This is a genomic window from Betaproteobacteria bacterium, from assembly GCA_016713305.1.
Lineage (GTDB): Bacteria > Pseudomonadota > Gammaproteobacteria > Burkholderiales.
The window spans coordinates 115,344-172,084 of sequence record JADJPK010000014.1 but is presented as its reverse complement, the minus strand read 5'-3'; the positions used below and the strand labels follow the sequence as shown (position 1 = coordinate 172,084).

Here is a 56,741-nt window from a genome sequence, read left to right as displayed (position 1 = left end):
CGGTACTGCGAATTGGCCCGGTGCACGATGAGCGACAGGGCGTCGACGCGCTCGCTGTTGATGAGGATGTCGAGCTTGACCAGGTCGTCGGCGCGGAACTCCTTGAACTCGTAGTCGAGCGACGCGTAGCCGCGGCTCACGGACTTCAGCTTGTCGAAGAAGTCCATCACCACCTCGTTCAGGGGCAGGTCGTAGGTGAGCACGACCTGGCGTCCCGAATACTGGAGATTGCGCTGGGCACCCCGCTTCTGCATGCAGAGGGTGATGACGGGGCCGACGTAATCCTGCGGCGCCAGGATGGTCGCCGTGATGATGGGTTCGCGGATCTCCTCGATCTTGGACGGGTCGGGGAGCCGGGAGGGATTCTCGACCTCCAGCACCGTGCCGTCGCGCATGAGCACCTCGTAGATCACCGTGGGAGCGGTGGTGATCAGGTTCATGCCGTATTCGCGCTCCAGGCGCTCCTGCACGATGTCCATGTGCAACAGGCCGAGGAAGCCGCAGCGGAATCCGAAGCCCAGTGCCTGGGATGTCTCCGGTTCGTAGTGCAGCGACGAATCGTTGAGGTGCAGCTTTTCCAGCGCGTCGCGCAGGGCCTCGTACTCGTTGGACTCCACCGGATACAGACCGGCGAAGACCTGGGGCTTGATTTCCTTGAAGCCGGGCAGCGCCTCGACGGCGGGCCGCTGCACCTTGGTGATGGTGTCGCCGACGCGGGCGTCCTTCAGTTCCTTGATGCCCGCGATGACGAACCCCACCTCGCCGGCGGAAAGGCGTTCCACGGCGCGCGACTTGGGCGTGAACACGCCGACCTGCTCGCACAGATAGGAGGCCCCGCTCGACATGAGCAGCAGCTTTTCCTTCGGTTCGAGGGTGCCGTCCACCACCCGGACCAGCATGATGACGCCCACGTAGTTGTCGAACCACGAGTCGATGACGAGCGCCTTGAGCGGCGCTTCGGGGTCCCCCTTGGGCGGGGGGATGCGGGCGATGACGGCTTCCAAGATGTCCTGTACGCCCAGGCCGGTCTTGGCGCTGGCCCGCACCGCATCCTGGGCTGGAATGCCGACGATGTCCTCGATCTCGGTCATCACCCGCTCCGGCTCCGCGGAAGGCAGGTCGATCTTGTTCAGTACCGGCACCACCTCCACGCCCTGCTCGATGGCCGTGTAGCAGTTGGCGACCGTCTGGGCTTCCACGCCCTGTGAGGCGTCCACGACCAGCAGCGCGCCCTCGCAGGCGGCCAGGGAACGCGACACCTCGTAGGAGAAATCCACGTGTCCCGGAGTGTCGATGAGATTGAGGAGGTATTCCTGCCCGTCCAGGGCGCGATATCGCAGGGCGGCGGTCTGGGCCTTGATCGTGATGCCCCGCTCGCGCTCCAGATCCATGGAGTCCAGAACCTGCTCGGACATCTCGCGGTTGGACAGGCCGCCGCAGAATTGGATGAACCGATCCGCAAGCGTCGACTTGCCGTGATCGATGTGGGCGATGATGGAGAAGTTGCGGATGTGCTGCATCAACACGAAAAGGGGCACTGCGGTGCCCCTTTTCTCGAGAGTGCCGGAAAGCCGGCGATTCTAGCCGATTCGGCTGTCCCTGACCCGGTCAATTGGCGCCGTTGAGGCGCAGCGGCACGTAGAGGGAGGAATCCCCGCGCCGGATGAGCAGCGCGACGCTGCGGGACTTCTCGAACTGGGAAAGGACCTGGTTCAGCTGTTCCACGCTCTTGATGTCCTGATTGTTCACGGCGAGCAGCACGTCCCCCCGCCGGATCCCTGCCTTGGCCGCATTGCCCTGCGCATCCTCCACCAGCAAGCCCCCCGCGATACCCAGTTCCTTGCGCTGCTCGGCGGTGAGTTCGGTCAGCGCGAGCCCCAGCTTCGAGACCGCGTCGGCCGGCTTGGCCGCCGGCTTGCGGGCACGTTCGGCCCGTTTCTCGTCCTGGAGTTCGCCCACGGTGACGTTGAGGTCCTTTGCCGCGCCCTTGCGCCAGACCTGCATCTGTACCTTGGTGCCCGGACGCGTGGCGGCCACCAGCCGGGGCAGATCGGAGGAACTGTTCACCGGCTTTCCGTCGAACTTGAGGATCACATCGCTGGTTTCCACGCCGGCCTTGTCGGCGGGGCCGCCCTTCTCCACCGAATTGACCAGGGCGCCCTGTGCCTTGGGAAGACCGAAGGACTCCGCCAGTTCCTTGGTCACCTCCTGGATCACCACGGCGATCCGTCCGCGGGACACCCGGCCGGTCGTCTTCAGCTGGTTGGCGATATCCACGGCGACGTCGATGGGGATGGCGAAGGACAGCCCCATGAAGCCTCCGGTGCGGCTGTAGATCTGCGAGTTGATGCCCACCACCTCGCCGCGGAGATTGAACAGCGGACCGCCGGAATTGCCCGGATTGATGGCCACGTCGGTCTGGAGGAAAGGCGTGAAGTTCTCCTGCGGCAGCGAGCGGCCCTTGGCGCTGACGATCCCGGCGGTCACGGTGTTCTCGAAGCCGAAGGGCGAGCCGATGGCCAGCACCCATTCCCCGACGCGCAGCTTGTTGGGATCGCCGATGCGCACGACCGGCAGCGAGCCCGCCTCGATCTTGATGAGCGCGACGTCGGACCGGCGGTCGCTGCCGATCACCTTGGCCGTGTATTCGCGCTTGTCCGTCAGTCGGACCGTGACTTCGTCTCCGGCCTCCACGACGTGGGCGTTGGTGAGGATGTAACCGTCCGCGCTGATGATGAATCCGGAGCCGAGCGACCGCGCCTCGTTGTCGCGGGGAGCCTGTCCCGGCGGACGCCTGAAGAATTCGAGCGGATCCTCCTCTCCTCCCGGTCCCGCGGCAGCACGCAGGGAGGTCGTGCTGATGTTGACGACCGTGGGCCCCTGCTCGTCGACCAGGTCGGTGAAGTCCGGCAGATCGCGCGCGGACGCCGGAACGGCGAGCACCAGGGAGAACAGCAGACCGTACAGAGGTTTCATCATGGAAGCGCGGAGTCCTCTCTTGTCGTTCGGAAAGCGGCGCCTCGGACGCCGGGAATTCAGGGCTGGCGGGACCTGGGCGTCAGAGCGTTGGCGATGGTGACGACTGTCACGGCCGGGGCCTCCCCCAGCACCGTGATGCGCTGGTCACCCAGCACCCGCGTATAGATGTTGATGGCGCCGCGCTGCACGAGCCCTTCCGCCACCTTCTGCCTGGCCGGCTCGATGAACACCGAGATGGCGGCAAGGCCATCGGAAAGCACCATGTGCGTCACGTAGGCCGGCGGCGCGCTGTCCTTCGCCCGTCGCACCTCCACGATCTTGCGAAAACCCGCGGGCGGCGACTTGATCACCCATTCCGATTCCGCCGCCGCACTCTCCTGGGAAGCATCCTGCGACGGTCCCGGGGCAGGTAGCGGCATGCTGGGTTGAAGGAGCTGACGCGAGATCTGGCCGCCGATCTGCACCTGGGTGAAGGCGAACTGCTCGATGACCTGCCCGCGCTCGCCGATCATCTTCGCCTTGAGCAGCAGGCCCGTATTGGCATCGGCCCAGAACTTGTGTCCGTACCGCATGCTGTCCTTGGGTTCCAGGATCAGCGTCTGAGCATCGTGATCGGCCACCCGTTCCACGTCCGCCTTCTTGACGTGGTAATGGTCCGTGACGGCGGTGAGCTGGTCGGGAAGGATCTGCGGAAACGTCCGGCGGGGACGCCGGCGATCGACACGGAACGACTTGCTGTCGGGGTGATAGGTGAAGACGATCTCGTTGTTGCGCACGACTTCGCGCCGGGGACCGTCGAGGGTCTCGAGGCGTTCGATCTCGTTCGTTCCGTCCATCACGTGAACGATCCGGGACGTTTCGACCGTGTCTCCCTGCTGGTAGACGAAGGTGCCTGCGTAATTGAGTTGCCGTGCCGCCGTGGCGATGCGCTGGAGCCAGTTGAGGGCGTCAGCCTGGGGCAGCGCATCGGCCAGAGCCGTCGATGCCGCCAGGCAGCCTCCGATCAGAACCGACCAGCCGCGCCAGAGTTGGAGCGTCATGGGAAGGAGCGGTTATCGAGTCGAAACGGTCCGGACGTAGGAGGCGGCGCCGTGAATGGCGCCGGTGGGCGAGTATTCCTGGTGAGCCATCATGTAGTCGCTGACGTCCGCGTCCATCTGCTGCGCGGTCATGCTTGCCTTGATGGGTCCCTCGGACGGAACCGTCGCAACGGTGGACGGTGCCAACGCGGGAGCCCCGGGGGGATTCAGGGTTGCGAGCCATCCCACGACGGCCACGCCTGCGATGGTGGCGGCTGCGGAGAGCGCAAAGACGTAGGGCTTTCGGGCCACCCTGCCGGAGGCAGGAGGTCGGGGCGCGAGAATGGTGGGTTCCTGCGCGAGGGCCAGGGATACCTTCGATGCGAAGCCGGTGCTGAATGCGTTTTCGCCCCGCAGGACATCCCCGATCAGGTGATAGGTATCCCAGCATTGCGCCAGATCCCCATCCTCGGCCGTCTTCTTCAACCGGGCGCCCAGGTCCTCGCCGTCGAGTTCCCCGTCCATGAGCGCCGAAACACGTTCCTGCTCTACCATCTCTTGTCCTTGCTCGTTCCCAACAAAGGCCTTAGCCGTTCTGCGATGGTTTCCTGCGCCCGGAAGATGCGGGAGCGCACCGTTCCTATGGGGCAGTTCATGATCGTGGCGATGTCCTCGTAGGACAGACCTTCGATCTCCCGCAGCGTGATTGCCATCCTGAGTTCCTCAGGCAACTCCAGCATGGTTTCGTTCACGGTGTTCGCGATCTGCTTCGTCATCAACTCGGCTTCGGGCGTGTTGACATCCCGCAGCTGGTCGCCGTCCTCGAAGCTTTCCGCTTCCTCGCTGTCGAACTCCGTCGTCGTGGGCGCGCGCCGTCCCATCGCCACCAGGTAGTTCTTGGCCGTGTTGATCCCGATCCGGTAGAGCCAGGTGTAGAACGCGCTCTCTCCCCGGAACGACGGCAATGCCCGGTAGGCCTTGATGAACGCTTCCTGCGCCACGTCCTCCACTTCCGCCGAATCGCGGATGAAACGCGACAACAGCCGGCCGAGCTTGCGCTGGTATTTTGCCACCAGCAGCTCGAACGCCCGCTTGTCCCCGCGCTGCGCCCGTTCGACCAGCTGCTGGTCGATTTCGCGATCGCTCATGCGGCTTGTCCCGGTCCGCCTCTCCTCGGCATACCCGACACGCTCCAATTGCCAAAGCGCCCGAGTATAGCTGTCGGCCCGGTCCACGGGATACAAGCACTTTCACACCGATGCGGCACAGACAACGCCCGGCAGGCGGAGTTTCAGCAGCGTCATGGCATTCGTTCAAAGCGCTTCACCTTGCTCTGCGCCATCGGCGCGGCGCCAGGGCCCCCAGCGCACGAAAACCCGCAGTCTCCGGTAGCTTTCGGGCTCGCATTCGTCCCTTGCCAGCACCAGTGTGCGGTACGCAGCGGGCACGCCGGTGAATGAGAGCACGGTCAGCCAGCGACCGCTGAGGGGAACCGACACGAGCCTGCCCGGAACGAGCGTTCCGTCCCTGACGGCGAGCCGAGCGGTTCCGTCCGGGCGCAGCGTCACCTCTGCAATGGCGCTCTTCGCCGATCGCAAGGCGTGTACGCGGATCTGGCGAACGCCCCAACCCACCAGCAGAACGGCCGACGGCGCCGCGAGGTAAGCGGGCATGCCGGAAAGCGCGGCGGCTGCCGCGGCCAGGACATGAACGCCTCCCAGAACCAGGGCGAAACCGCGCGAACCGCGAAGCACCAACGGGAATTCAAAACTGTTCATGCGTCAGCCACCCGCAACTCGTACGCCCGGCACCGCCCGACACCTGCCGCATTGTCGACTCTCTATAATCGGCCCGGTCACTCCTTCCTTCCGGGACCCCCGTTCCATGCAACGATCATCGGAGATTCCCGCCCCCGGCGCTTTGATCTGTTCGGGGTTGTCCCGCGATCCGTTCCTGCGTCCCGGACTTGCCCGCGCCGACGTGACCGGGCCGGACGCCGCTTCCTTCCTCAACGGTCAGTTCACGGCGGACGTCCAGCACCTGGCGTCAGGACGCTGGACCTGGTCGGGATTCTGCTCCGCCAAGGGCCGCCTCCTCGCCACGTTCCGCATCGCTCGCCTGCCCGGTGGCTTCGTCCTGCAGATTCCGTCCGCCGTCGCCGGCGATTTTCTCACTCGGCTGCGCAGGTTCGTGCTCCGGGCGAAGGTGAGTCTGCCGGCCGCCGCGACACCCGGATCGACCGCCGAATTCGACGGCCGGCACACCGCGGCTGATGCCATTCCGGGGCTGGACCGCTGGCCGGGCGAAGGTGAAGTGACCGAAGCCGGCGGCTGCATCCTGTTCGGGGTCGAGAACGGCCGGGTCCTGGCGATGGGAACTTCCTTCGACGGGGTTCGCGACGCCGCCCCGGGAGGGGAATGGCGCAATGACGTGATGAGCGGCTACCCGTGGATTCTGCCGGGGGCCCAGGAGATGTTCGTTCCCCAGATGGTGGGCCTGGAGACGGTCGGCGGCGTGAGCTTCACCAAGGGCTGCTACCCCGGACAGGAGATCGTGGCCAGATCGCAGTATCTGGGCGAGGTGAAGCGGCGCCTCTTCCGGATCACCGCGAGTGCGGCCAGGGTTCCGCAGCCCGGCGAAACGGTATCGGTGGCGTCCACGTCCCAACCGGCCGGCACGGTGCTCATCGGTTCGCCGGCGGACGATTCCGCCGTCGTGGCGTTGGCGGTTCTGGACGTACGCCTCGGCAGCGCGGACGACTTGACGCTGGCTGATGGGGTCGGCATCGATTCGTGCGAAGCCGTGCATCCCTCCCGGGAATGAGCCGTCACTACTACGTGTACTACCGGATCGACCCGCGGCTCGCGGACGAGGCTGCCCGCACGATCGACGCACTCCAGCGCGACCTGCGCAGCCGCACCGGGATCGCCGGCCGGCGACTGCGGCGCGCGGAGGATCCGTCGACATGGATGGAGATCTACGAGAAGGTGTTGGAGCACGCGCCGTTCGAATCGGCCCTGCGCGAACTGGGTGCCGGAGAGGGTGCCCAGCGCATCCTCGCGCCAGGTGCCGTCCGTCACGTCGAGTGCTTCGAGGACTGAGCCATGTGCCTGGTGATGCTCGCGCTCGACCTGCATCCGGATTACCCGCTGGTTCTCGCCGCGAACCGGGACGAATTCCACAGGCGGCCGACCCGCGAGGCGCACGCCTGGCCCGATGCGCCGGGGGTGATCGGAGGGCGTGACCTCGAAAAGGGCGGCACCTGGCTCGCCGTGGCAGGCCGCGGCGCACTGGCCGTGGTCACGAACTACCGCGACCCCTCGAACCGGGTGACCGGGGGTCCTTCCCGCGGCCTGCTGGTGAGCGACTTCCTCACGTCCGCGGGAACAGACGCCGGGACGTTCGTCCGCGACCGTACGCGGCCGGAGCGCGGATACGATGGCTTCAATCTCATCGCGGCGGACGCCGGAGGCGTCTGGTACGGTTCCAACCGCGGCCCCGTCCTCGAACTGCGCAAGGGTCTCCACGGCTTGAGCAATCATCTGCTGGACACGCAGTGGCCCAAGGTCCGCCGGACCCGCGCCCGGTTCGAAGCCGCGCTGGCCCACCGGCAAGGCACCCTCTCGGAATCGCTGTTCGATGCGCTGCGCGACACGGAAGGGGTCGCGGATGACGAATTGCCCCGCACGGGAGTGCCGCTCGAGTGGGAAAGGCGGCTGGCGCCCCCGTTCATCGTCTCGCCGGACTACGGCACGCGCTGCTCGACGGTGATCACGATCGACCGCGCAAGACGTGCCGTCCTCGCCGAGCGCACCTTCGATGCCGCCGGCTTGGAAACCGGCATGCGGACGCTGGAACTGACGCTGGAACGTCTTCCCGGCGAAAGACCGGAGGCCGTCAATTCGAGCCCGGCCGCGTGAGCCTCATCGCACGGTGTGGAATGCCCGCATCGTCGAACACCGGGCCCAGCGCCTCGAAGCCCAGGCGTTCGTAGAAGCCGATGGCACTCAACTGCGCATTGAGCCGCAACTGTCCGTGGCCCCGTTCAGCCCCCGCCTCGACCAGGGTGCGGAGGATCGCATCGCCCACGCCCCGGCCGCGCCACGGTGCGATCACCGCCATGCGGCCGATGTGGCCGTCCGGGAGGAGACGGCCGGTTCCGAGGGGTTCGCCGTCCTGGCCCACGGCGAGGACATGCAGGCTGACAGCGTCGGCGTCGTCCCACTCCAGCGCTTCGGGGACCCGCTGTTCCTCGATGAAGACCTTGCGCCTGACGGCGGAGAGGCGCACGCGCTCCTCTGCCCACGAGACCCGAAGCACACGGTAGGATCCGGATGGCATGACTCGACTTCCCCCACAGGACACGTTCGCCGCGGCACCTCATCCGGAATGGGATGAACAGGCCGCGGCCGCCTGCCCGGACGAACTCTCGCTGCGCGCGCTGACGTCGCGCTGGATCGGCGGCGACCCGACCCTCGCGCTCTATGGCGGCGGCAATACCTCCGTCAAGGCGCCGTGGACCGCAGCCGAAGCTTCGGCGTCGACCGCGCTCTTCGTCAAGGGCAGCGGCGCGGATCTCGCCGCAGTGACTCCCGGCGATTTCACCCCCGTGGCACTGGATCGCGCGCTCGCGCTGCTCGACGCGCACGATCTCGACAACGACGCGCTCATGCGCGCCCTCGGCCCGCTCAAGCTCGATCCGGCCTCGCCGCGCCCCTCCATCGAAACGCTCATGCATGCCTGCCTGCCGCACCGGTACGTGGAGCACACGCATGCGGACGCGGTTCTCGCGGTGATCAACACCGAGGGAGGAGAAGCGTCGGCAGCGAGGGTGTTCGGATCGTGCGCGCCCCTGGTGCCGTTCCGCCATTCCGGTTTCGACCTCGCCATGGCGTGTGCCGACGTGTACCGGCGCGAAGCCACGGACGCGAGCATCGGGCTGCTGCTCGCCTTTCACGGCGTGGTGGCCTTCGGTGATTCCGCGCGGCAGTCTTACGAGCACCTGTACGAGCTCGTGCGTCGCGCCGAGCGCCATCTCCAGGAAAACGGCGCGTGGGATCTCCCTCGGGCTGTATCGCCGGTGCGCTCTTGGGAGACCGCTCTGCGGCTGGCTCGTCTGCGCGCTGGCCTTTCGGTCGCGTCCGGCTTCCCCATGGTGCTCACGGTCGACGATTCTCCCGAAGCCGTCGCCTTCTGTCGCCGCAGCGACGCAACGGTCCTCGCCCGCATCGGCCCGCCCACGCCGCAGCACGCGGTCTTCACCAAGCGCTTCCCCGCTCTCCGGGACGGATGTCGCCGGTTATGCCGCGGAGTACCGCCACTACGCGGCGGAACATGGCGGCGAGTTCCCGGAAGACCGCATCCCGGATCCCGCTCCCCGCGTTCTGCTGGATCCGTCCGTGGGGATGATCGCCGCGAGCGTCGATGCGATGCACGCGCGCATGACCGCCAACGTCTACCGGCACGACATCGAGATCGTTTCCCGGGCGGATGCGCTGGACCGATACGTGTCGCTGCCGGCCGATGCCATTCTCGCCGCCGAGGTGCACTACGGCGGCTTCGACCGCGCGCTGTTGCGCCGCCGTGCGGATGACCTGCCTCTGCTGGGCTGTGTGGTCGCGTTGGTCGGCCAGCCGCGTCCGGATATCGCTGACGCCTTGGAGCAATCGGGCGCGGACGTGCTGAGCACGACGGCCGCGGACGAGCGTTTTGCGCTCGAAGCCGCGTATTCGCACGGCGGCCTCGACGTATGCGTGACGCTGGAGGCCGGGTCGGGGCCAGGCGCCAGGATCGAATCGCTCCTGGCCTGCTCACCGTCGGGCGGACGCGTCGTTCCGCTCGCACCGGCCACGCGCGTGCCGGATCTTCGGGTCACGCTGGTGCGCGACTGGCGTGCCGTGACAGGAATCGCCTCATGACAGACAGAACACCGTTCTTCACTCTGCGCCGCGCCGGTCCGGGCGCCTTCGACATCCTCGACCAGCGGGCGCTCCCCAATGTGGAGCGATACGTGCGGCTCGAATCGGCCGAGTCGACGGCGGATGCGATCCGCGCCCTGGCCGTCCGGGGAGCACCGGCGATCGGCTGCGCGGCAGCCTTCGGGGTGTCGGTCGAAGCGTACCGGTGTGCGGGGCTTCCCCGCGCCGACTTCGCCCGGGCGCTCGACGCAGGCTTCGCCGTGCTGGCGGCCAGCCGCCCCACGGCGGTCAATCTCTTCTGGGCACTGGAGCGCATGAAGCGCGTGCGCGATCTTCATCGCGATGCGGATCCGGCCAGCCTCGCGGGCCTTCTCGACGCGGAGGCATCCGCCATCACCGAAGAGGACGTCGCCGTCAATCGCCGCATGGGCGAGATCGGGGCGACGGTCGTGCCGGAGGAGGCCACGATCCTGACCCATTGCAACGCGGGTGCGCTCGCCACGGCGGGCCACGGCACGGCGCTGGGCGTGATCCGCTCGGCCGTGCAGGCGGGCAAGCGGGTTCAGGTCTATGCGGATGAAACCCGGCCCGTGCTCCAGGGAGCGCGCCTGACGGCATGGGAGCTGCACCGGGACGGAATCCCCGTCACGCTGCTTCCCGATGGCGCGTCCGGCCACCTGATGACGCGCCGCCGGGTCGATCTCGTGGTGGTCGGCGCGGACCGGGTGGCCGCCAACGGCGACGTCGCCAACAAGATCGGCACCTACAACCTCGCCGTTCTTGCCCGCCGGCACGGCGTGCCCTTCTACGTGGCGGCCCCGCTGTCGACCTTCGATCACAGCCTCGCCACCGGCGCGTCCATTCCCATCGAGGAACGCGACGGCGCCGAGGTGACGGGCTACGGAACCGAGTCGTGGGCGCCTGAGGGGATCGGCGTGTTCAATCCGGCGTTCGACGTGACGCCCGCCGAACTCATCACGGGTCTCATCACCGAAGCCGGCATCGTCCGCGAGCCCACATCAGAGAAAGTCGCGCCATTGCGAGGTGCGCGCCCGAAGTAGGAACAGTGCGCGGAACCGGCCGGACGGCCGGTTCTCACATGGTCATGCCGCCACTGACCTCGAGCACCGCTCCATTGATGAAGGAGGCTTCCTCCGACGCCAGGAAGGCGTAGGCGTTCGCGATGTCCTCCGGCTGGCCCAGTCGCCCCAGGGGAATCCGTTCGCGCATGCCGTCCAGCACCTTGTCGGGGATGCCCGCGATGATCGGCGTGGCGACGACGCCCGGACATACGGCATTCACCCGGATGCCCTTGCGCCCCAGTTCGCGCGCCCACGTCTTGACGAAGCCGATCACGCCGAACTTGCTCGCGGCGTAGTTGGTCTGGCCGAAGTTGCCGTAGATGCCCACGATGGACGAGGCATTGAGGATGACCCCCGAGCCCTGCTCCACCATGATGTCCACCACTGCCCGCGCGCAGTTGTAGGTGCCCTTGAGATTGACGTCGATGACGCGGTCGAACGCGGCATCGGACATCTTGCGCAGCTGGGCATCCATCACGATGCCTGCATTGTTCACCAGCGTGTCGATGCGTCCGTACTTCGCCATCGTCGCCTGCACCATGGCGTCGATCTGCGGTCGCTTGGTCACGTCCACGATGAACCCGAGCGCCTCCCCGCCTTCGGCCTTCACCTTGGCCACCGTCTCGTCGACGGCGTCCTGGCCCACGTCGCACACGATCACCCTGGCGCCTTCGCGCGCGAACTTGAGCGCCGTGGCCTGGCCGATGCCGCGTCCGGCGCCCGTGATGATCGAGACCTTGTCCTTCAGTCGCATGAAAAAGATTCCTTGTCTGTGTCAGTGAAGCGGGACCTGCGGGGCCTCACCGCTCGAACGGCGGCAGCGGGCCCTCCAGGATGCTCACGCGCGTGCCGGCGGGCACGGCGTCGAACAATTCGGCCAGTTCGGCGTTGCGCATGCGGACACAGCCGATCGAACCGGGTCTGCCCAGCTCGGTCGTGTCCGGCGTGCCGTGGATGTAGATATAGCGGCGCATCGTGTCCACATCGCCGAGCCGGTTGAAGCCGGGTTCGCAACCCGACAGCCAGAGGATGCGCGTGAGGATCCAGTCCCGACCCGGGAAGCGCTGTGCCAGTTCGGGGCCGTAGATCTCCCCGGTGGGACGCCGCTTGACGAATACCGTGTTCAGCGGGGCTCCGCCGCCGATCTTTGCGCGGATCACGTGTTCGCCGCGCGGCGTGCAGTAGCTGCCATTGCGTTCGCCGGCCCCGTTCTTCGACGTGGACACTGCATACGCCTTGACCAGTTCGCCCCCGTCCAGCAGCTCCAGCCGCTGCTGTTCGAGCGAAATGCGCACGGTCTTCATTCGGGCGTGCTCCGGCGCCGGTCACGGAAGAAGGCGCGCAACTGGTCCGCGCATTCGTCTGCCAGCAGTCCGCCGGTGACCGTGGCGTGGTGGTTCAGACGCTCCTCTGCGAAGAGATCGACCACGCTGCCGCAGGCGCCCGTCTTGGGGTCCGGGGCGCCGAAGACCACCCGGGCGACCCGGGCGTGCATGATGGCGCCGGCGCACATCACGCAAGGCTCGAGAGTGACGTAGAGCGTGGTGCCGGGAATCCGGTAGTTGCCGAGCGCTTGCATGGCCTGCCGCAGCGCCTGGATCTCCGCGTGGGCCGTCGTGTCGTGGCTCGCGATGGGATGATTGGACCCGCGTCCGAGAATCCGCCCGTCCTGCACCAGCACCGCACCGACCGGGACCTCCCCCGCCAGGGCCGCCTGTGCGGCGAGGGACAGGGCCTCCCGCATGAATGCCTCATCCCCGAGTTCTCGCGAGGCTGCCTGTTCCCAGGCCGGACTTGCCTGTCCCACTGCCGGATTCCGCCGTCGGTGCGTTCGAAAGGCCGCGATTATAAGAGCGGGCGCACCTTCCGCTCACGCAAATCCACCGCTGTCCCGCCCCATCCGCCACCTCCGCCCCCCCGCGGATTGACGCGTCCATATGTGACCGGATAGTCTCATATCCGATGAGCAGGGAAAACGAAGCGGTCTGGAAAGCGCTGTCGGATCCTGTCCGGCGCAGCATTCTCGATCTGCTTCGGACGGGACCGCAGACCACCGGTGCACTGTCGGCGCAGTTCGACCAGACGCGCTTCGGGGTCATGAAGCACCTCAAGGTCCTGGAGGCTGCCCGGCTCGTCCTGGTGGAACGGCGCGGAAGGGAACGCTGGAATTTCCTCAACGCGGTGGCACTCAGGCAGGCAACGGACCGGTGGCTCACGCCCTTCCAGGACGCATGGGCTCACCGCCTCGCAAGACTCGAACAACATCTGGAAAGAGGGACAGGGGGAATGACGACAGCGACGGGGCTGGGCCTGGACGTGCGGATGGAGGTGCGCATCGCGGCCGGCAAGGCGCGGGTATTCGAAGCGCTCACACGGGAGATCGGGGCCTGGTGGGTGCATCCCTATCGCCAAGCGGGTCCGGACAGCCGTCTGCGGCTGGAGCCGGCCATCGGCGAAGCGATGATCGAGACCGGGCCCGGTGGACACGAAGTGATCTGGGGCTACGTGGAGGAGATCCGGGTACCGGACCTCCTCTATCTCTCCGGCCGCTTTGCCGTCGTGAACGCGATCGCCGGCCGCGTGCATCTGGATCTCTCGGAAGATGGAGGCGAGACGATTCTGCGCGTTTCGCACACCGCCATCGGTAATATTGACGACGGGATGCGCGCGAACTTCACGGAAGGCTGGCGCGACCTGCTGGATGTGCGGCTCCGCGCTCACCTGCGAGGGGTTGGGGGTCGGCCGTGAAGAAGGACGCCATCGAACACGATACGGCCCTCTTCCGGGCGCTCATGGAATCCTGCAGGGCCATCGATCCCCAGGTTCGCGCCGGCATCATGTTCGGCTGTCCCGGCGTCTTCCACGGCCGACGCATGGCCGCCTGCGTCTACGGAGAGGCCATCGCACTGCGAATACCGCAGGAGGCCGCGCAGGGAGCGATCGACGGCGACCGCGCCGTACGATTCCAGCCCGGCGGACGCCCGCCCATGCGCGAGTGGATCGCGCTCTCCTGCCCTGCGGACGCGCTGGGTTCGGTGGAGGATCTCCTCGCCGTGGCCGTGCGGTACGCGGAGATCAACAATGAGTGAGTGGGCCGCCGACGAAGCCGAGCGCCGATTCGGGCTGGCGCCGGGAAGCTTTCCCTTCGCCAGCCGCTTCGTCGACGTGGCGGGCCACCGCGTCCACTACGTCGACGAAGGACAGGGCCCCACCCTGTTCATGCTCCACGGCAATCCGACGTGGAGTTACGTCTACCGCCATCTGATCGCGGACCTGCGCCGCGACTACCGGTGCGTGGCCATGGACCTGCCCGGCTTCGGGCTGTCCGAAGCCGCCGCGGGCTACGGATTCAGGCCGGACGAACACACGCTCGTGGTGGCCGAGGTGCTCCGGCGCCTGGACATTGCCGATGCCACCCTCGTTGCCCACGACTGGGGCGGGCCCATCGGGATCGGCGCCATGGGGCAGGCCTCGGGCCGCATCACCCGGCTGGCGCTCGGCAACACCTGGGCCTGGCCGGTCAACGGAGACCTGCACTTCGAGTGGTTCTCCAAACTGCTGGGGGGGCCCCTCGGGCGGTGGGCCGCGATGCGGCACGCCATCTTCGTGAACATGCTCATGCCCTCGACGATGAAGCGGCGTTCGCTCAGCGACGAGGAGATGAAAGCCTATCGCGCGCCGTTCGCCGACCGTGCCCGCCGTGTCCCCATGCACGTCTTCCCTGCCCAGATCACCGGCGCGGGGCGATGGCTCGCCACGGTCGAAGCGACCGCCAGACAGTTCCGGGGGCCGATGCACCTCCTCTGGCCTTCGGAGGACATCGCCTTCCGCGCCAGGGAACTCGCGCGCTGGAAGCGCCTCTGTCCGCAGGCAACCGTCACGCACATCGAGCGCTGTGGGCATTTTCTGTGGGAAGACGCATCGGATGAATGCGTCGCCGCGCTGCGCTCGTTCCTGGTGACCAGGCGGGGCGCGGAATCGATCGCCGCCTGAGCGGCGGCCAGCGTCGTTCAGCATCCCCGTCTCCCGGGTCACGGGCGAACGGTTCAGGCCAGACACTGCGCGGTTCGCGCCGGCCTCCGGGAAAGTCCGATCGATGTACCCGACCGCGCCCCAGGACCGGAGGGTTCCTAGCCGGTTTGCGTCTGGTCCCGGCGGAAGCGGCCCGGCGTGCATCCTGCCTCCCGCCGGAAGAATTTCACGAAGTTGCTCGCCTCCTCCATGCCCAGGCGTTCCGCGACGACAGCCACGGGTAGATCGGTGTGGACCAGCAGACGCTTGGCCTCCAGCACGATCCGCTGCGCGATGTACTGCTTTGCCGTGACTCCGGCCATCGCCATGCTCAGCCGGTTCAGGCTTCGTTCCGAGTAGCCCAACCGCTGCGCGTACTCGGCGACCCGCTGCACGCGGGTGAAATCCTGTGCCACCGCGTCGCGGAAGCGCTCGAAACGTGCCGCGTGACTTCCCCGCAGGGGCGTTCGAGGCGACTTCTGCCGATCCGCGATGGCCAAACGGGTGAGCACTTCCGCCAGCTGGCAGCGGAGCAAGGCGTGACGCTCCGCCGCCGTCCACGGCTGGAGGCTGTCGCGCCGCATGCGCGCGAGACCGTCGAGTGCCATGCGATGGGAGATCGGATCGAGCCGCATATGGCCGGGAAGTTCGTCCAGGCGGGGTCCTTCGAGCGCTTGCCCCTTTCCCTCTGACGAAAGCACCGGTCGAAGGAAGTCCGGCTCGAACAGCACGATCCAGGCGTCCCACTCCGAGCCCGGATCGAATCGCTGCGTCTCGCCGTTACGCACCAGCACCCAGGTTCCCGGACTGCATGGCGCCGGAACGAAATCCACCCAGTGGGTGCACCGTCCGCGAGTGATCGCCATCAGCAGGCAGAACTCGATGCGCTGCGCCCTCCGCAGCGTGTCCGCCTCGTCCCGTCGCCGCAGTTCCGACATGCGGAAGAGTTCCAGCTTGAGCCCGTACTCGGCCGGAGGACGGTACGCAAGGCGGATCGGCTCCTCGCGAGCTTCGGACCGTTCTGTCCGATTTATACCATTCACGGTCCGATCCTCACCTCGCGGAGGCCACGGCCAAGGAACACACTGAACTGTCTCATCTCACTGGAGCTGCCATGAAGAAGCACGACCTCGCAATCCCCCGGATCCACGCCCGGCGCCATGCCGTAGGTGCGCTTGTCGCGACAGCCGCGCTTGTTTTCACAATTTCACCGTTTTCTACCCATGCCAAGGACTCTGCCATGGACACTTCCCGCAAACAACAGGTCGCCGACCTGCTGAAGAGCATCGAGACCGGGGATCCGGCGCCCGCCGCCGTGGTCAATCCGGCCAAGTACATCCAGCACAATCTCGCGGTCGCGGACGGAATCGCGGGCTTCGCTGCCCTGCTTGAGGCGCTCCCCAAGGGATCGGCCCGGGTGAACACGGTCCGCCTGTTGCAGGACGGCGATCTGGTGGTAGCTCACACGGAGTACGAGTTCTTCGGTCCCAAGATCGGCTTCGACATCTTCCGCTTCGAAAACGGACGGATCGTCGATCACTGGGACAATCTGCAGGCGCGGCCGGACAAGCCGAATCCGAGCGGCCGGTCCATGACGGACGGGCCGACCCGCATCGATCCCTCCGCCGATACGGCTGCGACCAAAGCGCTGGTGGGCGCATTCGTCGACGACATCCTGGTGCATGGACGGATGGAACGGCTCGCCGGATACTTCGATGGGGACGCGTACGTGCAGCACAACCCGCAGGTGCCGGGCAAGGTCTCGGGCCTGGGCGGTGCCCTGCAAGCCATGGCCAAGGCAGGCATCACGATGCGCTACGACCGTGTGCACAAGTTGATCGGCGAAGGCGATTTCGCGCTGGTGGTGAGCGAGGGGGAGTTCGCGGGCAAGCCGGTCGCGTTCTACGACCTGTTCCGCGTGCAGGCCGGAAAGATCGCCGAGCACTGGGACGTCATCGAGCCGATTCCGCCCCGGGCGGAATGGAAGAACGGCAACGGAAAGTTCTGAGTGAGCCCGCGGTCCGGTGCAAGGGGCACCGGACCCGGGTCCGCGCTGGCGACGTGCGGCGAGCAGCCGCCTTGTCGTTGCGCCCGTTACAGACGCTCGACGATCGTCACGTTGGCCATGCCCCCGCCTTCGCACATGGTCTGCAGGCCGAAACGCTTGCCGTGGCGGTGCAGCGAGTGCACGAGCGTGGCCATGAGCTTGGCGCCGGTGGCGCCGAGCGGATGCCCCAGCGCAATGGCCCCCCCGTTGACGTTGAGCTTCGCGGGATCCCCGCCGACGGTCTTGAGCCACGCCATCGGCACGGGCGCAAACGCCTCGTTCACTTCGTACAGATCGATGTCGTCGATCTTCATCCCCGATCTTTGCAGCGCCCGCCGAGTTGCCGCGAGCGGCACGTCCAGCATCACGACGGGATCGTAGCCGAGCACGCTCATGTGATGGATGCGCGCCAGCGGCTTCGCGCCCAGCGCCTTCAACCCGCGCTCGTTCACGACCAGAAGACCGCTCGCGCCGTCGCAGATCTGGCTGGCGTTCGCCGCGGTGATCACGCCGCCTTCCCGCAGCAGCTTCACGCTCTGGATGCCAGTGAGCGACGCATCCTGCCGCACGCCCTCGTCGACCGTGTGCATCTCTCCCGTGCCCGGTTCGTTCGCGGGCCGCACCTCTACCGGGACGATCTCCGACTCGAACGCGCCCGCCTTGATGGCGGCGGTCGCCTTGCGGTGACTGTTCAGAGCGAACTCGTCCAGCGCATCCTTGGTGAAGCCGTGCTGCTTCGCCATCATCTCGGCCCCCGTGAACTGGCTGAAGTCCTCGGGGTAGCGGCTGCGCAGGCTGCAGTCCTGGTAGAAACCCATGCCTGCCTTCTGCGCGAGGATCGACGCGCTGAACATCGGCACGCGGGTCATGCTCTCCACACCGGCAGCGATCACGACGTCGTTCACGCCCGCCATCACCGCCTGCGCCGCGAAGTGCAGCGCCTGTTGCGACGATCCGCACTGCCGGTCGATGGTCGTGCCGGGCACCGTCAGCGGCAGCCTGGACGCGAGCACCGCGTTGCGGGCCACATTGACCGCCTGCTCGCCCACCTGCATGACACAACCCATGAAGACGTCGTCCACGAGCGCCGGATCGACGTGGCTGCGCGCCACCAGCGCGTCGAGCACCTGGGCGGCGAGGTCCACGGGATGCCACCCGGCGAGTCTGCCACCACGGCGGCCGCCTGCCGTACGGATGGCGTCTACGATGTAAGCCTCAGACATTTCCAGTTCCTTTCGTTGGTTGCCACATGCTTGGCGTGCCCGTCATCGCCCGACGGCGGGCAGGCGCGCGCAGGTCGCCCTCGGCTGCAACGCCGGAAGGCCCCTCCGCTGCCGTCACGCGCCGCTGGAGAATACTCCACGAAACGCGTGCGTCCCCGCCCTTCTGCCGAAGAGGCCGGCTCGTTCACGCAGGCGCGATCGGCGTGAGGATCCGTCCCGGATTGAGGATGCCCCGGGATCGAGTGCCTGCTTCAGCGCGCGCATCGTGGCGACCTCGGCTGCGCTTCGTGTATGGCGCAGAAAGTCGCGCTTGAGTACCCCGATCCCGTGCTCTGCCGACACCGAGCCGCGGTATTCGCTCATCAGCGAGTAGACACTTTCCTCGATGATTTCGAACAGTTCCGGACGGTCCTCCAAACGGTGGACGCCGATGTGGAGGTTGCCGTCGCCCACGTGGCCGAAGACGATCGTGTCGCACCGGGGATCCAGCGCAAGCACTGCTGCATCGAGCCGGTTCACGAAGGGCTCCATGTCGGCTACGGGCACGCTCACGTCGAAGGGCACGAGCGGCACCATCAGGCGCGCCACTTCGACAGAGATGTCGCGGAGGTGCCAGAGATGTTCGATCTCCGCCGCCGATTTCGCGATCACGGCATCGATCACCGCACCCCCCTCGATCGCCGACTGCAGCGTCGCTTCGACGCGGCCCGTCATGGCCGCCGCATCGGTGCCCGAAGCCTCCACGAGCGCGTAGAAAGGATGTCCACCGGCAAGGGGAGGCGGCCGGCCCGCCACGCGAAGAGCGCGCGAATAGTACGAATCCCACATGACTTCGAACGCCGTCAGCTCGCCTCCCAGACCGGATCGCACCCGCCGCAGCAGCGACCTCACTGCGGAGAAGTCCGGAAGGCAGCACAGCGCCACGGCTCGCTCTGCCGGCTTGGGCATGAGACGGACGATGGCCCGGGTGATGACGCCCAGCACGCCCTCGCTGCCGATGAAGAGCTGTTTCAGGTCCGGCCCGGTGTTGTTCTTGATCACGGGCGTCAATCCATCCAGCACGGTACCGTCGGCCAGCACGGCCTCGAGGCCGATGACCAGTTCACGCGTCATCCCGTAGCGGATGACCCGGTTCCCGCCGGCGTTGGTGGCAATGTTGCCTCCGATCGTGCAGCTTCCCCTGCCTCCCAGATCCAGCGGGAACAGGAACCCCAGCGGATCCACGTGCTCCTGCAGGGTCTGAAGGATCACGCCCGCCTGGACCGTGGCCATGCCCGCGTCGGCATCCACCGATTCGATGGCGCACATGCGTTCGAGAGACAGCACGGCTTCGCCTGCTCGCGGAAGCTGCCCCTGGGCAAGCCCGGTGCGGCCGCCCTGCGGCACCACGGCGATGCAGGCCGCATGACAGATCGCCATCGCCCGCGACACTTCACCGGTGTTCTGCGGTCGCAGCAACGCCAGCGGCCGTTCTCCGCGATGGCCGGCCACGTCGACGAGATACCGCTCCTCGACGTCTGCGCCGTCGAGAAATCCGCGTTCGCCCAGCGCGTCGCGCAAGGCTTGTCTTGCCTGCCGTTCATCCACTCCCGTGCCTCCTCTCCTCGCGGCCCGATCGTAGAACACCTGAGGTCGGAGCGCGATGGACACCGGTTCGGGCCTCTCTCCGGGCACCCGTCCGGCCCGGGCCGTCTGTCGCGCCTACAATCGGCATCCCACGGAAGGATCGAACCCATGAATCTTCGCGACGTATCCCTCGACGACAAGTTCGCGGATCCGGCCAGGCCGGCGTTGATGAGCGGCCCCCAGGCGCTGGTTCGCCTGCTCATCACCCAGCGGCAGCGGGACCTCGCTGCGGGGTTGAACACCGCCGGATTCGTGAGCGGCTACCGCGGCTCCCCCCTGGGCTATGTCGATCAGGCGATGTGGGACGCCGCGAAGTGGCTGGAAGAGAACCGCATCGTCTTCCAGCCGGGCATCAACGAGGATCTGGCGGCGACGGCCATCTGGGGGACGCAGCAGCTGACGGTCGCCAGGGACGCCACGGTGGATGGCGTGTTCTCGCTCTGGTACGGCAAGGGGCCTGGCGTGGATCGTTCGGGAGATCCCCTCAAGCACGGCAACTACACCGGCAGCCACCCGAACGGGGGCGTGCTGGTGCTGCTTGGCGACGATCATCCCGGCAAGTCCTCCACCATCGCGCACCACAGCGAGCAGGCCATGGTCGCGCACCAGATGCCGGTCGTGTACCCCGCGAACGTCGGCGAACTGGTCCGTTACGGTCTCCTGGGCTGGGCACTTTCGCGCTACGCGGGATGCTGGACCGCCTTCAAGTGCGTGAACGAATCCATCGAGCAGACCGCCACGGTGGCTGGCGAAACCGGCCTGCAGATCGCGACGCCGCCCAAGGGCGAACTGCCACCGGAGGGCCTGTATTACCGCGGCGTCTATGCGCCCGCGCGCGACGAGATGATCCACAAGCGCTACCGGCTTCCGCTGGTGCAGAAGTTCTGGCGCGCCAACCGCGTGGACCGCAGCGAGTTCGGGGTCGCAGCACCGCGGGTGGGCATCGTCACCGCGGGCAAGGCCTACGGCGACGTGATGCAGGCGCTGCGTCACCTGGGCATCGACGCCGGCCGTGCCCGCGCGCTCGGCGTGGATGTCTACAAGGTGGGCCTCATCTGGCCGCTGGAGCCGGAAGGATTGCGGGAGTTCTGTGCCTCATGCGCGGAACTCTTCTTCGTGGAAGAGAAGTCCGCGTTCATGGAACCGCAGGCGGCCGCCCTGCTCTACAACGACGAACGCCGTCCCCGCATCGTCGGCAAGCGCGACGAGCAGGGCAACACGCTGCTGCCTTCGGACGTGCAACTGGACTGGCTGGAGGTGGCGCTGGCCATCGCCCGCCGCCTCGAGGCCAATGGTCTGGCCGATGCCGCGGTGCAGGAACACATCGCCCGGGCGCAGGCTCTTTGCCACTCGGCCCTCTCCGTGGCCGATGCCACGCCCAAACGCCTGCCGTTCTTCTGTTCCGGCTGTCCGCACAACACGTCCACCAACGTGCCGGAGGGCAGCCTCGCCACGGCAGGCATCGGCTGCCACGGGATGGCGATGTGGGCCAAGCCAGGGACGACGCTGCTGGGAACCCAGATGGGAGGCGAAGGGGCGACCTGGGCCGCCCTGCAGCACTTCACGTCGCGCAAGCACATGTTCCAGAACCTGGGCGACGGGACCTATTACCACTCGGGCCTGCTCGCCATCCGCCAGGCCATCGCGGCGAAGGCGAACATCACCTACAAGATTCTCTTCAACGACGCCATCGCCATGACAGGCGGGCAGCCGGTCGAAGGTCCGCTGTCACCTGTGCTGATCGCCCAGCAGGTGCTGGCCGAAGGCGCCCGGAAAGTGGTGCTCGTGACGGAGGACCCGTCCCGCTATGCGCAGGGGGCCCTGCCGGCAGGGGTGCCGGTGCACCCTCGCAGCAAGCTCGACGAGGTTCAGCGGGAACTGAGGGAGGAACCCGGCTGCACGGTCATCATCTACGAGCAGACCTGCGCGGCGGAGAAGCGGCGGCGGCGCAAGCGCAAGGCGCTGGAGGATCCACCCGTGCGCATGGTGATCAACGATGCGGTCTGCGAAGGCTGCGGCGACTGTTCCGCGAAATCGGGCTGCGTTTCCATCGAGCCGCTCGAGACGCCGCTGGGGCGCAAGCGGCGCATCAATCAGTCGAGCTGCAACAAGGATTACAGCTGCGCCAAGGGATTCTGCCCCTCCTTCGTCACGCTGGAGGGAGTCGAGATGCGCAAGCGCGGCAAGGCCCGCATCGACGAAGCGCTATTCGCTTCCCTCCCCCCACCCCAGGTTCCACCGGTCCCCCCGATCGGCGCGGGCATCATGCTTGCGGGCATCGGCGGTACCGGCGTGGTCACGGTAGGTGCGGTGCTCGCGATGGCGGCGCACCTCCAGGGACTGCAGGCCTCGGTCTACGACATGACCGGCATGTCGCAGAAGAACGGCGCCGTGCTGAGCCACCTGCGGCTGACGTCCGGCAACACACCGATCTCCACCCAGGTCGTCGGCGTGGGCGAGGCGCAGCTCGTGATCGCCTTCGACCTGGTCGCTGCGCTCTCGGAGGAGGCCTATCGCACGCTGTCATCCGAAACCCGGTTCCTCGGAAACAACCGCGTGCAGATCACCTCCGCCTTCAATTTCAATCCCGACGAGAAGATCGACACTGGATTCATCACCCGCAAGATCGAAAGCCGCGTCCTCGGCGGCAACATCGCCTACGCAGACGCGACGGGGATCGCGCTCACGCTCTGCGGCGATGCCATCGGCGCGAACTTCTTCATGGTCGGCGTCGCCTTGCAGAGGGGCTGGTTGCCGCTTTCCATGGAAGCGATCGAGCGTGCCGTGCAACTGAATGGCGTACAGGTGGCGTTCAACCTGAACGCCATCCGGCTGGGCCGCCTGTGGGCGCACGATCCCGGCGCGGTCGACCAGCTGCTTCGGGACAACGGTTTCGTTCCCGTGGCGCCGGCGCCACAGACGCTCGACGAACTCGTCGCGGATCGCGCCAGACGTCTCACGGAGTATCAGAACGGCGCATACGCCGATCGTTTTCTCGCCACCATCCGCAAGGTGCGCGAAGCCGAGGGACGTGTGGCGCCAGGCCGTACCTCACTGACGGAGGCCGCCGTGCGCACGCTGCACAAGCTCATGGCCTACAAGGACGAATACGAGGTGGCTCGTCTGCACACCGATCCGGCGTTCCTGAAATCCATCGAAATGCAGTTCGAAGGCACCCCGACCATGAAGTTCCACATGGCCCCGCCGCTGTTCGCCAGGCGCGATCCGCGCACCGGCCATCTGCTGAAGCAGCAGTTCGGTCCCTGGGTCTTCACGGCCTTCAAGGTGCTCGCAAAGCTCAAGTTTCTCCGCGGTACGGCCCTGGACATCTTCGGACGCACGGCAGAACGGCAGATGGAGCGCAGACTGATCGCCGACTACGAAGCCCTCCTGGAACGGATCGCGGCGAAGCTCGATGCCGGGAATCATGCCGCCGCGGTGGAACTGGCGGGTGTCCCGCAGTCCATCCGCGGATTCGGCCACGTGAAGGAGGCGGCGGTGGCGAAGGCCGCGGAAACCAAACAGCGGCTCCTGATGGCGTTCGAGTCGCCGGCTGCAGAAACCCCGCAGGCGGCGGCCCGGGCCACGGCATAGGTCAGCGGCAGGTGCCGCGGAACCGTCGGCGCCCGCCCCGAGATCTCCGACGCGTGTGGAATGACGATAGGGTGCCCGCTGGACCAAGTGCGGCTTCACGGCAGTCCGGAAGCCGGAAGGCTCAAGGACAGAAGGCCCCGGCGTGTTCCGCCCGGGGCCTTCTGCATTCATGGGCGCGAGTCGCTGCGTTCGGTCGCTGCGTTCGGTCGCCGCGCCCGCGCCCTCAGTCGTGATCCTTCCTGCCCCGGCGATCGTGCCGGATCTCGCGCCGGTCGCGCTTGACTTCGCGCCGGTCGTGCCGCAGTTCATGGGTGTCGCGGGCGATCTCCCGCTTGGACGCCCCCTCGGCGACGTCCTCCTTCAACTCCCGCCGGTCTTCTCTGCGTTCTCGCCGGTCCTCACGCAGTTCCTTCCGGTTCTCCCGCGCTTCCTGTGCGCCGTTTCCCTGCGCCTGATCGTCTGCCATGACGGGCGTCACGGCACCCACGACTGCCAGCACGGCAATCCCCAGCAACAGCTTCGACATGAAACCTCCTTTGGTTGATCTTCCCTGGTCCGCCTCGCCGGCCATCTTGCGGGCGGTTGCAGGCGTAACGGCAGACGCCTTCAAGCGGTTTACGGCAGATCCCATTGATTGGCCCGCGCGGACGGAAGGCCCGGCGCGATCGGGCCACTCGATGGCACGGCGACACGCTGGCCGGCGGGCGTAGAATCCGGCCGCCGTCAATCAAGCACGAGGACACACATGGAGCCACACCCGCCCACGGCCATCATCACCGGCGGTGCCGGTGGCATCGGCGAAGCGACCGCCCGAGCGCTCGGTGCGCGCGGTTTCACCACGGTGATCGCCGACCTCCAGACCGAAGCCGCCGAAGAGACCGCCGCCCGGCTGGTGGCGGAAGGCATCCCCGCCACCGCGGTCACGCTCGACGTCACCGATCCCGCCAGTGCCGCCGCCATGGTGGCTGCGGTGCTCGCGCGTCACGGCCGGATCGACGTGCTCATCAACAACGCGGGCATCGAGAGTTCGCGTCCGTTTCTCGAACTCACCCTCGACGACTACGAACGCGTGATGCGGGTCAACACGACCGGCGTCTGGATCTGCTGCCAGGCCGTGATCCCGGTCATGCTGAAACAGGGCAAGGGGTCCATCGTCAATCTGAGTTCCGTGGCCGGTCAGCGCGGCGGTGGATTGCTGGGCACGGTGGCCTATTCGACCTCCAAGGGCGCGGTCATCGCCATGACAAAGGGCCTGGCGCGCGAGTTCGCCAAGTCGGGCATTCGCGTCAATGCCATCTCGCCGAGCCTTACCATGACCGCCCTGGCCGAAAGGCAGCTCCAGCGCCTGCCTCAGGGTACACTCGACAGAGTCATAGGCATGACGCCCATGGGCCGCGTGGCCCAGCCGCCCGAGATCGCGGCCGTCGTGGCCTTCCTCGCTTCCGACGAGGCTTCGTTCGTTACCGGACACGTCTACAACGTCGACGGCGGCAGCGCGATGTGACGGCGGAGGCTACCGCCTCCCTCTCTTGGTTTCCGGCGCTCACGAGGCGCCGTCGGCAAAGGACGCAGCATGACTGATGACCGCGTGGTCGCGGCGTATCTCATCGAGACGCCGCATTCGCTGGAACACGCCGCCGAGGTGATCGCCGGCGAGCAATCGAGCGGGACCTTCGTTTCCGTGCCCGGAGAAACGGTGGAATTGAAGGAGCGCTATGGCGCACGGGTCGAGCGGATCGAGCCGCGCGAGTCCGTCGCGGCACCGAGCCTCCCCGGATCCAAGCCGCCGAGATCCGCCGCCGGCGCGCCTTCGTACCGCCGCGGCATCGTCCACATCTCCTTTCCGCTCCACAATTTCGGCCCGTCCCTGCCTGCGCTCATGTCGACCGTCGCGGGCAATCTCTACGAGCTGCAGGAACTGTCCGGTGTGAGGCTGCTGGATCTCGAGTTGCCCGCCGCGTTCGCGCAGCGCTACCCCGGCCCCGGTTTCGGGATCGACGGGACCCGCAGGCTGGCGCAGGTGGAAGGCCGGCCGGTGATCGGCACCATCATCAAGCCGAGCGTGGGGCTGGCGCTGGACGAATTCGCGCCGCTCGTGCGCGATCTCGCCCTCGCCGGTCTGGACTTCATCAAGGACGACGAGCTGAACGCGGATGGTCCCTATGCACCGCTCGCGGAGCGCGTCGGCGTGGCCATGTACGAGATCGAGCGTGCGGCGGATCACACGGGACGCAAGGCGATGTACGCCTTCAACATCACCGGCGACATCGATCACATGCTCCGGTCGCACGACCTGGTGCGCGACGCGGGCGGCACCTGCGTGATGGTCAACGTGAACTGTGTGGGGCTTGCTGCCGTGGCCCATCTGCGGCGGCACTGCGAGCTCCCGATTCACGGTCACCGTGCCTGGTTCGGCGCGATGGCGCGCGATCCGATGCTGGGCATGGGCTTCACCGCCTTCCAGAAATTCTGGCGGCTGGCCGGCGTCGACCATCTTCACGTGGGCGGCTACGGCAGCAAGTTCTACGAGAGCGACGAAGAGGTCGGCCGGTCCATCCGCGATTGCCTCGCCCCGATGTTCGGCGGGTACCGCGTGATGCCCGCGATCTCGTCCGCCCAGTGGGCGGGCTCGGCGATGGACATCTACTCGACCACGGGGACCATGGACGTCGTGCATCTGGCCGGGGGCGGGATCATCGCGCATCCCGGTGGAACGGCCGCGGGCGTGCGCAGCATGCAGCAAGGGTGGGAGGCCGCAGTAGCGGGCGTACCTCTCGCCGAGTACGCGGCCACCCGTCCCGAGCTGAAGGCGGCGATCGACAAGTTCGGCAAGCGCTGACCATGAACACCGAACGCCTGCTCGCCTTCTACGGCGACGACTTCACCGGCTCCACCGATGCCATGGAGGCCCTCGCGCTGTCCGGGCTGCGCACCGTGCTGTTCCTGGCGCCGCCCGACCCTGCGCTCATGCGGGGCCGCTTCGCCGACGTGCGCTGCATCGGCGTGGCGGGGACCAGCCGCGCGATGACGCCCGCGGAAATGGACACCGAACTGTTCCCGGTCCTGCGCTGGCTGTGGAAGCTCGGGGCCCCGCTGTTGCACTACAAGGTGTGCTCGACGTTCGATTCCTCTCCGGCAATCGGCAACATCGGCCATGTCGTGGAATTCGCGCGGCGCGAGTTGAATTCGGAGGACGCCGTCCAGATCCTTGCCGGTGCGCCGCCGCTGCGCCGCTTCACCCTCTTCGGCAACCACTTCGCCGCCGCGGGGCCGGAGATCCACCGGCTCGACCGGCATCCGACGATGTCACGTCACCCGGCGACACCGATGCTGGAATCGGATCTGCGGCAGCACCTCGCAGCGCAGACCCCGCTCCCCGTATCCCTCATGAATCTCGTGGACCTCGACGGTGAGGATGCCTCCGTCGATGTCCGGTTCAGTGCGCGGATGCGGGAAGGCGCCGGCATGCTGCTGCACGACGTGCTCGATGCTCCGCGCTTGCGGCAGTCGGGCCGTCTCATCTGGCGCGAGGCGCAGGTGAGGCCCCAGTTCGTGGTGGGTTCGTCGGGCGTCGGCTATGCGCTCACGGCGCACTGGAGATCCACCGGGACGATTCCTGCCGGTCGGGCGCAGTTGCCGCGGATCGAACCTGTGAAGCAGCTGATCGCGATGTCGGGCAGCGCTTCGCCCATGACCGCACAGCAGATCGGCTGGGCCGCCGAACACGGATTCGAGACGATCCGGGCCTGCGCGGAAGATCTGGTCGACCCTGTCCGCGCAGGACCGGCTCGATCGGTGCTGCTCGACCGCGCCCTGTCCGCGCTCGCCTCCGGACGCAGCGTGCTTCTCTACACGGCCTCCGGCCCGGAGGATCCCAGCATCGGCGCCACACGAGCCTTGCTGGGCAGCGGCGGCACCGCCCGGCTGCTCGGAGCGGAACTGGGCCGGCTCGCCCGCGAGCTGCTATCGCGGACGGGGCTGAGACGTGTGGTGATCGCGGGGGGCGACACGTCGAGCTACGCGACTCAGGAGCTGGGTCTCTACGCCCTCGAAATGCAATCCGAGCTGACGCCGGGTGCGCCGCTGTGCCGGGGATACAGTGCCGACGCCCGTTTCGACGGCCTCGAAATCGCCCTCAAGGGCGGCCAGATGGGTGATGCCGACTACTTCGGCCGGGTGCGGGACGGGTGATGTTCCGCTGAACGCTGGACGGGCGCTGCTCGCGGCCCTTTCACAACCGTGCGAGGAACGCAGCCGCAACCCTGGCGCGTGAAGCCCCGGAACAGGACAGCGCATGAAGAAGGCTTCCGGGACGAGGCGGGCGGCGTACGATGCCGGCCAACGCCAGCCGAAGTCTGGGCGAGGCAAGCCCCGACGGGAAAGAACGAAAACGAGGGACGGAGGATCCGTGAAGCACGAACAAGACGCGCGCAATGGAAGCGCGGCAAGGGGGCCGCTGGCCTTCGCCGACCGGCTGCTGGGCTGGATTACCGAGCCCATCGTGGCGCTGCTGGTGATCGCCGAAATCGTGATCCTGTTCTCCGGGGTGGTGGCGCGCTACGTCCTCGAATCCCCCCTCGTGTGGACGGACGAACTCGCCTCCATGCTGTTCCTCTGGCTTGCCATGCTCGGTTCCGTGGTGGCCCTGCGCAAGAACGAGCACATGCGGATGACGGCGGTCGTCGGCATGGTCGGCCCGAAGACACGCGCATTCCTGGATGTGTTCGCCCTGGTCGCCGCTCTGGCGTTCCTCCTGCTGATCGTGGAACCGTCGTTCGAGTTCGCCCGCGACGAACAGATGATCACGACACCGGCGATGGATATTTCCAACGCCTGGCGCGCGGCGGCCCTGCCCGTCGGTTGCGGTCTCATGATCGTCGCGGCACTTGTCCGGCTGCTGCGGGCGGGCACATGGCGGCGTTTCATCGCGGCCGCGGCGATGGTGGGCGTGGCGATCGGCATCGTTCTGGCGCTGGGTCCTGTATTGCGCGGCCTGGGCAACGCCAACCTCCTCGTGTTCTTCGTGGGCGTCGTCTCCGTCGCCGTGTTCTCCGGCGTTCCCATCGCGTTCTCCTTCGGGCTCGCGACGTTCGGCTACCTGGCGGTGACCACCGACGTGCCGATGCCTGTCGTCGTGGGCCGCATGGACGAAGGGATGTCGCACCTCATCCTGCTCTCCGTGCCGCTGTTCGTGTTCCTCGGCCTGCTGATCGAGATGACCGGCATGGCCAAGGCGATGGTGAACTTCCTCGGCAATCTCCTCGGTCACGTGAAGGGCGGGCTCTCGTACGTGCTGGTGGGCTCCATGTACCTCGTGTCGGGGATCTCAGGTTCGAAGGCGGCGGACATGGCGGCGGTCGCGCCCGTGCTGTTCCCCGAAATGCAGGCCCGTGGCGCCAAGCGGGGTGATCTCGTCGCCCTGCTCTCCGCCACCGGTGCGCAGACCGAAACGATCCCGCCGAGCCTCGTGCTCATCACCATCGGATCGGTGACCGGCGTATCGATCGCGGCGCTCTTCACCGGCGGCCTGCTGCCGGGTCTGGTGCTGGCCATCACCCTGTGCTGCGTCGTCTGGTACCGCTACCGGCACGAGGATCTTTCGGCGGTGAGGAAAGCGACGCGAGGCGAGATCCTCAAGAGCCTCGTCGTGGCGTCCCCCGCCCTCGCACTCCCGTTCGTCATCCGTTCCGCGGTCGTCGGTGGCGTGGCCACGGCCACGGAGGTCTCCACCATCGGCATCGTCTACGCCACGCTGGCGGGACTTGTCATCTACCGCCGCTTCCCGTGGCGCCGGCTGATGCCCATGCTTGTCGAGACCGCGGCGCTGTCGGGGGCCATCCTCTTCATCATCGGCGCCGCGACGGGCATGGCGTGGTCGCTCACCCAGTCCGGCTTCTCGCAGGATCTGACGGAAGTCATGGCCCACCTGCCCGGGGGTGCCGCCGGCTTCCTCGCGGTATCCGTCGTGGTCTTCATCGTCCTGGGCAGCGTGCTGGAAGGGATCCCCGCCATCGTCCTGTTCGGGCCGCTGCTGTTCCCCATCGCCCGCGAGGTGGGCGTACACGAGATCCACTACGCCATGGTCGTCATCCTGTCCATGGGGGTGGGTCTGTTCGCACCGCCGTTCGGGGTGGGGTACTACGCGGCCTGCGCCGTGGGGCGCGCGTCGCCGGACGAAGGCATGAAGCCCATCGTGGGTTACATGCTGGCGCTGATCGCGGGCCTGATCGTCGTCGCGGCCGTGCCCTGGATTTCCATCGGGTTCCTCAAGTAGACCCAACCCATCGCTCACAAGGGAGGATTCGAAAAAATGTCCCACTTCAACCGCCGCCGGTTCGTGCAAGGCACCGCGGCCCTGTCCGCCGGCGCGCTGGCCGGGGTGTCCGGGCGCGCGAGCGCCGCGGAGTTCGTCTTCAAGTACGGCAACGACGTCCCGGCCACGCACCCCATGTCCGTGCGCATCAAGGAGGCGGCGGCCAAGATCCTGGAGGAATCCGGTGGCCGCGTGGAGATCCGCCTGTTCCCCAACAACCAGCTGGGCGGCGACACCGACATGCTGTCGCAGCTCCGTTCCGGCGCCCTGGAGATGTTCACGCTGTCGGGAAACATCCTCGCTACGCTCACCAAACCCACGTCCATCTACGGCATCGGCTACGCCTTTCCCGACTACAAGCACGTATGGGACGCCGTCGACGGCGACCTGGGCAACTACATGCGCGGCGTGATCTCGAAGATCGGCATCCATCCCCTGGACAAGATCTTCGACAACGGCTTCCGCCAGATCACCACCAGCACCAAGCCCATCAACACGCCGGACGATCTGAAGGGCTTCAAGATCCGCGTGCCGGTGAGCCCCCAGTGGACGTCCCTGTTCAAGTCGCTCGGTGCATCGCCCACGTCCATCAATTTCAGCGAGGTGTATTCGGCGCTGCAGACCAAGATCGTCGATGGGCAGGAAAACGCCCTGCAGCTCATCGACATCGCCAAGCTCTACGAGGTGCAGAAGTACGTCTCCATCACCAATCACATGTGGGATGGCTTCTTCTTCCTCATCAACGGCCGGATCTGGGCCAAGCTGCCGCCGAACCTGCAGGAGATCGTCGCCCGCAACATCAACGCCGCGGCGATCAAGGAGCGCGAGGACCTCGTCAAGCTCAACTCCATCTCCGAGGACAAGCTCAAGAAATCCGGGATGGTCTTCAACAAGACCGACCCCGCCGCCTTCCGGGCCGTGCTTTCGAAATCGGGCTACTACAAGGAGTGGAAGTCCACCTACGGCGCGGAGGCCTGGGCGCTGCTCGAGAAGTACACAGGGCCGCTGGGCTGACCCCGGCTGCTTCCTTCACTCGTTGCTCCCGCGCCGAGATGCGGTCTGACCCACAGCGCCTGCGTCCTGGCGCCGGAGCCCCACCATCGGATTCCTTCGCATGACCTCGAACACACCGAACACCGCCCGCGTCGCGCTCGTCACCGGTGCCGCCAAGGGCATCGGCGCCACCATCGCCCGTCGTCTCGCACAGGATGGCCGCCTTGTCGTGATCGGCGACATCGACGAAGCCACGGCACAGGGGACCGTCGACGAACTCTCCCGGGACGGGTTCGCGGCCGCCGCCGTCCGCCTCGACGTCGCGGACGCCGCGTCGGTGGCTTCCGCCTTCTCGTACATCGAAGGTCGCTGGGGCCGCTGCGACATCGTGGTGAACAACGCCGGCATTGCCAAGGCTTTTCCGTTCGTCGACTTTCCCCTGGAGAACTGGCAGGCCCATCTCAACGTGAACCTCACCGGCGCCTTCCTGTGCTCGCAGCACGGTGCGCGGTTGATGATGCGCGAGGGATGGGGCCGCATCGTCAACATCGCGTCCGTCGCCGGACTTCGTGCCGTGGGCGTGGGGCGCACCGGGTACGGAACCTCCAAGGCGGCGATCATCGGTCTCACGCGGCAGATGGCCGTCGAGCTGGCCGCTCATGGCATCACGGCCAACGCCATCGCGCCCGGTCCGGTCGACACGCCGATGACCCGCGTCTTCCATTCGCCCCAGTTCCGGCAGATGTATACCTCCGCGATTCCGATGAAACGCTACGGCACCCAGGAAGAGGTCGCCGACGCCGTGGCGTACGTCTCGTCGGAGGGGGCCGCCTATGTCACGGGAACCGTGATCCCGGTGGACGGCGGCTTCATGGCCTCGGGTGCGCACCGCTGGGAGTGAGGCACCCACGATCGAACGGAGGATGAGGGTGCTCTGCCTGGCATCCTGCGCACCCTCGCCTGCGTGAGCTGTCGACGCGGCGGACGGGCTGACCATGAGTGGCGACTCCGGGATGAGCCGGCGGCCGCGGGTTTCCGGACTGCCCGGCTTCCACCCTGCCACCGGGGTCGTCCCCGGACTGACCCGCGGGTCGGTGTGGAGAGCGTCGGAAGAACTTACACACGCTCGCCGCCCCAGCAACCGCTTTCGCGCGAACCCCTGCCACACAAGGAAATCCGGTTTCGGGCACGTTTCGTGGGTATGTCCGGGCCGATCACTCCAACAACACACAACAAGACCATGAACCCAGGGAAAATGCTGCGCGCCATCGTGGGCGCCTGTCTCGCCACCGCCACAGCCAGCGCCTTCGCTCTCGACGTCTCCTACGCCGATTTCGCCGACGTCTCCGGTCTCAAGCTGAACGACCGGGCGAACACGGTGGGCAACGCCGTCACCGACGATCAGGGCCGCAAGGTGCTCCGCCTCACGGACAACTACGGGCAGAAGGGTTCGGCCTTCATGACCTCGGCGTTCTCCCTCGCCGACGACATGTCCTTCAGCACCTATTTCCAGTTCCGCATGACCCAGGGCGACGGCTTCTACGAGGGGAGCGAGTACCCGGTCAAGGGAGCGGACGGCATCGTGTTCGTCGTCAACGCCCAGAACGACTGGACCGGTGGGGGCGGCGAGGGCATGGGCTACAAGGGTTACTGGGCGGGCCTGGGCGTGGAATTCGACACCTTCAACAACGGCACGCACGTGGACTCCGACGGCAACCACGTGGGCATCGACCTCGACGGTTCCGTGAACTCCGTGGCCCGCCAGCAGGTGACGCCGCTGTTCAACAACGGGCAGGTCTGGAGCGCCTGGGTGGATTACGACGGCGTGACCGACATGCTGGAAGTCCGTGTGGCGCAAGGCGGAGCCGCCCTGCGCCCCGATGCAGCCACCCTGAGCTACGAAGTCGACCTCTACGAGAAGGTCTACCAGCAGGACGTCTACTTCGGCTTCACCGCGGCGACCGGGTCGCTTCGCAATCATCAGGACATCCTGCGCTGGGAGGTCGAAACGATTGCGGCCCCGGTGCCCGAACCTGAATCGCTGGCCCTCCTGGGCATGGGCGCCCTGCTCCTCGGGGCGCGCACGCGGATTCTCGGCCGACGCCGCTGATCCTGCCCCGCACTCCCGCTCCGAAAGGGCCGGCCTACGACGCCGGCCCTTTTTCATGGCGTTCAGCGCTTCACGATCACCACTTCCAGATACTCCGCGGGGGCCACGAGCGACCTCTCGCCGGCCACGTTGAACTCCGCGAGCAGTTCGAGGATGTCGCGTTCCATCGCCTGCTGTCGTGACTCGTCCAGTGCTGCGAACGCCTTGTGCGTGGGTCCATAGTATTCGCGGAAGATCTGCACCCAGTGCTCGGCCGAGCGATAGCGGAAGTTGAAGTTGCGCCGTTCGCAGCGGATGTCCGCGGCTTGCGGCCCGAACAGTTCCACCAGATGCGGTTCGGACCCCCACAGTGCCGGTGACTTGACGCCCGCCGGCGGCGGCACATGGGCGCCGATGACCTTGAACAGACGGCCGATCAGTCCTTCCGGTGTCCAGTTCGCAAGACCGATGCGTCCGCCGCTTCGCGTCACACGCAGCATCTCCGACGCGGTCCGCTCGTGCTGCGGTGTGAACATGGCGCCAAACGTGGAGAGCACGGCGTCGAAGGCACCATCGTCGAACGGCAGCGCCTCGGCGTCCGCCACCTGGAAATGCACCGGCAGGTGCTCGGCCCGTGCGCGGTCCTTGCCCTTGTCCAGCAGCGCCGGCACGTAGTCCGTCGACGTCACCTCGGCGAAACGTCTCGCCGCCGCCAGAGTCGCATTGCCGTTCCCGGCCGCGACGTCCAGCACCTTCTCTCCGGCGCAGATGTCGGCCGCCTCGGCCAGCGATTCGCCCACGATCTGCAAGGTGGTGCCGATGACCGCGAAGTCGCCGCTGGCCCAGGTGGCCTGCTGCTTCTGCTTGATGGCGTCGAAATCGGGCACGTTCGTGCGAAGTGCGAAAAAGTCGTTCATGGTTTTCTCCGTGTCGTCAGGGGTCGGTTCGCCACGCGGGAACCGGCTCCGCTCGGTGCGAATCACCGTTGGCGGCTGCGGATGCCATGGTCGTCCCGGCCGCCCTGTGACGCTTCACTGAAAGTCCGCTGCGTTTGTTCATGCATCCGGAATTGCGGTTAAATCGGGTGCTCGTCGCGATTCCGCACGGAGGACAGGCTCGATGCTGCAGGATCCCCTGTCAGATGTACTACGCAGCGTCCGGTTGCGCGGCGCGATCTTCTACTACGTGAGTTTTCGCGGGGACTGGGTCGGCGAGACACCGGACTCGGCCATGCTGGCGCATGCGCTGATGCCCGGTGCGGAACACGTGCTCGCCTATCACCTCTTCGTGCGCGGCGACGGCTGGGCCGCGACGCAGGGCGAACCGCCTGTCCGGGTGAGCGGCGGCGAGATCGTCATGTTTCCGCGCGGAGACGCGCACGTGCTGTCCAGTGCGCCCGGAATGCGCGCGCGGCCGGACAACAGCGACTGGCGGCTCACTACGCGGGACGATCCCAAGCCGATTCCCGTCGCCTACCTCGATGGCGTGCTGCGACCCGGAGATCTGATTCCGGCCGAAGAGGCCACGACCGTCGTGGTGTGCGGATTCGTCGCGTGCGACCTGCGCCCCTTCAACCCGCTCATCAGCGCCCTGCCCCGCGTGCTTCATCTGGGGTCCGGCGGTGTGGGCGCGTGGGTCGCTCCCATCCTGGATCAGGCGGTGGCGGAATCGCGATCGAGCCGTGCGGGAAGCGCGGCCCTGCTGGATCGTGTAAGCGAGATGGTGTTCGTCGATGCGGCCAGGCGGCACCTCGAATCGCTGCCCGAGGGCGGCTCGGGCTGGCTTGCGGCGCTGCGGGACCGCCACGTCGGCAAGGCCATCGGGCTGCTGCACGCAAGACCGGCAGAGCCCTGGACGCTGGACGATCTCGGGCGGCAGGTGGGGCTGTCGCGCTCCGCGCTGCACGAGCGCTTCTCCTCGCTCGTAGGGCAGCCGCCCATGCAGTACCTCGCGCAGTGGCGCATCCAGCTCGCCGCCGGTCTTCTGCGCGAAGGCAATGCGATCGTCGCCGACATCGCGCAGCAGGTAGGCTACGACTCGGAAGCCGCCTTCGGACGCGCCTTCAAGCGCGTGGTGGGTCAACCACCTGCCGCATGGCGCCGCATGCATCGGGCGCCTCGGTCGGGTGAGACTTCCTCCCGGCACAGCGCGGGTAGCGGACCATCGGAGGCCTCGATCATTCTCCGGCGGAACGCCTCGCGAGCGGATTCGATGTCGCCGGAGGCGGCCGCCTTCCATCTCGTCCCCGGCCCCCGGGCGGGTGACCGTCACATGCCCAATGCGACCGGCCGCTTCCGTTCCAGAGCCGTGGGCGTCATGCCCGTGAGCTGCTTGAAGCTGCGGGTCATGTGGCTCTGATCAGCGAACCCCGCCTCCATCGCCACGCGAGTCAACGATTCGGCACCCGCTGCGATCAGCCGGCGAGCCAACCCGACTCGCGCCTCGGCAATGTAGCGTCGGGGTGTCACACCGGTCACGCGATGAAACGTTCGCGAGAAATGGCTGAGGCTCATGCGGGCGGCCTGCGCCATTTGCCGGACACTCACGCGCTCTGCCACATGTTGCTGGACGAAGTGGATGGCGAGGTGGATCCGCCGGTCGTCGGGTCCGTGGCAGAACTCGTCCGCCATGGCGGGCGGTGGATGATTCATCGGCGTTCTCCTCCTGGTTCGTCTCGGCGCTGGCCGCACGGTTCGATGCGGACACGCATTGCGAACGATCATGCGAGACACCGGCCTGCGAGGAAAAGATCCAGGGACCCCGCCGGGATCGCATCCGGGAGGCGCCGGGAAATTTGCCCGAGGACAGGCGGTGCAGATGTCGACGTGCAGCAGCAGGAAAGGAAGGTCGCGCGAAGCGCCCTCGCGTCGCTTCGCCACTACGACGACAGGTTCAACAGATCGATGACGTTCATTCGTGCGGCCAGCCGCACCAGTTCGATGTCGGTGGCCGCACCGAGCTTCTTCTTGATCTGGTAGTGGCAGTTGGAGACCGTCTTGGGGCTGATGTTGAGCGTACGCGCGATCTCCTCCGTGGAATGGGCCTCCACGAGCATGCGCAGGATCTCGAACTCGCGCACCGTCAGATCCGCCAGGGAGCGGTGTTCCACGCCCAGCTTGCTCAAGGCCAGCGCCTGCGCCACGTCGGGGCTCAACGCCCGCCGGCCTTCGTGCACTTCGCGCACGGCGCGCAGGAGCACATCGGCCGAACTGCTTTTCGTGACGTAGCCGTAGGCGCCGGCCTGCATGGCCTTGACGGCGAACAGGGGGTTCTCGTGCATGCTGAAGGCCAGGATGCGGATCTGGGGCAGGCGCTGCCCGATCCTTGCGATGGCTTCCAGGCCGCCCAGATTGGGCATGGACAGATCCATGATGACCACGTCCGGTTCGAGTTCGATGCAGCGCGCGTAGGCGCTTCCACCGTCGGAGGCCTCCCCCACGACTTCCATGCCGGTCTGCTTGGCAAGCAGCGAGCGATAGCCCTCCCGGACGATGGCGTGGTCGTCGGCAATCAGGATGCGAATGGGCGGCACGGTCACGGCGGTTCGCTCACACGGGTCCGGTCAATGGAATCCGCGCATGCACGACGAGTCCGCGCGTGGCGCCCTTGCGCAGCTTGAGCGCCCCGCCCAAGGCCGTGACTCGTTCCCGCATGCCCAGACGACCGCGTCCTTTCCGTTCGTCGACGGAGGTCTGGACGGCGTTGCCGTCATCCTCCACCGTTACATCCATGCACCAGCCGGAATCCGGAGCTGGCTCGCGCACCCGCGCGAGCGTGACCTTCGCGTGGCTCGCGCCCGAATGCTTGGCGATGTTGGTGAGGCACTCCTGCACGATGCGATAGACGTTGACCGAGATCGTCTCGGGAAGCTGGCCCAGGTCCGGATCCGCCTCCAGCTCGATGCGCGTACCGCGATGGCCGTACTCCGCCGCGATGCCCCGGACGCTCTCCACCAGGCCCAGCTCCTCGATGCCGGCCGGGCGCAGCCGGTGAAGAATGCTCCTCAGACCACGCATCAGGTGTTCCGTGATGCGCGAAAGGCGCCGTCCTTCTTCCGCGAGTGGCGAATGCTGTTCTTCCGCCGACTGGACGATGCTCGCCGACAACGCCGTCATCGCCGCCAGGCACTGGCCGAATTCGTCGTGCAGCTCGCGCGCGAGATAGCGTCGCTCCTCTTCCTGCACGGTGACCAGCTTGCGCGTCAATTCGGCGCGTTCCGCCACGCTTTGTTCGAGACTTGCCGCCATGCGATTGAATCCCTCGCTCATGCGGCGGAATTCGGCGAATCGAGCCGGCGGGAGGCGAGTCGAGAGATCTCCCCGCTGCATCCGTTCCAGACCGCCGAGGATGTCGCGCGTGGGCCTCAGCGCGTGGCTCACGATCACGTATACCAGCAGGCACAACGACACCACCGTCAGCAGGGCGAGGCTGATGAGATCGCGGACCCGGTTCCAGGCTTCCGCCACCTGGGCGCCCGCATCCAGCGCGGCGACGATGCGGCCGTGATCCCGGTTATCCCAGTGAAGCGCCCGCGTCTCCTCTCCGCCGACGCCGAAGGCGACCCGGTAGAGGCCATCGAACCAGCCCGGCACCCCGGCCCCCCGGTCTCCGTAACGGTGGCTCTTGGACATGCCGTGGCAGCTGCTCGCCTTGACCACGTCGTCCTCGTCGATGTAGCGCACGCACATGCCCGTGTCGATATTGGAGCCGGTGACGGGGTCCCAGAAACTGAAACGGCCATCCCGGTCGAACCCCGTGGGGACGAACCCCATGGCCACCGTCGCGAAGCGATTGCGGATCTGCTTGGACACCGTGTCGATGGCATTGACCAACTGGTCGTGCTGTTCGCGCCGCGTCTGCCACAGCACGTGGCCGGACGCGACCACCAGACAGACGAGCGCCATCAGCCAGATGCGCGTGATCAGCGTCCACTTCAGATTCATGCAGCCCCGTCCGTGAGCGGACGGCGCCCCCGGCCGTCCCCGTTCCGGCCATTCTAGGGACGCGGGCGGGGAGCGGGAAGCGCACAGGACAGGAAATTTGCCCGTGAGGGGCAAGGCCGGTTCACGCGCGTTCGGACGTGGTCCGCTGACGCGACCGGAAATGGCTGGCCCGACACGTCGGGCCAGCGTGAACCGAAGGAATCAAGACCTGGGGCTTCTGCGCCGGAACATCACGACCATTCCGAGGCCGATCACCATCAGCGCATAGGTCTCGGGCTCGGGCACCGGCGCCGCGAAGATGGCGATGTTGCTGCCTTCGAGTCGGCCGCCCGGTGTCGTGTCGTTCGGCACGTTCACGATGCCGCCGATGCCGCTGACCGGATCCCGCATGGCCAGGGTGGTGGATCCGCCACCATCCATGTTGAGCCCGTTCCAGACACCGTAGTCGTCGATCATGATCTGCGCGACCTGACCGACGCTCAGTCCGTCGCTCAACGGGCCGCGAGCCGCATTGGTGTTGCGGTCGACGGTGAAGATCACGAGCGTGGAGTTGTCCTGGGTGAGGCCGATCGCCGTGCGCGCGTTGAACAGGTTGTACCAGGAGTTGGCATTGGAGTAGGTCTGGTTCACGGTGAGCAGCGCATCGGGGTGCGACGCGTCCTGATACTGCGGGATCGTCACCGTACCGTTGGTCACGATCTGAGCGGACCCCGCGAAGGCGGTTCCCAGCGTGACGTTTTCCACGACATGCCTGCCGTCGGCGAAGCTCGTGTCGGCGTGCACCACCGAACCCGAGTTGTCCGGGGCGATATTGATCGCGGGGGAATTCGTCACGAGCGCGTAGTTCTGGATCGGAGCCTCGAAGGATGAGATGACCGTACCGTTGGAGGCGGCGAAGCCGACGAGATTCGCGTCGGTGTCGGAGGAGGGAAACGGCAGGAAGAAGTGCGAATTCACCGCGAACTGGGCATCGGTCGCGTTCAGGAACCCGAGCGTGCTCTGGCGCACCGTATCGCGTGTGCCCCCTGCCGGCGTGAGCGCGAAGCCGATGCCCGGAGCGTCCAGATCGATCTCCAGGATGCGCATGCTCACGTTGCGGCCCGCCACGTTCTCCCCGATGCGCTCGGTGTACGTGATGCCCAGGTATGGCGTCGTGACGGTGGTGGCGGCCTCCCCCTGTGCGCTCAACGCCACGAACGTTGCGGCGAGCCATCGGACGAGCGATCCGGTTCTGCGTTCCATGGAGAGTCTCCTGTGAGCCCGTTCATCGCGGCACGCGCAGCCCCTCGCCGGCGTGTCGATGCGATGCAGACACCGGAAAACTAAGGGTCCGTGATGTCGCGGCGATGAACGCGTCTTGGTTCTTTCGGCAGGGCTCTGAAAGAACTGACGGTCGCTCCCGCTCTCGCGGTCTGCGAGCCCGGATGACTCACTTCACCGGGCGAAAGGGACGGTCCCTGTCCGGCGCCGGGTCCGCTAGGGCCGGCGCGGTGTGCGGAGCGGATCGACGAAAGCGAAAGGCGCGCAAGCGGTCCGGAATGAATGTCCGGCCGCGCACCAAGACGAAAAACACCGGAACGAGCACGAGCGCCAGCAGGGTCCCCGTCACCATGCCGCCGAATACGGCGGTGCCGATTGCCCGCTGGCTGGCGGACGAAGCGCCGGTGGCGATCATCAACGGAACCACGCCCAGGATGAACGCGAGAGATGTCATGAGGATGGGCCGAAGCCGAAGGCGCGCGGCTTCGAGCGTCGCCTCGCGCAGGTCGCGTCCCGAGTCGTGCAGTGTCCGCGCGAATTCGATGATCAGGATGGCATTCTTGGCGGACAGCCCCATCACGGTGAGCAGGCCCACCTTGAAATAGACATCGTTCGCCATGCCGGTGAGCGTCGTGAGCAGGACGGTGCCGAGAATTCCCAGCGGCACCACGAGCATCACGGCGAAGGGGACGGACCAGCTCTCGTACAGCGCTGCCAGACACAGGAATACGGCCGCCGCGGACAGCGCATAGAGCAGCGGCGCCTGGTTCCCGGCCAGGCGCTCCTGATAGGACTGTCCCGTCCACTCATGTCCCACACTGGCCGGCAGTTCGCCCATGAGTCTTTCCATCTCGGCCATGGCATCGCCGGAACTGTACCCAGGCTTGGCCTGCCCGGAGATGCGGTACGCCGGATAGCCGTTGTAGCGCACCACCTGCACGGGTCCGGATACCCAGCGGGCGTTGGAGAACGTGGAGAACGGCACCATTTCGTTCGCGCTGTTTCTCACGGTGAGCCGAGAGATGTCTTCGGGCTGCATTCTTCGGGTGAATTCCGCCTGCACGATCACACGCTGCAGCCTTCCCCGATTGGGGAAGTCGTTCACGTAGGCCGATCCGAAAGCCGCCCCGAGCGCGTCGCCGATGTCGGCCATGGTGACGCCTTGCGCGCTCGCCTTGTCCCGATCAATGTCGAGAAGGAGTTGAGGCGCATCGCCGAGCCCTTCCACGCGCACCCCGGTCACGACGCCGCTCCGCGCCGATCCCTGCAGAAGGCGGTCCCGGGCGGACGCGAGCGCATCGAGCCCGGCCCCGCCACGATCCTGTAGCCGCAGCGAGAAGCCCGATGTCGCCCCGAGGCCCGGGACCGAAGGCGGATTGAGGGAAGACGATGGCGTCGCGGATGGAACCCATCAGGGCGCCGAGCGCCCGCTGAGCCAGGGCATCGGCCCTTTCCTCCCGGTCGTGCCAGTCCTTCAGCGTGACGAAGGCGAGCCCGGCGTTCTGACCCTGGCCCGCAAAACTGAAGCCGATGACGCCCACGACGTTGGCCACAGCAGGCTGATCCAGGAAGAACTTTTCCGCCTGGGCGATCACCTGCTCTGTGCGGTTGCTGCTGGCCGCCGGCGGAAGTTCGATGTTCGTCAGCAGGTAGCCCTGGTCTTCCTGCGGCAGGAAGGCCGTGGGCAACCGGACATACAGGAGCGCCATCACCGCGACGATCGCGAGATACACGATCATCGACCGGCCGGTCCATCCAAGGAGGCGGTCCACGAATCGCCCGTAGCCGTTCGACGTACGCTCGAAACCCCGATTGAACGCGCCGAAGAAGCGCCTTCCCCGCTTTCCTTCCCCTTCGTTCGAAGGTTTGATGAACGTCGCGCACAGCGCGGGCGTGAGCGACAGCGCCATCAGCAGAGAGAAACCGATGGCGGACACCATCGACAGGGTGAACTGTCGGTAGATGGTGCCGACGGCCCCGCCGAAGAACGCCATGGGTGTGAACACGGCCACCAGGACGAGGGTGATGCCGACCAGCGCCGGCTGGATCTGGCCCATGGCCTTGCGCGTGGCTTCGCGCGGAGGCAGCCCTTCCTCGCGCATGATCCGCTCGACGTTCTCGATGACCACGATGGCATCGTCCACCAGGATGCCGATGGCCAGCACCAGTCCGAACATGGTCAGCACGTTGATGGACCCGCCCGTGGCGAGCATCACCCCGAACGTCCCCAGAAGCGCCACCGGAACGACCATGGTCGGAATGAGGGTCGCGCGCCAGTTCTGCAGGAAGAGATACATCACGAGGAACACCAGCACGATGGCCTCGAGGAGCGTCTCCACCACGGCGCGGATCGACAGACGGACGAAGCCGGAGGTGTCGTAGGGAATCGCGTACGACACACCGGGAGGGAGATAGCGTGCCAGCTCTTCCATGCGGGCATGCACCGCCTTGGCCGTGGCGAGCGCATTGCCCGTGGGGCTTAACTGGACACCGATGGCGGCGTTGGAGCGTCCGTTGAGCCGCGAAGAAGTGGCGTACGACGCCGCGCCCAGTTCCACGCGAGCCACGTCCCGCAGCCGCACGATCGACCCGTCCGGATTGGCACGGACGCGGATCTCCCGGAACGCTTCCACGTCCGGAAGCTGGCCCCTCACGACGATGTTGGCCGCGATCGGTTGCGACGATGCGCTGGGCCGCTCTCCCAGCCCGCCGGCCGCGACCTGAAGGTTCTGCGCACGGATGATGGCGAGGACGTCCGCCGGGTCCATGCCCAGGGATTCCAGCCTGGCCGTATCGATCCATACGCGCATGGCGCGCTCCGATCCGAACAGTTGCGCCTGCCCCACTCCTGGAACGCGACGGATCTCGTTGATCACGTTTCGCGACAGATAGTCGCCCAATGCCGTGGGGTCGTAGTCGGGATTCCGTGAGGACAGCGCGATGAACAGCAGGAAGTTGCTGCGCGCCTTTTCCACCGGCAATCCCTGCCGCACCACTTCCGGAGGAAGTCTTGCTTCGACCCGCTTCAGCCGGTTCTGGACGTCGACCGCGGCCAGGTCGGGGTTCGTGCCGGGCCGGAAGGTGGCCGTGATGGACGCCGTGCCGTTGGCCTGGCTCACGCTCTCCACGAACAGCAAGCCCTCGGCACCGTTCAGTTCCTGCTCGACGATGCTGGTGATGGACTGATCGATGACCGCAGCGGTCGCGCCCGGATAGGTGACCCGGATCACCACTTCCGGGGGAGCGATGGCGGGATACTGCGCGATGGGCAATTGCGTGATGGAGAGCGCACCGGCCGCCATGATGAACAGCGCGATCACCCACGCGAAGATGGGCCGGTCGATGAAGAACTGTGCCATGAGCCCGTCGCCCGTCTCAGCGGCTGGCGACGCCGGCAGGCGTTCTGGCCGACGGCACGGGGCTCTGCGGCGGCTTCCACGGAACCGGTTTCACCTTGGCACCCGGCCCGATCTTCTGCAGCCCGTCGACGATCACGCGGTCGCCATCGGCCAGCCCCTCGGTGACGATCCAGTCGGTCCCCGTCGTGCCGGTCGTCCTGACCGGTTTCACGGCCACCGTGTCGTCCGCCGCGGCCACGAACACCGATGCGCCCCCGTCGCGCCGGATCACCGCCTGCTGGGGGACGCGCCACGCCTTGGCGTCCAGCGCCTCGGCCAGATGTGCGCGCACGTACATGCCCGGCAGGAGCAGACGCTGCGGGTTGGGAAACGAGGCGCGCAGGGCCACCGAACTGGTGCCCGGCTCGATGGTGACGTCGGTAAAGAGCAGGCGTCCGCGTTCCCGATACTGCGTGCCGTCTTCCAGAACGAGCCGGACCTCGATCTCGTCAGGACGCTCGAGCCGCCCTTCCGCCAGCGCCTTGCGCAGACGAAGATATTCGGAGCTCGACTGGGTCAGGTTCACGTAGATCGGGTCCAGTTGCTGGATCGTCGTGAGCGGAGTGGATTCGCCTTGCCCCACCAGTGCGCCTTCCGTGACGAGCGAACGGCCCGCGCGGCCGCTGATCGGCGCGGTCACTTGCGCATAGGAAAGATTGAGCGAAGCGGCACGCTGCGCGGCCCGGGCGGCGGCAAGGTCGGCCTGCGCCAGCTCGCGCGCGGCGACGATGTCCGCAAAGGCCTGCTCGCTCACCATCTTCGCGGCAAGCAGAGGCCGGAACCGGTCTTCCTTCTCCCGCGCGCTGTTCAGGGCCGCTTGTGCCCGCCGGGTGACGGCCTGCGCATTGGCAAATGCGGACTGCAAGGGCGCGGGGTCGATCCGGTACAGGACCTGGCCTTCCTTCACCTGGCTGCCCTCCTCGAACAGCCGTTTCTGGACAATGCCTGCGGCGCGGGCCCGCACCTCGGCCGCCCGCCACGCCTCGACTCTCCCCGGCAGTTCCGTGGCGATGGGGATCGGGCCGCTCTCGACCCGGATCACGCCGACTGTCGTGGCGGGCGCTGCCTGGGCGCCTGCCGTTCCGCTTCCAGCGCCCTCCGGAGGTGTCTTCCGGTCGCCCGGGCCGCACGAAACGAGGGCGGCCATCAGTACAAGGGCCAGGCCGGCACCGCGAAGGGTCCTGTGGAAGGGGGATAGGTCGGAGGAAGTCATCGGATGGAGGAATTTCGCGAAATGGGCGGCGCCCGTCTGGCATAGGGTCTGAACCCTGGAGCAATCGGGAAACCGCCACGTCGCGTCGTCGCAGTACGTGGGTGTCGCGACGGCCTGCCCCAGAACGACGAAGGCCCGCAGAGGCGGGCCTTCGAAGCGAACTCAGGCGGGATGCGTCAGCGCCGGCGCATCCTTGCGAGCAGAAGACCGAGGCCCGCGATGGCCAGCGCGCAGGTGCCGGGTTCCGGAACGGGCGGCGCGCCGTAGAGATACTGGATCCCGGCCACATCGTCGGCATCGGGCACCCGGTTCACGATCGATTTTCCGTCGCCGTCGGGATCCATGTAGGCGCATTGCGAACCGTCGAACGCGGGATCGACGTAGCCGCACATCATCGCGGTGGGCACGGCGCTGTGGAGCATCCCCAGCGCATGTCCGAGTTCGTGGGTGAACAGGCCCTGGAAGTCATTGAGATAGAAGAACCCGTTGGACTCGGGATAGAGCTCGTACAGGTCTCCCTCGTTCCCCGGCGCGATCCCGAAGGTGTTCGAAGCGTTGAAGATGATGTCGCCTTCGAGGGTCGTTCCGCCATTGGGCGGAGGAACGTATCCCACCGCACCGCTGGACCCGTTGATCGCATACGCGCCGATCCGGATGTGGCCGATGGACTGGCCGGCATCGTAGGGAGCATTGAAGGGTGTCCCGTCATCGGTGACGCGTACAAAGCTCAGGTTCGCCACTGAGGACCAGGCATCGAAGGCATCCTCGATCATGCCCAGCGCCGCGGCCTCGCCCCCCACCTGCGCGAAGACGCTCGAGAGATTCGAGGTGCCGCTCATTCCGTCCACGGGGGCGTCCGGCTGGATACCCGTTCCGTCCGGGATCAGACTCCAGGTCACGACGCCGCCGGCGGTCCCGATCTCGTTGCTTGCGCCCCACTTGGATGCTTGGGTGGGATCCCACCAGAACGACGCCACGTTGAAGGCGAAGGCGGGAGACATCGCCATCGCGAGCAAACCACCGGCCGCCAGGCCGCCCTGAACATTTCCGCATTGCGCGCATCGAGCACCTCCGTGGGTGGACCGTCCGGGGCTTTCCTGCATTTCCCGCGCCACGACGGGCAGTTTCCTCTGAGAGGGCTTCCCACTCGAGACGGGTCAGGGGCAGTCCTGTCAAATCCTTCGACGCGCAAGAGGGGGCCGTCCGGGCTCCGGCAACGTGGAATCGGACCCTCCCTGGATGCCCACCCGTTCCGCGATATGTCCTGCCACGACGACGATCCTGCGCAGGTGGCGCGACTCGGGATGCGTGAGAAGCGGTTACCCCGGCGAAGACTTGCGCCGGCGGGCGGTGACCACCAGTCCGGCCAGGCCGGCGCCCAGCATCGCCCAGGTCGAGGGTTCCGGAACCGCGGGAATGCCGTCGTAGGTGATCTTGAGGGCGTCGACGCCCCAGCCCTCATCGTCCCCACCCTGCCATCCGCTGCCGCTCGCCTGGATCCCCACCGTGAGCGTCGAGGCGGTGTGAGCGAACGTCAGGTACGGAGCGGTCGACATGTCCAGCAGCACGTCCGAAAAGTAAGGATTGCCGTTGATCGCACCGCGGTACACGACGACCGTCCCGCCCCCGAACTCGTCGGCGCTGCCGAGCGCGTTGGTGGCCGTCAATCGGGCCACCCTGCTTCCGTCGATGTAGATGTCGAGGTTGTCGGGACCGTACGTGGCCGCGTCGAATCCATCCCAGCTCTCCAGGAATCCGAGCAGGAACGACACGGAAACCTCTGTGTGTTCGGTCAGATTGCCCAGCGTGAGAAACGACATTCCGGCCGGGTCACCCTGGGTCCGGTTGGCGAAGTACTTGCCGGACCAGCCGCCGTTCGTGACGGCATCTTCCAGGCCGCCATTGGCAAGGCCGGAGACCGAGACGCCTGCGGCGACGAACTCGTTGCCGTCGTAGTCGTCGCTGTAGAGGGTGTTCATGGCCGCATGGGCCGAGCCCGCGGCGAGGAAGGCCAGTGCTGCGGCCAGGGCGTGCGATTTCATGCAAGTCTCCTGTTCTGTGGACGAGATGCGTCCTTGTTCGGGCTCTCGCCGGAGCCTTGGGTCGGGTCGGTGGGACCTGTCACGAACATATCAATTCGTGAGCATTGGCGCAATTCCCAATGGCGGTTTCATCACGGCCCTGCCGAGCGTGCCGGGAAGAGCCGAGGGCCTGTCATGGAACGGACCGGGCGAAAAGACGGACCTCGACGTCCACGGCATCCCGCACCCTCAGACCGCCCCCGAGAACCGACATGGGAACGAGTCCCAGATCGGTCTGCCTCACCTGAAAATCCGCCGTCACCGAGAGGCCGGAGGGGCCATCGCTCACGGTGGCAGGGAATTCCAGCGGCCGGGACGTTCCACGAAGGGTCGCCAGTGCCATCACCCTCGTTCGCGGGCCGGTGCCCGAAACCCGTATCGACTCGATCCGGATGACCGGCCACCGGCCCGCATCCAGAAGTCCGGGACCCAGCATGTTGTCGCGTGTGCCCTGGCGTGCCGGTGCCGGAATCTCTCCCGGGAAATCACCGCCCTCCTCCTGCCTCGCATCCGCGGGATCCACCTCCACGGAATCCAGCGGAATCTCGAGGCGGAAGCCCGGTTCCCCCGTGCGTGGGTCCCGGTAAAGGACCCCTTGCACCCGGGCAGTGATCACGTGGTTGTGCCCCAGCCGCGCCAGCGGGCCTTCCCGATACACCTTCAGGCGGATCCCGGAGTCTTCCGTCGTCACTTCGTAGCGGGTCGCCTCCGCGCTGAACTCGTGGACTGCCGCGGTGCTGTCCGACGAGCGTCCGGGGAACTGCTTCGCGCCGGGTGCGATGCATCCGGCGAGCAGCGCGACCGAAAGCCCGAGCGCGACGGCTCTCACGGCCATCCCCATCGTCTCGCGTAAAGCGCCTTCGCGGCCTGTGCCAGGGTCAGGTAGGCGAGCAGGGCCACGGGCAGCCACACGAAGTACACGGGCGGCAGCGGCTGCAGCTTGAAGGAGGACGCGAGCGGCCCCATGACGACGAACACCCCCGCCACGGCCACCGCCGCCGTCATGGCCACGAGCGGTGCCGCCGCCCGGCTTTGCACGAAGGGCACCTTGCGTGTCCGGATCGTGTGCACCACCAGCGCCTGGGTAAGCAGTCCGAACACGAACCAGCCCGACTGGAAGAGCGTCTGTTCCGCAGGCGTATCGGCCCCCAGAACGAACCACAGGAAGATGAACGCGGCGACATCGAAGACGGAACTGACAGGCCCGAACCACAGCATGAAACGGCCGATGGCGGCGGGATTCCACCGCTGCGGATCGCGCAGCATGTCGTCGTCGACCCGGTCGAACGGGATTGCCGACTGCGAGATGTCGTACAGGAGGTTCTGCAAGAGGAAGTGCACGGGGAGCATGGGAAGGAACGGCAGGAACGCGCTGGCAATGAGCACCGACAGCACGTTGCCGAAGTTCGAACTGGCCGTCATGCGGATGTACTTCAGCATGTTCGCGAAGGTCGCGCGGCCTTCCATCACGCCCTCGTCGAGGACCAGCAGGCTCTTGTCCAGGAGAATGATGTCGGCGGCTTCCTTCGCGATGTCCACGGCCGTATCGACGGAGATGCCCACGTCGGCGGCCCGCAGGGCCGGCGCGTCATTGATGCCATCGCCCATGAACCCCACCACGTGGCCGTGGCTGCGAAGCGAGCGCACGAGGCGCTCCTTGTGCGCCGGCGTGAGCTTGGCGAAGACGTTCCGGCGCTGGACCGCGTCGGCCAGGTCAGCATCGCTCATGCCTTCGATATCGCTTCCCATCAGCACGCCCTCGGGCACGAGGCCGACATCGCGGCATACCTTCTCCGTGACCAGTTCGTTGTCGCCCGTGAGAACCTTCACGCCGATGCCGTGCCGCGCGAGCGCCCGCAACGCCGGTGCGGCGCTGTCCTTCGGCGGATCCAGAAAGCTCACGTAACCGACGAGCGTGAGATCGCACTCGTCCGGAACCCGATAGTCCTTCTGCGCCGCAGGCACCTCCTTGATCGCCACGGCCACCACCCGCATGCCTTCGCGGTTGAGCGCGCCGGTCACGGTCCGGGTCCGCTCGCGGACCTCGGCGGTGAGAAGTGCATCGGTTTCGCCCTGCCGGATGCGCGAGCAGACGGAAAGCACCTCCTCGATCGCGCCCTTGCATACGATGAGGTGATGCCCCTCGTCTTCGGCCACCACCACGGACATCCGCCGGCGCTGGAAATCGAAGGGGATCTCGTCCACGAGACGGTACTCCTCGGCGGCCTCCCGATCGGCCTCCACGTGCTCCAGCACGGCCACGTCCAGCAGATTGCGCAGCCCCGTCTGATGACGGCTGTTGAGGTAGGCAAGCTGCAGTACCCGGTCCGAGGGATCGCCCCAACCGTCCAGATGCCGTGCCAGCACCACCCTGTCCTGGGTGAGCGTGCCGGTCTTGTCCACGCACAGCACGTTCATCGCCCCCAGGTTCTGGATGGCATCCAGCCGCTTGACGATCACCTTCTTGCGCGACAGGAACACCGCGCCCTTGGCCAGGGTCGACGTCGCGATCATGGGCAGCATCTCGGGTGTGAGGCCCACCGCGATGGAAAGCGCGAAGAGCATGGCCTGCGACCAGTCGTGCTTGGTGAGCCCGTTCACTAGCAGCACGAGGGGCGCCATCACGAACATGAAGCGGATGAGGAGCCATGCGACATGGTTCACACCGCTCTGGAACTGCGTGGGGCCGGAGTCCGCCTGGGACACGCGCTGTGCCAGTGCGCCGAAGTAGGTTCGTGCCCCCGTGGACAGCACGATGGCGGTACCCGACCCCGACACCACGTTGGTGCCCATGTACAGCACGTTGGCGAGATCGAGCGCATCTCGTGGCGCGGCTTCCTGGATGTTCGCGAACTTCTCCACCGGCAGCGATTCGCCGGTCATCGCCGATTGATTGATGAAGAGATCCCGCGCGTGGAGAAGCCTGCAATCGGCCGGAATCATGTCGCCGGCCGACAGCAGCACGATGTCGCCGGGGACGAGAAGCCCGATGGAAATGTCGATCCAGGAGGCAAGCTTCACCCGGACATGCGCCCCGAAGTACTGCTCGAAAACGGGAGCGGCGTCCTCCGTGAGGTCCCTTCGCATCACCGTGGCCGTGTTGCCGACCATCGCCTTGAGCGCATCCGCCGCCCGGCTGGAACGGTGCTCCTGCCAGAACCGGAGGCCGACGGACAGCACCACCATGGAGGAGATCACCGCCGTGGCTTTGTAGTCCTCCGTGATCCAGGAGATCACGGCCAGCACGGTGAGCAGCAGATCGAACGGAGTCCGGTAGCAGTGCCAGAGATGCAGCCACCACGGCAGCGGCTTTTCGTGATGGATCTCGTTGGGGCCGTACCGTGCGCGCAGCGATGCCGCCTGCGGCTCGGTGAGTCCGTCCGCGTGCGATCCCAGGGCGGTCAACAGGGCATCCGGTTCGGCTCTGGCCGCCGACAGAAGCTCTTCGGCATGGGACGCCGACAGCTGTGGCCGGCCCGATTCCGGATGGGCGTCGCCATGCAGCAAGGCAAAGCGGCGGAAGTGGCGGCCGAACCGGCGCGTACGCAGAAAGCGCGCGAACAGATCCTTCAGCCTGGCCAGACGCATGCCGGAGAATCTACGGTGCGAGATCGAAGCCAGCCGGAACCGCCTGCACGACGGCAGTCACGGGCTCGCACCGGGTCATGGAGAGAAGAGCACCGGTTCTGCCGCCTCCTATTCGGATCTGCCCGTTTCGCGCTTCAGTTCTTCCACCTGCTTCTTGAGCGCGATGGCTTTCTCCTCGCCGTGCCACCACACCGTGGCGAACGCGATGAGCCGGTCGCGGCCACCGGTCCCGATCACCGTCATCACGTCCCGCTCGAAAGGCTTGCGCGCGCGGAACAACTTGACCAGCCGGTCGAGGGACGCCTGGGCCGCCAGGACGTCCTCGCGCTCCTGCACTTGCAGCCCCGCGTAGACGGCATCGAACGCGGAGTGGACGGCGGCGGTCTTGCCCGCCAGCGTCTCGGAGGTCTCGGTGGCGATGTACGCGAAATATGGGTCGCCCACGATATGGTCGATCACCCAGTCGCACTGCTTCTCGTACTCCGCCAGGGCCGTCACCAGCGCAGCCAGGCGGTCGCCGTGCGAGGCGCGCGCCTCCGCCGGAGCCGCAGATAAGGCAGGCGCGGCGGCGGTCATGGCGGCGAGGTGGAGTTCCCACGGTTCCTTCAGCGTGGATTCATCGACGTCGAGAGCGGTCTGCGCGAGTGCGGATCGTCCCCCTGCGAGGGCAATGACAGCCAAGACAAGCAGGAACGTAGCGAAACCACGGCGAAACTGAGGCATGTGGATCTCCGTAGGGGCCATCCGACCGGAATTGCAGGCCGAACCGGAGTTTGCGCACGGAGCGGTCATGAAGACAAGCCTTCCCCTCGATTGTCCGCGAGACAACGCCACGACATCGGAGTCCGCGAAGCACCGCTTCCTTTCCTCTGCAGTGGCGATGACGTCCGGGTAATCCGTTCGGACGACAAAGGTCCCCCGGGAGGATGGATTCCCCGACACAAAGCACCTTCATGCTCCGTTCCGGCTCCGGGTCGAACTCCGGGCAACGAACCAACGAAAGGATCGGGCCACCGGAAAAGAATGGCCCGAAGCCAGCATGGGGAGACGACGAATGCACGTAAACAGCATTGCACGGCTGGCAGTGGCCAGCATGTTTGCCTTGACCCTCGGCGAAGCGCAGGCGCTTCGGCTCGACGTGGTGGGAGGATCGGCGACCGGTACGGCTGATGCGGAGATTGTCTCCGGCGCAGCAATCGCGGACAGCAGCACGGATCTCGCCACACAGGTTTCTCCCGGCACGGTGGCGGCGTCAGATGGAGCGCCCGCCCAGGCACTGCCGTTCCAGGGCGGAACGCTTGCATACGGTTGGAATCGCGAGGGCTACATCGAGAACACGGGAAGGCCCGACACCGTATCCCTTTGGGCCGGCGGCAACTCGACCCTGCAACTCGACGGCGTCGATCCGGTATCGAGCTTCTTCGAGAGTACCCGGATCGACCTCGTGGGGACCTCCCTCATCTCTTCGGCGACCGATGCAGTCGGAACGCCCGTATCCGTCACGCTGTCTGGTCAGGCTTCGTCCAGTTTCTCGACCACCATCACCGGCGTGGATCACCTCGTGACGTTCCAGGTCGACGTCCTCGACGGCAACGATGCCCTCGTCGCCAGCTACATGGGTATCGACGCCGGTTCGACGGAGCCCTTCTCGATCGTCTTCCAGTCGCGTGTCGGCGACCACCTGACCGTGGATTTCCGTTACGGCACGGATTCGATCCTGTTTGCGGAAGTCGCGGGGACCGGCTCGGTCGACAGCGCGTCGCTCCTGGAAGCCGACCTCCGCGTCGCGGCCGTCCCCGAACCGGGCACATGGGCGCTCATCGCGGGCGGCTTGCTGTCCATGGGCGCCGTGGCCCGCCGCCGCTCGTCCGAATTCAATGGGGCGCGGCGCCGCCTGTCCCCACCGACTGGACAAGGGAGACATCATGTCGAGAAAGAATCTGCTTCGTGCCATCGTGTTCGCCGGTGCAGTTGGCCTGTCCGCCGCCGCATCCGCGGATGAATTGCTGCGCTCCGGCTTCTCCTTCGCCCTCATCGGTGACACTCCGTACGGCGTTTCGGAGGAGCCGAAGTTCGACAACGTGATCGCGTCGATCAATGCGTCGCGAAACGTTCGCTTCGTACTGCATACGGGCGACGTGAAGCAAGGCAGCGAACTGTGCACTGACGAAGTCCTGCAGCGCCGCTTCAACCAGTACCAGAAGTTCCGCATGGCCTTCATCGTGACGCCCGGCGACAACGACTGGACCGATTGCCACCGGACGAACAACGGCAACTATCTGCCCACCGAGCGATTGACCAAGTTCCGCGAGATCTACTACCCGAATCCCACCCGCACGACGGGTCAGCGTCCCGCAGCGGTCGTCCCGCAATCGTCCATTGCCGGATTCGAGAAGTATGTCGAGAACGTCATGTGGCGGTTCAATGGGACCGTGATGGCGACCGTCCACGTTGTGGGAAGCAACAACAACCTCGCGCCCTGGAATCAGATCGATCCCACGGACACCATCGCCAACCCGCGAGCCGACCGGTTCGCCGAGTACAACGAGCGGGAGGCGGCCGCCCTGGCGTGGATCGACAAGGTGTTCGACACGGCCACGCAGTCCCAGAGCGCCGGTGTGATGCTGGCGATGCAGGCCAACCCCGCCTTCGAGTCGGCAGCCAGCAGTTCCGCCCGGCTCGGCTTCAACCCTGTGATCGACAGGATCGTTGCCCGCACCATCGCCTTCAAGAAGCCCGTGCTCGTGGCTCATGGCGACAGCCACTACTTCCGCATCGACAAGCCTCTCGCCGGCCCGGTCGCGCCTTCCGGCAGCGCGACGCTGGAGAACTTCACCCGCGTGGAAAACTTCGGCAGTCCCAACGTTCACTGGGTCGAAATCTTCGTGGATCGCCGCGACCCCAACGTCTTCACGGCCATCCCTCACGTCGTCGAGCAGAACTTCTTCCCTCGCTGATCCCCGGATGCAGGGCTCCCACCACCGTCAGGGTGGTTCGGGAGCCCGCCCCCAAGCCTCGGGGCCGTCCGGCATGGCTGCCGGACAGTACGTTTCAGGCACGCCGGACGCTTCCTCCGGTGATCTGACGCGAAATCACGTCTCGCAACGGCGGGAGTGCGCGCGCGATGCGCAGCACCGCATGCCGCGCGAGCCGTGCCGGCAGGGCATCGTCGGTGAACAGGCGGACGATCGCGTTGGTTCCTTCGTAGATCGGCAACGTGGTGCGACGGTGTTCGCTTTCGTATCGCCTGAGCGCCGCATCGCCGATGCCCCGCTCCAGTTCGCGGGCCAGGACCTCGACGCCGTACAGACCGAAGTTGTAGCCGTGCGCCGTGACCGGGTGCATGCCCACCGCCGCATCGCCCGCGAGCGCGAAATTCGGTCCGCAGAAGCGGTGCGCGTAGACGGCCACCAGCGGGTAGTGGTGGCGCTGGCCGACGAGACGCATCCCGCCTAGCCGTCCGGAGAGCTGAGCTTCAATGCGTGTCGCGAAGTTTTCCGGGTCCAGTGCGAGCCACGTCACCGATTCGTCGCCCTTCAGCGTGACGACGACGGAAGAACGGCGACCGGTCATCGGGAGCGTCGCCAGGGTGTTGCCATACCGGAAGCACTCGTGCGCCACGCCGCCATGCTCGGCCTCGTGTTCCATGGCCGCGACGATGGCCACGCGCCCGAAATCGAGCATCCGCGCACCGATGCCCGCCATGCGCCGCACGGTGGAGAAGCGGCTGTCGGCGGCCACGACCAGCGGCACCGCGTGGCGGGAGCCGTCTGCGGTGTGAAGCACGGTACCGCGACCGGGGCGTTCCAGACCCACGACCCGGGTGTCCCCGCGGATCGTGACATTGGGCTCGTTGCAGGCCGCGGCATGCGCGACCGCACGGATCCTGTGGTTCGGCACCAGCCAGCCCAGTGCCTCGTGCCCATGGGCGGCCGCCTCGAAGGGCAGAACGAAAGAGGACTGGCCGGTGCTCACGCGGGCTTCCCGCAAGGGCGAGATGTCCTCCGGCAGCAGGCGCTCCCACATGCCCAGGCGTTCCATGATGCGGCGTGCACGATGGGTCAGCGCGATCTCGCGGCCATCCTCTGCCGGGCGTTCGAGGGAATCGCCAGACTGCTGCTCCAGCACCTGGCAGCGCAGACCGCAGCGCGCAAGCGCCGTGGCCAGCGCCAGACCCGCGGGACCTGCGCCCACGATGCATACATCGAAGTCCGATTCACGCGACACGTCCAAGGGCTCCTGTCGTTGCCGGGCCGGACGCTATCCTGGGAAGATCCCGCCCGCCTTGACGTGGATCATGGGGCCATGGGGCCCGTGAGCTCAAGGGCGCGTTAGGATCCGGGCGATGTTTCCCTTTCCGGCAAGGCGATTGCTTTTGCGAGCCCCCATCGCTTCCACCACCGGAGTTTCCCTTGCACGGATCGCCCATCCAGGATTACCTCGAAGGACTGCGCGGCCGTTTCCTCGGCCATGTCGATGGGCATGTCGCGGACTACATCCCGGAACTGGCCACGGTGAACCCGGACGGCTTCGGCATCTGCGTCGCCACCCAGGACGGCCACGCCTACGAGGTGGGAGATTCCCGCCAGGCCTTCACCCTCCAGTCGATCTCGAAGGCATTGACGTACGGACTCGCGCTGGAACTGAACGGGCAGGACGGCGTGCTCGCCAGGATCGGCGTGGAGCCTTCGGGCGATGCCTTCAATGCGATCAGCCTGCGGCCCCGAACCGGTGCACCGATGAACCCGATGATCAATGCCGGTGCGATCGCAGCCTGCGGTCTGGTGCCGGGCGACACGTCCGAGGAGAAGATCGGCCGCATCCTCGAGGTGTTCTCGCGCTACGCGGGACGCCGCCTGGACATCGACGAGCAGGTCTACCGGTCGGAAAGCGAGACAGGTCACCGCAATCGCGCCATCGGCTGGATGCTGCGCAACTTCTCGATTCTCGAATCCGAACCCACGGTCACGCTGGAAACGTACTTCCGCCAGTGCGCCATTCGCGTCACTTGCCGCGATCTCGCGATGATCGGCGCCACGCTCGCCAACGGCGGCGTCAATCCGGTGTCCGGCGAACGCGCTGTTGCTCAGAGCCACGTACAGGATGTCCTGTCCGTCATGGCCACGTGCGGCATGTACGACTTCTCGGGCGAGTGGTTCTTCCGCACGGGTCTGCCGGCCAAGAGCGGCGTGGGCGGCGGAATCCTGGCGGTGCAGCCCGGACGTCTCGGCATCGCGGTCTATTCGCCGCGGCTGGATGCCCAGGGCAACAGCGCACGCGGCATCGCCGTGTGCCGCGAACTGGCGTCCGACCTGGGCCTGCATCTGTTCGACGCCGCGCAGCGCACCGTACCCTCCATCCGGTTGTCCAGCACGCGCCGGCGCATGGCCTCGCGGCGACGGCGCTCGCCGCAGGCGGATGAGTACCTTCGCAGCGCCGGATTGGGCCTGCGCCTCTATCACCTGCAAGGCCCCCTGTCGTTCGCGTCTGTCGAACCGGTCGTGCGTGAGCTCATGGCGCACATCCGCGCGACGGAGTGCGTCGTTCTGAATCTGCGCATGGTCCAGGGTATCGACGCCGCCACCGCCCGTCTTCTCGCTTCGACGCACGCGCGGATCACCGGTCTGGGCAAGGCACTGCTCTTCTCGGAGTCGGCATCGTGGTGGCAGCAGCTCACGGAGGCCGGCGTGCCCCGCGAGGCGTTCTTCGCCGATGACGATTACGCGCTGGAGCACGGCGAGAATCTGCTTCTCGCGGCCAGCCACGCACCGCGAGGCGGGGACGGTCCGGTGCCGCTGACCGGATGCGCGCTCTTCAACGGCCTGGACGGCTCCCAGCTCGCCCACCTGGACGGGCTGCTGGACTCGCGCAGCTATCAGAAGGGCCAGACCATCATGGCGGCCGGACAGGCGTCGGACGAACTGCTGATCCTGCGCAGCGGTTCGGCGCTGGTGAGCGTTCCGACGCAGGAAGGCGTCGCACGGCTGGCGGTTTTCGGGGCGGGCATGACCTTCGGCGAACTCGCCTTCATCGACGGATCGCCGCGATCGGCCAACGTGACCGCGCTGGAACCGGTCGAATGCCGGGTGCTCACGCGGGAGAAGTTCGCGAAGCTCGATCACGACGCGCCGTACATCAAGATCCGGCTGCTGGAGAACCTTGCGCTGGACGTGACCGGCAAGCTGCGTCAAGCCAACCGGGAGCTCTCGGCGCTGCGGTAAGCACTACGCGGGAGGACACGGCACGTGCCGCGCTGGGCGGCACTCCACTCACCGGGCCGCCCGGGCGGCACTCCATTCGCCACGCGGCCCGACGGACCGCGCGCTGCAGCGCCCCCGAGGCTTCCAGGATCACGCCGGGGCGGAGGTCCGGATCAGGTGATCGAAGGCGGAGATCGCCGCCTTGGCCCCCTCCCCCATGGCGATGACGATCTGCTTGTACGGAACCGTCGTCACGTCGCCCGCAGCGAACACTCCGGGCGTGGCCGTCTCGCAGCGCGCATCGACCGGGATCTCGCCGTACCGCGTGAGTTCCAGCGTGCCCTTCAGCCACTCGGTGTTCGGCACGAGACCGATCTGCACGAAGATCCCTTCCAGCTCCACGCCGACGGAGACACCCGTAGCCCGGTCGGCGTACTTCAGGCCGTTGACCTTGCCGTCGGCCCCGCCGGTGACTTCGGTCGTCTGGGCATTCAATACGACGCTCACGTTCGGCAGACTCGCGAGCTTGCGTTGCAGCACCGCATCGGCACGCAGCTGCTTGTCGAACTCGAGAAGCGTCACGTGACGGACGATGCCGGCCAGATCGATGGCCGCCTCGACCCCTGAATTGCCACCACCGATGACCGCCACGCGCTTGCCCTTGAACAGCGGTCCGTCGCAGTGCGGGCAGTAAGCCACGCCCTTGTTGCGGTACTCGCGTTCGCCGGGGACGTTCATCTCGCGCCAGCGCGCGCCCGTGGCCAGCACCACCGCCCGCGCTTTCAGCCGGGCGCCGTTGGCAAGCTGCACCTCTGCCAGGCCGCCGGGTTCGGCCGCGGGCACCAGCTTCTCCACCCGCTGCATCGCCATGACGTCGACGTCGTAGGTCTTCACGTGCTCTTCGAGCGCGGCCGTGAGTTTGGGACCTTCCGTTTCCTTGACCGAGACGAAGTTCTCGATGCCCAGCGTGTCCATGAGCTGGCCGCCGAAACGCTCCGCGACGATACCGACGCGGATCCCCTTGCGAGCCGCGTAGATGGCCGCGGCCGACCCGGCGGGTCCACCGCCCACCACGAGAACGTCGAACGGTTCCTTGGCGCCGAGCCGCTCCGCGTCCCGCCGGGCGGCGCCCGTGTCGACCTTGGCGAGAATCTCCTCCAGCGT

49 protein-coding genes and 1 pseudogene (2 of these 50 cut by a window edge) are annotated in these 56,741 nt (G+C 66.8%); 22 read left to right on the top strand and 28 right to left on the bottom strand.

The genetic code is table 11. The annotated features are described in order from the left end of the window. The 6 genes from lepA to IPK20_17765 form a co-directional block, all read right to left on the bottom strand. Positions 1-1,520, bottom strand: the 5' portion of a protein-coding gene (gene lepA / locus IPK20_17790) for an elongation factor 4 (GenBank protein ID MBK8018387.1). Its footprint begins 274 nt before the window's first position; only the first 1,520 of its 1,794 coding nucleotides appear in the window; it begins with the start codon at positions 1,518-1,520; its stop codon lies beyond the left edge, outside the window. A gap of 88 nt (positions 1,521-1,608) precedes the next feature. Further along, positions 1,609-2,976 carry a DegQ family serine endoprotease gene (locus IPK20_17785; GenBank protein MBK8018386.1) on the bottom strand — a complete coding sequence of 456 codons (1,368 nt, stop codon included), beginning with the start codon at positions 2,974-2,976 and terminating at the stop codon, positions 1,609-1,611. Between the two features lie 59 nt (positions 2,977-3,035). Then, complete coding sequence (locus IPK20_17780) at positions 3,036-4,019, bottom strand: MucB/RseB C-terminal domain-containing protein (protein ID MBK8018385.1); 984 nt, start codon at positions 4,017-4,019, stop codon at positions 3,036-3,038. Positions 4,020-4,031: 12 nt separating this feature from the next. After that, positions 4,032-4,553 carry a sigma-E factor negative regulatory protein gene (locus tag IPK20_17775; GenBank protein ID MBK8018384.1) on the bottom strand — a complete coding sequence of 174 codons (522 nt, stop codon included), beginning with the start codon at positions 4,551-4,553 and terminating at the stop codon, positions 4,032-4,034. Continuing rightward, positions 4,547-5,146: an RNA polymerase sigma factor RpoE gene (gene rpoE / locus IPK20_17770; GenBank protein ID MBK8018383.1), complete on the bottom strand. Its 600-nt coding sequence runs from the start codon at positions 5,144-5,146 to the stop codon at positions 4,547-4,549. The genes IPK20_17775 and rpoE overlap by 7 nt, the downstream gene beginning before the upstream one ends. 165 nt (positions 5,147-5,311) lie before the next feature. Then, entirely contained in the window at positions 5,312-5,776 is a 465-nt protein-coding gene (locus IPK20_17765) for a hypothetical protein (GenBank protein MBK8018382.1), read from the bottom strand. 106 nt (positions 5,777-5,882) lie between these two features. Between IPK20_17765 and IPK20_17760 the strand changes: the two genes are divergently transcribed. From IPK20_17760 to IPK20_17750, 3 genes are read left to right on the top strand one after another with little or no spacing between them, the layout of a single operon-like run. After that, complete coding sequence (locus IPK20_17760) at positions 5,883-6,821, top strand: folate-binding protein YgfZ (GenBank protein ID MBK8018381.1); 939 nt, start codon at positions 5,883-5,885, stop codon at positions 6,819-6,821. Continuing rightward, complete coding sequence (locus tag IPK20_17755) at positions 6,818-7,099, top strand: DUF4936 family protein (GenBank protein ID MBK8018380.1); 282 nt, start codon at positions 6,818-6,820, stop codon at positions 7,097-7,099. The genes IPK20_17760 and IPK20_17755 overlap by 4 nt, the downstream gene beginning before the upstream one ends. Before the next feature lie 3 nt (positions 7,100-7,102). Beyond that, entirely contained in the window at positions 7,103-7,918 is an 816-nt protein-coding gene (locus IPK20_17750; GenBank protein ID MBK8018379.1) for an NRDE family protein, read from the top strand. On the opposite strand, the gene IPK20_17745 is transcribed toward IPK20_17750, so the two are convergent. Beyond that, positions 7,896-8,339 carry a GNAT family N-acetyltransferase gene (locus tag IPK20_17745; protein MBK8018378.1) on the bottom strand — a complete coding sequence of 148 codons (444 nt, stop codon included), beginning with the start codon at positions 8,337-8,339 and terminating at the stop codon, positions 7,896-7,898. The genes IPK20_17750 and IPK20_17745 overlap by 23 nt on opposite strands. On the opposite strand from IPK20_17745, the gene IPK20_17740 reads away from it, so the two are divergent. The 3 genes from IPK20_17740 to mtnA are packed head-to-tail and all read left to right on the top strand — an operon-like array spanning position 8,338 to position 10,977. Next, entirely contained in the window at positions 8,338-9,591 is a 1,254-nt protein-coding gene (locus IPK20_17740; protein ID MBK8018377.1) for a class II aldolase/adducin family protein, read from the top strand. The genes IPK20_17745 and IPK20_17740 overlap by 2 nt on opposite strands. Then, positions 9,506-9,916: a hypothetical protein gene (locus tag IPK20_17735; protein ID MBK8018376.1), complete on the top strand. Its 411-nt coding sequence runs from the start codon at positions 9,506-9,508 to the stop codon at positions 9,914-9,916. The genes IPK20_17740 and IPK20_17735 overlap by 86 nt, the downstream gene beginning before the upstream one ends. Next, complete coding sequence (mtnA, locus tag IPK20_17730; protein ID MBK8018375.1) at positions 9,913-10,977, top strand: S-methyl-5-thioribose-1-phosphate isomerase; 1,065 nt, start codon at positions 9,913-9,915, stop codon at positions 10,975-10,977. The genes IPK20_17735 and mtnA overlap by 4 nt, the downstream gene beginning before the upstream one ends. A 34-nt stretch (positions 10,978-11,011) precedes the next feature. Here mtnA and fabG read toward each other — a convergent pair whose 3' ends face one another. From fabG to tadA, 3 genes are read right to left on the bottom strand one after another with little or no spacing between them, the layout of a single operon-like run. Then, entirely contained in the window at positions 11,012-11,752 is a 741-nt protein-coding gene (gene fabG / locus IPK20_17725) for a 3-oxoacyl-ACP reductase FabG (protein ID MBK8018374.1), read from the bottom strand. Positions 11,753-11,798: 46 nt separating this feature from the next. Then, positions 11,799-12,302 (bottom strand): L,D-transpeptidase, encoded by a 504-nt coding sequence (locus IPK20_17720; protein ID MBK8018373.1) that lies wholly within the window; start codon positions 12,300-12,302, stop codon positions 11,799-11,801. Further along, complete coding sequence (tadA, locus tag IPK20_17715; protein ID MBK8018372.1) at positions 12,299-12,742, bottom strand: tRNA adenosine(34) deaminase TadA; 444 nt, start codon at positions 12,740-12,742, stop codon at positions 12,299-12,301. Before tadA ends, IPK20_17720 begins: the two co-directional genes overlap by 4 nt. Before the next feature lie 218 nt (positions 12,743-12,960). Between tadA and IPK20_17710 the strand changes: the two genes are divergently transcribed. Genes IPK20_17710 through IPK20_17700 form a run of 3 tightly spaced genes read left to right on the top strand, consistent with a single transcriptional unit; the run spans position 12,961 to position 14,991 of the window. Then, positions 12,961-13,746 (top strand): helix-turn-helix domain-containing protein, encoded by a 786-nt coding sequence (locus IPK20_17710; GenBank protein MBK8018371.1) that lies wholly within the window; start codon positions 12,961-12,963, stop codon positions 13,744-13,746. Further along, a complete protein-coding gene (locus IPK20_17705; GenBank protein MBK8018370.1) occupies positions 13,743-14,087 on the top strand; it encodes a hypothetical protein in 345 nt (114 codons plus the stop codon). The genes IPK20_17710 and IPK20_17705 overlap by 4 nt, the downstream gene beginning before the upstream one ends. Further along, positions 14,080-14,991, top strand: coding sequence for an alpha/beta fold hydrolase (locus IPK20_17700; protein ID MBK8018369.1), 912 nt, complete (start codon positions 14,080-14,082; stop codon positions 14,989-14,991). Before IPK20_17705 ends, IPK20_17700 begins: the two co-directional genes overlap by 8 nt. Before the next feature lie 137 nt (positions 14,992-15,128). Here IPK20_17700 and IPK20_17695 read toward each other — a convergent pair whose 3' ends face one another. Next, complete coding sequence (locus IPK20_17695; protein ID MBK8018368.1) at positions 15,129-16,052, bottom strand: helix-turn-helix transcriptional regulator; 924 nt, start codon at positions 16,050-16,052, stop codon at positions 15,129-15,131. A 197-nt stretch (positions 16,053-16,249) separates the two neighbouring features. On the opposite strand from IPK20_17695, the gene IPK20_17690 reads away from it, so the two are divergent. Next, positions 16,250-17,017 carry a nuclear transport factor 2 family protein gene (locus tag IPK20_17690; protein ID MBK8018367.1) on the top strand — a complete coding sequence of 256 codons (768 nt, stop codon included), beginning with the start codon at positions 16,250-16,252 and terminating at the stop codon, positions 17,015-17,017. 86 nt (positions 17,018-17,103) lie between these two features. Here IPK20_17690 and IPK20_17685 read toward each other — a convergent pair whose 3' ends face one another. Together IPK20_17685 and IPK20_17680 are read right to left on the bottom strand one after the other, a co-directional pair. Continuing rightward, positions 17,104-18,279, bottom strand: coding sequence for an acetyl-CoA C-acetyltransferase (locus tag IPK20_17685; GenBank protein ID MBK8018366.1), 1,176 nt, complete (start codon positions 18,277-18,279; stop codon positions 17,104-17,106). A 114-nt stretch (positions 18,280-18,393) separates the two neighbouring features. Next, complete coding sequence (locus tag IPK20_17680) at positions 18,394-19,929, bottom strand: FAD-binding oxidoreductase (GenBank protein ID MBK8018365.1); 1,536 nt, start codon at positions 19,927-19,929, stop codon at positions 18,394-18,396. Positions 19,930-20,013: 84 nt separating this feature from the next. On the opposite strand from IPK20_17680, the gene IPK20_17675 reads away from it, so the two are divergent. Then, positions 20,014-23,499, top strand: coding sequence for an indolepyruvate ferredoxin oxidoreductase family protein (locus tag IPK20_17675; GenBank protein ID MBK8018364.1), 3,486 nt, complete (start codon positions 20,014-20,016; stop codon positions 23,497-23,499). Between the two features lie 223 nt (positions 23,500-23,722). Here IPK20_17675 and IPK20_17670 read toward each other — a convergent pair whose 3' ends face one another. Next, positions 23,723-24,025, bottom strand: coding sequence for a hypothetical protein (locus tag IPK20_17670; protein MBK8018363.1), 303 nt, complete (start codon positions 24,023-24,025; stop codon positions 23,723-23,725). 219 nt (positions 24,026-24,244) lie between these two features. Here IPK20_17670 and IPK20_17665 point away from each other — a divergent pair, with 219 nt between their 5' ends. The 7 genes from IPK20_17665 to IPK20_17635 all read left to right on the top strand — a co-directional run bounded on the left by IPK20_17665 (position 24,245) and on the right by IPK20_17635 (position 32,915). Continuing rightward, complete coding sequence (locus tag IPK20_17665; protein ID MBK8018362.1) at positions 24,245-25,003, top strand: SDR family oxidoreductase; 759 nt, start codon at positions 24,245-24,247, stop codon at positions 25,001-25,003. Positions 25,004-25,072: 69 nt separating this feature from the next. Then, positions 25,073-26,338, top strand: a complete 1,266-nt coding sequence (locus IPK20_17660) for a ribulose-bisphosphate carboxylase large subunit family protein (GenBank protein ID MBK8018361.1) — start codon at positions 25,073-25,075, stop codon at positions 26,336-26,338. Between the two features lie 2 nt (positions 26,339-26,340). Beyond that, on the top strand, positions 26,341-27,690 hold the full coding sequence (locus IPK20_17655; GenBank protein ID MBK8018360.1) for a four-carbon acid sugar kinase family protein: 1,350 nt from the start codon (positions 26,341-26,343) through the stop codon (positions 27,688-27,690). A gap of 103 nt (positions 27,691-27,793) precedes the next feature. Continuing rightward, positions 27,794-29,773: a TRAP transporter large permease subunit gene (locus IPK20_17650; GenBank protein MBK8018359.1), complete on the top strand. Its 1,980-nt coding sequence runs from the start codon at positions 27,794-27,796 to the stop codon at positions 29,771-29,773. A 36-nt stretch (positions 29,774-29,809) separates the two neighbouring features. Next, entirely contained in the window at positions 29,810-30,826 is a 1,017-nt protein-coding gene (locus IPK20_17645; GenBank protein MBK8018358.1) for a TRAP transporter substrate-binding protein, read from the top strand. Between the two features lie 100 nt (positions 30,827-30,926). After that, positions 30,927-31,706 carry an SDR family oxidoreductase gene (locus IPK20_17640; protein ID MBK8018357.1) on the top strand — a complete coding sequence of 260 codons (780 nt, stop codon included), beginning with the start codon at positions 30,927-30,929 and terminating at the stop codon, positions 31,704-31,706. A 339-nt stretch (positions 31,707-32,045) separates the two neighbouring features. Then, a complete protein-coding gene (locus IPK20_17635; GenBank protein ID MBK8018356.1) occupies positions 32,046-32,915 on the top strand; it encodes a PEP-CTERM sorting domain-containing protein in 870 nt (289 codons plus the stop codon). A 62-nt stretch (positions 32,916-32,977) separates the two neighbouring features. Here IPK20_17635 and IPK20_17630 read toward each other — a convergent pair whose 3' ends face one another. Then, complete coding sequence (locus IPK20_17630; protein MBK8018355.1) at positions 32,978-33,811, bottom strand: class I SAM-dependent methyltransferase; 834 nt, start codon at positions 33,809-33,811, stop codon at positions 32,978-32,980. Between the two features lie 202 nt (positions 33,812-34,013). Here IPK20_17630 and IPK20_17625 point away from each other — a divergent pair, with 202 nt between their 5' ends. Beyond that, complete coding sequence (locus IPK20_17625; GenBank protein MBK8018354.1) at positions 34,014-35,252, top strand: AraC family transcriptional regulator; 1,239 nt, start codon at positions 34,014-34,016, stop codon at positions 35,250-35,252. Here the strand turns inward: IPK20_17625 and IPK20_17620 are convergent. The 11 genes and pseudogenes from IPK20_17620 to IPK20_17570 all read right to left on the bottom strand — a co-directional run bounded on the left by IPK20_17620 (position 35,162) and on the right by IPK20_17570 (position 50,100). Continuing rightward, a complete protein-coding gene (locus IPK20_17620) occupies positions 35,162-35,545 on the bottom strand; it encodes a helix-turn-helix transcriptional regulator (protein ID MBK8018353.1) in 384 nt (127 codons plus the stop codon). The genes IPK20_17625 and IPK20_17620 overlap by 91 nt on opposite strands. A gap of 227 nt (positions 35,546-35,772) precedes the next feature. Beyond that, positions 35,773-36,426: a response regulator transcription factor gene (locus IPK20_17615; GenBank protein ID MBK8018352.1), complete on the bottom strand. Its 654-nt coding sequence runs from the start codon at positions 36,424-36,426 to the stop codon at positions 35,773-35,775. Between the two features lie 16 nt (positions 36,427-36,442). Further along, a complete protein-coding gene (locus tag IPK20_17610; protein MBK8018351.1) occupies positions 36,443-37,837 on the bottom strand; it encodes a HAMP domain-containing protein in 1,395 nt (464 codons plus the stop codon). A 201-nt stretch (positions 37,838-38,038) separates the two neighbouring features. Further along, entirely contained in the window at positions 38,039-39,079 is a 1,041-nt protein-coding gene (locus IPK20_17605) for a phosphodiester glycosidase family protein (GenBank protein ID MBK8018350.1), read from the bottom strand. 187 nt (positions 39,080-39,266) lie between these two features. After that, positions 39,267-42,456: pseudogene (locus tag IPK20_17600) on the bottom strand (efflux RND transporter permease subunit). 16 nt (positions 42,457-42,472) lie between these two features. Continuing rightward, positions 42,473-43,642 carry an efflux RND transporter periplasmic adaptor subunit gene (locus tag IPK20_17595; GenBank protein MBK8018349.1) on the bottom strand — a complete coding sequence of 390 codons (1,170 nt, stop codon included), beginning with the start codon at positions 43,640-43,642 and terminating at the stop codon, positions 42,473-42,475. 242 nt (positions 43,643-43,884) lie between these two features. Then, positions 43,885-44,709, bottom strand: a complete 825-nt coding sequence (locus tag IPK20_17590; protein MBK8018348.1) for a matrixin family metalloprotease — start codon at positions 44,707-44,709, stop codon at positions 43,885-43,887. Between the two features lie 318 nt (positions 44,710-45,027). Further along, a complete protein-coding gene (locus IPK20_17585) occupies positions 45,028-45,750 on the bottom strand; it encodes a PEP-CTERM sorting domain-containing protein (GenBank protein ID MBK8018347.1) in 723 nt (240 codons plus the stop codon). 172 nt (positions 45,751-45,922) lie between these two features. Next, positions 45,923-46,624 carry a YceI family protein gene (locus IPK20_17580; GenBank protein ID MBK8018346.1) on the bottom strand — a complete coding sequence of 234 codons (702 nt, stop codon included), beginning with the start codon at positions 46,622-46,624 and terminating at the stop codon, positions 45,923-45,925. Beyond that, positions 46,615-49,377, bottom strand: a complete 2,763-nt coding sequence (mgtA, locus tag IPK20_17575) for a magnesium-translocating P-type ATPase (GenBank protein ID MBK8018345.1) — start codon at positions 49,375-49,377, stop codon at positions 46,615-46,617. The genes IPK20_17580 and mgtA overlap by 10 nt, the downstream gene beginning before the upstream one ends. A 108-nt stretch (positions 49,378-49,485) precedes the next feature. After that, on the bottom strand, positions 49,486-50,100 hold the full coding sequence (locus IPK20_17570) for a hypothetical protein (GenBank protein MBK8018344.1): 615 nt from the start codon (positions 50,098-50,100) through the stop codon (positions 49,486-49,488). 331 nt (positions 50,101-50,431) lie between these two features. Between IPK20_17570 and IPK20_17565 the strand changes: the two genes are divergently transcribed. Both IPK20_17565 and IPK20_17560 read left to right on the top strand, forming a co-directional pair. After that, positions 50,432-51,379, top strand: coding sequence for a PEP-CTERM sorting domain-containing protein (locus IPK20_17565; protein MBK8018343.1), 948 nt, complete (start codon positions 50,432-50,434; stop codon positions 51,377-51,379). Continuing rightward, positions 51,303-52,334, top strand: a complete 1,032-nt coding sequence (locus IPK20_17560) for a metallophosphoesterase (GenBank protein MBK8018342.1) — start codon at positions 51,303-51,305, stop codon at positions 52,332-52,334. The genes IPK20_17565 and IPK20_17560 overlap by 77 nt, the downstream gene beginning before the upstream one ends. A gap of 94 nt (positions 52,335-52,428) precedes the next feature. Here the strand turns inward: IPK20_17560 and ubiM are convergent, their stop codons facing one another. Continuing rightward, the gene (gene ubiM, locus IPK20_17555) at positions 52,429-53,610 is read right to left on the bottom strand and encodes a 5-demethoxyubiquinol-8 5-hydroxylase UbiM (protein ID MBK8018341.1); all 1,182 of its coding nucleotides are present in this window, start codon (positions 53,608-53,610) and stop codon (positions 52,429-52,431) included. A 179-nt stretch (positions 53,611-53,789) separates the two neighbouring features. Between ubiM and glsA the strand changes: the two genes are divergently transcribed. After that, positions 53,790-55,598 carry a glutaminase A gene (gene glsA / locus IPK20_17550; GenBank protein MBK8018340.1) on the top strand — a complete coding sequence of 603 codons (1,809 nt, stop codon included), beginning with the start codon at positions 53,790-53,792 and terminating at the stop codon, positions 55,596-55,598. Positions 55,599-55,727: 129 nt separating this feature from the next. Here glsA and ahpF read toward each other — a convergent pair whose 3' ends face one another. Continuing rightward, positions 55,728-56,741, bottom strand: the 3' portion of a protein-coding gene (gene ahpF / locus IPK20_17545; GenBank protein MBK8018339.1) for an alkyl hydroperoxide reductase subunit F. The gene runs 558 nt beyond the window's last position; 1,014 of the gene's 1,572 nt are visible here — the last part of the coding sequence; the start codon falls outside the window, past its right edge; the stop codon is at positions 55,728-55,730.

What these genes read in the sequence shown, in the direction of transcription:
- IPK20_17655 (MBK8018360.1), top strand. Translation starts at nt 26,341, where the DNA reads ATGAACACCGAACGCCTGCTCGCCTTCTACGGCGACGACTTCACCGGC.
- IPK20_17740 (MBK8018377.1), top strand. Translation starts at nt 8,338, where the DNA reads ATGACTCGACTTCCCCCACAGGACACGTTCGCCGCGGCACCTCATCCG.
- IPK20_17760 (MBK8018381.1), top strand. Translation starts at nt 5,883, where the DNA reads ATGCAACGATCATCGGAGATTCCCGCCCCCGGCGCTTTGATCTGTTCG.
- IPK20_17755 (MBK8018380.1), top strand. Translation starts at nt 6,818, where the DNA reads ATGAGCCGTCACTACTACGTGTACTACCGGATCGACCCGCGGCTCGCG.
- IPK20_17635 (MBK8018356.1), top strand. Translation starts at nt 32,046, where the DNA reads ATGAACCCAGGGAAAATGCTGCGCGCCATCGTGGGCGCCTGTCTCGCC.
- fabG (MBK8018374.1), bottom strand. Translation starts at nt 11,752, where the DNA reads ATGCGACTGAAGGACAAGGTCTCGATCATCACGGGCGCCGGACGCGGC.
- IPK20_17650 (MBK8018359.1), top strand. Translation starts at nt 27,794, where the DNA reads ATGAAGAAGGCTTCCGGGACGAGGCGGGCGGCGTACGATGCCGGCCAA.
- IPK20_17750 (MBK8018379.1), top strand. Translation starts at nt 7,103, where the DNA reads ATGTGCCTGGTGATGCTCGCGCTCGACCTGCATCCGGATTACCCGCTG.
- IPK20_17785 (MBK8018386.1), bottom strand. Translation starts at nt 2,976, where the DNA reads ATGAAACCTCTGTACGGTCTGCTGTTCTCCCTGGTGCTCGCCGTTCCG.
- rpoE (MBK8018383.1), bottom strand. Translation starts at nt 5,146, where the DNA reads ATGAGCGATCGCGAAATCGACCAGCAGCTGGTCGAACGGGCGCAGCGC.
- IPK20_17745 (MBK8018378.1), bottom strand. Translation starts at nt 8,339, where the DNA reads ATGCCATCCGGATCCTACCGTGTGCTTCGGGTCTCGTGGGCAGAGGAG.
- IPK20_17605 (MBK8018350.1), bottom strand. Translation starts at nt 39,079, where the DNA reads ATGGAACGCAGAACCGGATCGCTCGTCCGATGGCTCGCCGCAACGTTC.
- IPK20_17670 (MBK8018363.1), bottom strand. Translation starts at nt 24,025, where the DNA reads ATGTCGAAGCTGTTGCTGGGGATTGCCGTGCTGGCAGTCGTGGGTGCC.
- IPK20_17675 (MBK8018364.1), top strand. Translation starts at nt 20,014, where the DNA reads ATGAATCTTCGCGACGTATCCCTCGACGACAAGTTCGCGGATCCGGCC.
- IPK20_17610 (MBK8018351.1), bottom strand. Translation starts at nt 37,837, where the DNA reads ATGAATCTGAAGTGGACGCTGATCACGCGCATCTGGCTGATGGCGCTC.
- IPK20_17590 (MBK8018348.1), bottom strand. Translation starts at nt 44,709, where the DNA reads ATGTCTCCCGCCTTCGCCTTCAACGTGGCGTCGTTCTGGTGGGATCCC.
- IPK20_17620 (MBK8018353.1), bottom strand. Translation starts at nt 35,545, where the DNA reads ATGAATCATCCACCGCCCGCCATGGCGGACGAGTTCTGCCACGGACCC.
- IPK20_17685 (MBK8018366.1), bottom strand. Translation starts at nt 18,279, where the DNA reads ATGTCTGAGGCTTACATCGTAGACGCCATCCGTACGGCAGGCGGCCGC.
- IPK20_17720 (MBK8018373.1), bottom strand. Translation starts at nt 12,302, where the DNA reads ATGAAGACCGTGCGCATTTCGCTCGAACAGCAGCGGCTGGAGCTGCTG.
- IPK20_17625 (MBK8018354.1), top strand. Translation starts at nt 34,014, where the DNA reads ATGCTGCAGGATCCCCTGTCAGATGTACTACGCAGCGTCCGGTTGCGC.
- mtnA (MBK8018375.1), top strand. Translation starts at nt 9,913, where the DNA reads ATGACAGACAGAACACCGTTCTTCACTCTGCGCCGCGCCGGTCCGGGC.
- IPK20_17765 (MBK8018382.1), bottom strand. Translation starts at nt 5,776, where the DNA reads ATGAACAGTTTTGAATTCCCGTTGGTGCTTCGCGGTTCGCGCGGTTTC.
- IPK20_17700 (MBK8018369.1), top strand. Translation starts at nt 14,080, where the DNA reads ATGAGTGAGTGGGCCGCCGACGAAGCCGAGCGCCGATTCGGGCTGGCG.
- IPK20_17645 (MBK8018358.1), top strand. Translation starts at nt 29,810, where the DNA reads ATGTCCCACTTCAACCGCCGCCGGTTCGTGCAAGGCACCGCGGCCCTG.
- IPK20_17630 (MBK8018355.1), bottom strand. Translation starts at nt 33,811, where the DNA reads ATGAACGACTTTTTCGCACTTCGCACGAACGTGCCCGATTTCGACGCC.
- IPK20_17560 (MBK8018342.1), top strand. Translation starts at nt 51,303, where the DNA reads ATGTCGAGAAAGAATCTGCTTCGTGCCATCGTGTTCGCCGGTGCAGTT.
- IPK20_17780 (MBK8018385.1), bottom strand. Translation starts at nt 4,019, where the DNA reads ATGACGCTCCAACTCTGGCGCGGCTGGTCGGTTCTGATCGGAGGCTGC.
- IPK20_17690 (MBK8018367.1), top strand. Translation starts at nt 16,250, where the DNA reads ATGGACACTTCCCGCAAACAACAGGTCGCCGACCTGCTGAAGAGCATC.
- IPK20_17580 (MBK8018346.1), bottom strand. Translation starts at nt 46,624, where the DNA reads ATGGCCGTGAGAGCCGTCGCGCTCGGGCTTTCGGTCGCGCTGCTCGCC.
- tadA (MBK8018372.1), bottom strand. Translation starts at nt 12,742, where the DNA reads ATGCGGGAGGCCCTGTCCCTCGCCGCACAGGCGGCCCTGGCGGGGGAG.
- IPK20_17775 (MBK8018384.1), bottom strand. Translation starts at nt 4,553, where the DNA reads ATGGTAGAGCAGGAACGTGTTTCGGCGCTCATGGACGGGGAACTCGAC.
- IPK20_17585 (MBK8018347.1), bottom strand. Translation starts at nt 45,750, where the DNA reads ATGAAATCGCACGCCCTGGCCGCAGCACTGGCCTTCCTCGCCGCGGGC.
- IPK20_17640 (MBK8018357.1), top strand. Translation starts at nt 30,927, where the DNA reads ATGACCTCGAACACACCGAACACCGCCCGCGTCGCGCTCGTCACCGGT.
- IPK20_17710 (MBK8018371.1), top strand. Translation starts at nt 12,961, where the DNA reads ATGAGCAGGGAAAACGAAGCGGTCTGGAAAGCGCTGTCGGATCCTGTC.
- mgtA (MBK8018345.1), bottom strand. Translation starts at nt 49,377, where the DNA reads ATGCGTCTGGCCAGGCTGAAGGATCTGTTCGCGCGCTTTCTGCGTACG.
- IPK20_17595 (MBK8018349.1), bottom strand. Translation starts at nt 43,642, where the DNA reads ATGGCCGCCCTCGTTTCGTGCGGCCCGGGCGACCGGAAGACACCTCCG.
- IPK20_17665 (MBK8018362.1), top strand. Translation starts at nt 24,245, where the DNA reads ATGGAGCCACACCCGCCCACGGCCATCATCACCGGCGGTGCCGGTGGC.
- IPK20_17570 (MBK8018344.1), bottom strand. Translation starts at nt 50,100, where the DNA reads ATGCCTCAGTTTCGCCGTGGTTTCGCTACGTTCCTGCTTGTCTTGGCT.
- IPK20_17660 (MBK8018361.1), top strand. Translation starts at nt 25,073, where the DNA reads ATGACTGATGACCGCGTGGTCGCGGCGTATCTCATCGAGACGCCGCAT.
- IPK20_17565 (MBK8018343.1), top strand. Translation starts at nt 50,432, where the DNA reads ATGCACGTAAACAGCATTGCACGGCTGGCAGTGGCCAGCATGTTTGCC.